This window comes from Streptomyces sp. NPDC058671 (assembly GCF_042716475.1).
Lineage (GTDB): Bacteria > Actinomycetota > Actinomycetes > Streptomycetales > Streptomycetaceae > Streptomyces.
In genome coordinates this window covers 419,661-475,731 of the sequence record NZ_JBHXSA010000001.1, presented here as the reverse complement: position 1 = coordinate 475,731, position 56,071 = coordinate 419,661, and the positions used below count along the sequence as shown (strand labels likewise).

Genomic DNA, 56,071 nt, shown 5'->3' with positions numbered 1-56,071 from the left:
GCGCCGACCTCCTTGGGGTTGTCCGTGAGGACCGGGACGCCCGTCTTGACGCCCGGCTCCACCAGGACCGCCGGAACGTCCCCGTAGTACCGCCGCGTCACCTCGCGCAGCTCGTGCAGCACCGAGGGGACCGTCGCGCAGATGGCGATCCCCTCGATGCCGTCGCTCAGCTCGACGCCGAGGAGCGGGTGCATGCCCATGAGGCCCTGGAGCAGGACCGCCATCTCGTCGGCGGTGCGGCTCGGATCGGTGGAGATCCGCCAGTGCTCGACGATCTCGTCACCGTCGAAGAGACCGAGGACCGTGTGCGTGTTGCCGACGTCGATGGTGAGCAGCATCAGGCCCGCACCTCGCGCAGGTCGAGGCCGATGTCGAGGATCGGGGAGGAGTGGGTGAGCCCGCCGACCGCCAGGTAGTCCACGCCGGTCGCCGCGTACGCCGGGGCGGTCTCCAGGGTCAGCCGGCCGGAGGACTCCAGGAACGCGCGGCCCGCGACGAGGGCGACGGCCTCCTCGGTCTCGGCCGGGGTGAAGTTGTCGAGCAGGATCAGGTCGGCGCCCGCGTCCAGGACCTCGCGGACCTGGCGCAGGGTGTCGACCTCGACCTCGATCGGCAGCCCGGGGAACTGCTCGCGCACGGCCGTGAAGGCCTCGGCCACACCGCCGGCCGCCACCACGTGGTTGTCCTTCACCAGGGCCGCGTCGGAGAGCGACATGCGGTGGTTGACGCCTCCGCCGCAGCGGACCGCGTACTTCTCCAGGGCCCGCAGGCCCGGCGTCGTCTTGCGGGTGTCGCGGACCGCGGCCTTCGTGCCCTCCAGGGCGTCCGCCCACGCGCGCGTGGCGGTGGCGATGCCGGAGAGGCGGCACAGGAGGTTGAGCGCGCTGCGCTCGCCGGTGAGCAGGTCACGGGTGCGGGCGGTGACGCTGAGGAGCACGTCCCCGGCCTCGACCCGCTCGCCGTCCTCGACGTGCCGCTCGACCTCGAACTCGTCCGCGCACACGATGGACAGCACGGCCTCGGCGACCCGCAGACCGGCGACGACACCGGCCTCGCGGGCGGTGAAGTCGGCGGTGGCGACGGCGTCCTCCGGGACGGTCGCCACGGTCGTGACGTCGACCCCGCCGTCGAGGTCCTCCGCGATCGCGAGGTGGGCGATGTCCTCGACCTGGACGGGGTCGAGACCCGCCGCCGCGAGGAGCTCGGCGAGCGCCGGGTCGAGCCCGCACTCGAACTCCTCGCCGCCGCCGCAGGCACAGCCGTCGCCGCAGCCACCGGCCTCCTCGGACGCCGGGACGGTGCTGATCTGGATCAGAGGGACGTCCACGGGCTCGGGACGGGCTTCCTCGGGCGTGGTCACTTCGGCTCCCTTGGGGCATCGGAGGTGGGGGGAAAGTCGTGCGTGCCGGTCGCCCGGACGTCGAGGGCCCGATCCGGCGTGAGGCGTACGACGAGGTGGCGGCGCCAGTCCGTGTCGTCCCGGTCCGGGTGGTCCTCGCGCCAGTGGCAGCCGCGGGTCTCCTCGCGACGGCGGGCGGCGGCGACCAGGACCCGGGCGACGCACAGCAGGTTGGTGGTCTCCCAGGAGTCCACGCCCGGCTCGCCGGCCTTGGTGTCGTCGGTGCCGCCCGCGAGGGCGTCGCCGTGCAGGGCGTCCAGGGCCTCGGCCGCCTCCCGCAGGCTGGCCTCGGAGCGCAGGACGCCGGCGCCGGCCGTCATGATCCGCTGGATACGGGTCCTGGCGCCCCCCACGGGCAGCGGCAGGGTCACCGGCGCGGGGTGCGGCACCGGGGCGCCGGCCACGCGCGGCGCCGCGGCCGTGATGTCCTCGGCGATCCGCTCGGCGAAGACCAGGCCTTCGAGGAGGGAGTTCGAGGCGAGCCGGTTGGCGCCGTGGACGCCCGTGCAGGCGACCTCTCCGCACGCGTACAGGCCGGGGACGGTGGTACGGCCCCGGAGGTCCGTGCGGATGCCGCCGGAGGCGTAGTGGGCGGCGGGGGCGACCGGGATCGGCTCCGTCACCGGGTCGATGCCGTGGGCGCGGCAGGCCGCGAGGATCGTCGGGAAGCGGTGCTCCCACATCTCGGCGCCGAAGTGGCGGGCGTCGAGGTACATGTGCTCGGTGCCCCGCTCCTGCATCCGCCGCGTGATCCCCTTGGCGACGATGTCGCGGGGCGCGAGCTCGGCCAGCTCGTGCTGCCCGGTCATGAAGCGGACGCCGTCGGCGTCGACCAGGTGGGCGCCCTCGCCCCGCACCGCCTCGGAGACCAGCGGCTGCTGACCCTCGGAACCGGCGCCGAGGAACAGCACCGTGGGGTGGAACTGGACGAACTCCAGGTCCGAGACCTCGGCCCCTGCGCGCAGGGCGAGGGCCACGCCGTCGCCCGTGGAGACGGCCGGGTTGGTGGTGGCGGAGAAGACCTGGCCCATGCCGCCGGTGGCGAGGACCACCGCGGGCGCGTGGACGGCGCCGACGCCGTCGTGCTGTCCCTCGCCCATGACGTGCAGGGTCACGCCCGCCGTACGGCCGGCGGCGTCCGTCAGGAGGTCGAGGACGAGGGCGTGCTCGATGGTGCGCACACCCCGGTCCCGTATCGCCTCCACCAGGGCGCGGGAGATCTCGGCGCCGGTGGCGTCCCCGCCCGCGTGGGCGATCCGGCGGCGGTGGTGGCCGCCCTCGCGGGTCAGCGCGATCTCGCCGTCGGCGGTCTTGTCGAAGTCGGCGCCGGTGGCGATGAGGCGGCGGACGGCGTCGGGGCCCTCGGTGACGAGGGCGTGGACGGCCCGCTCGTCGCAGAGGCCCGCGCCGGCGACGAGCGTGTCGTCGAGGTGCTGCCCCGGGGTGTCACCCTCGCCGAGCGCGGCGGCGATGCCGCCCTGGGCCCAGCGGGTGGAGCCGTCGTCGAGGCGTGCCTTGGTGACGACGACCGTACGGAGCCCGGCGGCGGTGCAGCGCAGGGCGGCGGTCAGGCCCGCGACGCCGGAGCCGACCACGACGACGTCGGCGTCGATGGCCCAGCCCGGCGCGGGCGCGTGCAGCCGTATTCCGGTCACTTGGTGGCTCCGAAGGTCAGGGGGATGTTGTCGATGAGCCGCGTGCTCCCCACGCGCGCGGCGACGGCGAGGATCGCCTCCCCGTCGTGGTCGTCGGCGACTTCGGTGAAGTCGGCCGGGTCCACGAGGGCCAGGTAGTCGAGGGTGAGCGGCGGGTCCGCCCTGGTCGCGTCGTCGAGGACGGAACGCGCCGCGGCCCGTACGGCCCCGGCGCGGCCGCCCTCGACCGCCTGGGCGACCGCGTGGGCGTCGGCGGCGGCGCGGGCCTCGCCGAGCCGGGACAGGGCCTCGGCGCGGTCCTGGGTGCCGGGCAGGGCCTCGGCACGCGCGCGCAGCGCCTCCTGGGCGGCGAGCCGGTCGCCCGCGGCGAACAGCGCGCGGGACAGCGCGAGGGCGGTACGGCGCTCGGTGACCGACAGGTAGCGGTTGCGGCTGGAGAGGGCGAGGCCGTCGGTCTCGCGGACGGTCTCCACGCCGACGATCTCGACCGGGAAGTTCAGATCGCGGACCATGCGGCGGATCAGGGCCAGCTGCTGGGCGTCCTTCTGGCCGAAGAAGGCCAGGTCGGGGCCGGTGAGGTGGAGGAGCTTGGCGACGACGGTCAGCATGCCGTCGAAGTGGCCGGGCCGTGAGGCGCCTTCGAGGCGCTCGCCCATGGGGCCCGCGGTGATCCGGACCTGGGGCTCGCCGCCCGGGTAGACCTCGTCGACGGAGGGCGCGAAGACGGCGCTCGCGCCCGCCTCGGCGGCGAGCAGCAGGTCGGCGTCGAGGGTGCGCGGATACCGGTCGAGGTCCTCGCCCGCGCCGAACTGCAGCGGGTTGACGAAGACGGTGACGACGACGAAGCCGTCGGCGCCCACGCGCTCGCGTGCGGTCCGGATCAGGGTGGCGTGGCCCTCGTGGAGGGCGCCCATGGTCATGACCACGGCGAGGCCGCCCGGCGGGCGGTGGGCGACGGCGTCCGCGAGCTCCTCCACCGTGGGGAGGAGCGGGGCCGGGTCGACGGGCCGCCCGCTCCCGGCGCTCGTACGGGCGGACAGGGTCATCGGTCGTCTCCTTGCGGCCCGTCGGCGGGCCCGGTGGTGCCCGCCGCGCTCTCGGCGAGCACCCCCAGCAGGTCCTCGGCCAACTCGGGCTTGAGCAGGCCGTGCGCGAGCGCCCGGTCAGCGGTCGTGCGGGCCATCGCCAGGTAGCCGGCGACGGTGGCGGGCGCGTGCTTGCGGAGCTCGGCGACGTGGGCGGCGACCGTGCCGGCGTCCCCGCGCGCGACGGGGCCGGTGAGAGCCGAGTCGCCGGACCGCAGGGCGTTGTCCAGGGCGGCGCCCAGGAGCGGTCCCAGCATCCGGTCGGGCGCGCCGACCCCGGCCTTGCGGAGCAGCTCCATCGACTGGGCCACCAGGGTGACCAGGTGGTTCGCGCCGAGAGCCAGGGCCGCGTGGTACAGCGGACGGGCCTCCTCCGCGATCCACTCGGGCTCGCCGCCCATCTCGATCACCAGGGCCTCCGCGGCGAGCCGCAGCTGCTCGGGCGCGGTCACCCCGAAGGAGCAGCCGGCGAGCCGCTGGACGTCGACCGGGGTGCCGGTGAAGGTCATCGCGGGGTGCAGGGCGAGCGGGAGGGCGCCGGCCCGGCGGGCGGGGTCGAGGACCCGTACCCCGTACCGCCCGGAGGTGTGGACGAGCAGCTGCCCCGGCCGTACGGCTCCGGTGTCGGCGAGGCCCTCGACGAGACCGGGCAGGGCGTCGTCCGGCACGGTGAGCAGGACCAGGTCGGCGAGGGCCAGGACGCGGGCGGGCTCGACGACCGGGACCTCGGGCAGAAGGGCCGCGGCGCGGCGCCGTGAGGCGTCCGAGACGGCGGATACGGCGACGGGGCGGTGCCCCGCGAGCTGGAGGGCGGCCGCGAGGGCGGGTCCTACACGGCCGGCGCCGACGACTCCGACGGTGAGCCGGGCGGGTCGGTCCTCGGCTCGGGGCTCGGGCGCTGCTGGTGCGTTCACGGTGGGACGGCCTTCCGTTCCAGTCCTCGGCGGGTACCGGACGATTTCTGGTCATGCTACGCCAGCGTTTCGCCCCGCCACGTGGCTGTCCACAGGGTGTGGGCGGTGGTGCGGGCGGTGGCGGGGGCGGTGGTGTGATGATCGGGCCATGGATCCTGAGAGCCCTGCGAGTCCTCCCGGCCTGGCCGGCCCTGCGAGTTCTGCCGACCCCGCCGGTCTTGCCGACCCCGCCGGTCTTGCCGACCCCGCCGGTCCTGCCGACCCCGCCGGTCCTGCCGGTCCTGCCGGTCCGGTGGACGAGGAAGCGGCCCGGCGCCACCGGGCGAAGGTCTGGGGCGGCGCCGAGCGCACGCTGTGGCACGCCCCGGTGGACGGCACGGTCGGCACGCGCCTGCGGGGGCTCCTCGCGTGGGCGGAGGCGTCCGGGCACGCGGAGGGGCCGCTCGACGCGTACGGGGACGGCCCGGTCGAGGAGCTGGAGCGGCGCGTCGCCGAGGTGCTCGGCCTGCCCGCCGCCGTCTTCTTCCCCACCGGCACGATGGCCCAGCAGGTGGCGCTGCGCTGCTGGGCCGGGCGCACCGGCAGCCCCGTCGTCGCCCTCCACCCGCTCGCCCACCCGGAGGTCCACGAGGGCGGCGCGCTCGGGGCCGTGTCGGGGCTCCGTACCGTCCATCCCACCGACGCGCCCCGGCTGCCGACGGCCGAGGAGGTACGGGACCACCCGGAGCCCTTCGGGACGCTGATGCTGGAGCTGCCGCTGCGGGACGCCGGTTTCGTGCTGCCGACCTGGGACGAGCTGACCGAGGTGGTGGAGGCGGCCAGGGAACGGGACGCGGTGGTCCACTTCGACGGGGCGCGGCTCTGGGAGTGCCCCCCGTACCTCGGCCGTCCGCTCGCGGAGATCGCCGGGCTCGCCGACAGCGTCTACGTCTCGTTCTACAAGTCCCTCGGCGGTCTGTCCGGCGCCGCGCTGGCCGGCCCCGAGGAGGTCATGGCGGAGGCCCGGGTGTGGCGGCACCGGTACGGGGGCCAGGTCTTCCAGCAGTACCCGGCGGCGCTGTCCGCCCTCCGGGGTCTGGACGTCGAGCTGCCCCGGCTGCCCTCGTACGTGGCCCACGCGCGCGTGGTGGCCGACGCGGTGCGGGAGGCGTTCACGGAGGCGGGGACGCGCTGGTTCCGGGTCCACCCCGAGACCCCGCACACCCACCAGTTCCAGGTCTGGCTGCCGTACGACCCGGAGACCCTGACGGCGGCGTCCCTCGCCCAGACCGAGTCCACCGGCACGGCCCTCTTCCGCCGCTGGTCCGCTCCCGGCGCGGGCGGCCCGCCGGGGGTGTCGGTGACGGAACTGACGGTGGGGGAACCGGGCCTGGAGTGGACGGCGGACGACGTGAGGGCGGCGGTACGGGGCTTCCTGGCACGTCTCGCGTAGAGGGGCGCGCGCGCCGGGCGGCCAGCCGTGCGCGCGCGCCGGGCGCCCCCGTCGGACGGCCCCCGGGAACCGCCCCCGTAAGCGACCCGGCCTTTGACGGCCCCGGGAACCGCCTCCCCTAACCGACCCGCCCTTTGACGGCCCCGGGAACCGCCCCCGTAAAACGAGGCGACCCGCCCCCGCGCCACCCCGCACCATGGACCGGTGAGCGTGACCATCGACATCACCGGACTGCCGCCCGAGCGGATCGCCTTCTGCCCCTCGCCCCTGGCGGAGCTGGGCGCCGCCCTGCACGCCCTGTCCGAGCCGGCGCACCACGCCCGGCTCCACGCCTGGACCACCACGACGGCGGCGGCGCTGAAGCCGGAGCTCGCGGACCGGCTGCACGAGGCCGACTTCATGTGGAACAGCACCCGCTCGGACATCCTGCTGCCGCCTCGGCCGCGGGAGACCCTCGCGGAGGAGCTGGACGACCTCGACCGCATGGACGACGAGAAGTACGTGGGCTCCGCGCTGGAGATCTCCTGCAACAGCAACTACCGGTACGGCGCCCCGTCCCCGCTCGTCGACGAGCGGATGCGCCGCCGCGCCCTCGACCTGGCCGCCGCGCGCGGGCCCCGGCAGACCGCCTTCGTGGAGCGGATGCTGGCCGATCCGCCCGGCACGCGCGCGTGGATACGGCGACTGCTCGAGGACTGCGACGAGGCGTTCTTCGCCGACACCTGGCGCAGGGTGCGGATCCAGCTGGCCGCCGACGCCCGCCACAAGACGGAGCTGACGCGCCGCAGGGGCTTGGCCGAGGCCGTCGCCGCCGCCTCCCCCGCGATGTCCCTCGAGGAGGACGCGCGGGGCTCCCGGATCGTCGTCGACAAGCTGGTCCAGGGGCGGACGAGCGCCGAGGGGTCCGCCGTGACGTTCCTGCCGACGGCCTTCGGCTGGCCGCACCTCATCGCCCTCTACACGCCCGGCTGGCAGCCCGTCATCCAGTACCCCGTCGCCGACCGCGACCTCGGCGGCGCGGCCTCCGTCGAGGCGGTCACCCTGCGCCTCGATGCCGTCGCCCACCCGATGCGGATGCGGCTGTGCCGCAGTCTCGCCCGGGGCTCCAGCACGACGAGCGAGCTGGCCGACGCGTACGGCATCACCGCCCCGGAGGTCTCCCGCCACCTCGCGGTCATGAAGAAGGCCGGGCTGATCACCACCCAGCGGCGCGGCCGGTACGTCCTGCACCAGCTCGACGTGTCCGTCGTCGCCCGCCTCGGCAGCGACTTCCTGGAGAGCGTGCTGCGCTGAGCCGGCCCTATCCGACGGCCCCGCCGCCGCCCGCCCTGACCAGGCCGGTCTCGTACGCGAGGACGACGACCTGGACGCGGTCGCGGAGGCCCAGCTTGGTCAGGATGCGCCCCACATGGGTCTTCACCGTCGCCTCCGACAGGACGAGCCGGGCGGCGATCTCACCGTTCGACAGGCCCTGCGCGACCAGCATCATCACCTCGCGCTCCCGGTCCGTCAGCCGCCCCACCTCCTTGTGCTCGGGGTCCTTGCCCGACGACGGCAGCATCGAGGAGAAGCGGTCGAGCAGCCGCCGGGTCGTCGAAGGCGCCACCACCGCGTCCCCGCTGTGCACCGAGCGGATCGCGCCCAGCAGCTCGGCCGGGGGCACGTCCTTCAGCATGAAGCCGCTCGCGCCCGCCTTCAGCCCGGAGAACGCGTACTCGTCGAGGTCGAACGTGGTCAGGATCAGCACCTTCGGGGCGTCGGGCTCCGAGCAGATCCGCCGGGTCGTCTCCACCCCGTCGAGCTTGGGCATGCGCACGTCCATGAGGACGACGTCGACCTCCGTCGCCCGCAGCACCTCAAGGGCCTCGACGCCGTCGCCCGCCTCCGCCACGACCTCCATGTCCGGCTGGGCGGCGAGCACCATGCGGAAGCCGGTGCGCAGCAGCACCTGGTCGTCGACAAGCATCACGCGGATGGACATCAGATTCCTTCGGGTCGTCAGTGAGCGGGCTTGAGCGGAAGCAGGGCACTGATCCGGAAGCCTCCGCCGGGACGCGGGCCCGCGTCCAGGGTGCCGCCGACCATGCCGACCCGCTCCCGCATGCCGATGAGACCGTGGCCCCGGCCGTCGGCTCCCCCGTCCTCGAACATCTCCTGCGGCGCGCCCCGGCCGTCGTCCTCGACGAGCAGCCCGAGGCCGTCGTCGAAGTACACCAGCCGCACGCTGGCGCCGACGTCGGGACCGCCGTGCTTGCGCGTGTTGGTGAGGGCCTCCTGCACGATCCGGTACGCGGTGAGCTCGACGCCGCTGGGCAGCCGGCGCGGGCTCCCCTCGATAGCGAAGTCGACGGTGAGCCCGGCGCCCCGCACCTGCTCGACGAGGTCCTCGATCTGCTCCACGTCGGGCTGCGGCACGTACTCCCCGGCCTCCTGGTGCTCCCCGGTGCGCAGGATGCCGAGCAGTCGGCGCATCTCGGCGAGCGCCTGCCGGCCCGTGGTGGAGATGGTGTCCAGGGCCTGCTTGGCGGTCTCCGGGGAGGAGTCCATGACGTAGGCGGCGCCGTCGGCCTGCACCACCATCACCGACACGTTGTGCGCGACGACGTCGTGCAGCTCGCGGGCGATCCGGGCCCGCTCGGCGGCGACCGCGACCTTCGCCTGGGCCTCGCGCTCCCGCTCCAGGCGGGAGGCGCGCTCCTCCAGCTGCGCGAAGTAGGCGCGGCGGGTGCGGAGCGAGTCGCCGAGGACCCAGGCGAGCACGAACGGCACGATCATGATGACGATGAAGAAGACCTTGGCGGGCCCGGAGGAGGGGTCCGTTATCGGCCATCTCAGCGCGGCGAGCGGCGAGGCGCACAGCCCGCCGACGAGGGCCAGGCGGGAGCCCCAGCGGGGCCCGTCGTGCGCGGCGACCGTGAAGATGATGACGAGCATGGCGAAGTCGGCCATGAACGGTTCGAGCCCGGCGCCGAGCTGGACGAGCCCCAGGGCGACCGCGAGCACCAGCATCTTCTCCGGGGCGCGCCGCCGCATGGCCACGACGAGGGAGAACAGCGCGGCGACCACTCCGTACGCGACGGGGTTGCCCACCGCCGGGTAGGTGGTCCCCACCCACAGCGCGGAGAACCCGAAGAGGACGACCGCCCAGAAGGTGTCGACGCCCGTCGGGTGTCTGCGGATGAAGTCGTAGAGGCGCTGCACGTCACCCAGAGTAGGGAACGTGGACAGGTGCGGGGATCAACCGTGGGGTCGATCCTTGACACGGGACCCGTACTCCCCGGGGTGGAGACTGGGGCCCGTGACGGATGAGACGTGTCAGTGGCAGGGGTGGCGACAGGCCACGGAGCGGGCGCTGTACGGCCCGGGGGGCTTCTATCTGCGCCCGGAGGGGCCGGCGGGCCACTTCCGCACCTCGGTGCACGCCTCGCCGCTCTTCGCGGCCGCCGTGGCCCGGCTGCTCGGCGAGGTCGCGGACGAGCTGGGAACGGCCGAGGTGGACCTCGTGGACGTGGGCGCGGGACGCGGCGAACTGCTCACGGGCGTCCTCGCCGCGACGGAGGGCGCCGGCCTCACGGTCCGGGCGTACGCCGTCGAGCGCGCCGCGCGCCCGTCGGGGCTCGATCCCCGGATCGTGTGGACCGACCGGCCGCCCCGGGGGGCCCGGGGGCTCCTCTTCGCGAACGAGTGGCTCGACAACGTGCCGGTGGACGTGGCCGAGGCGGACGCGGAGGGCACCGTCCGGTACGTGGAGGTCCGCGCGGACGGCGCGGAACGCCTGGGCGCGCCGGTCTCCGGCCCGGACGCGGAGTGGCTGGCCCGCTGGTGGCCCCTGCGGGAGCCGGGCGCGCGGGCCGAGATCGGCCGGCCGCGGGACGCGGCCTGGGCGGCGGCGGTGGCCTCGCTGGCGGCGGGCCGCGCGGTGGCCGTGGACTACGCGCACGTACGGGCCTCCCGGCCGCCGTTCGGCTCCCTGACGGGGTTCCGCGCGGGCCGCGAGGTCCCGCCGGTCCCTGACGGCAGCTGCGACCTGACCGCGCACGTGGCCCTGGACGCCTGCGAGGCGGCCGTCCGGCCGGGGGCGGGCGGGGGGCGCGGTGGCACGGGGGCGGGCGGCCTGGGGGGCGGCGCCGGCGCTGTGGGGGGTGCCACTGAGAGGGGCGACGCGACGGGGGACGGCGCTGCGAGGGCCGGCGCTGTGGAGAGCGGCGCTCCGGGGAACGGCGCTCCAGGGGCCGGCGGCACGGAGTTGGCCTCGCAGCGCGAGGTGTTGCGTCGCCTCGGGGTGTCCGGTGAGCGGCCGCCGCTCGCGCTCGCCTCGACGGACCCGGCCGCGTACGTCCGCCGCCTCTCCACCGCCGGTGAGGCGGCCGAGCTGACCGCCCGGGGCGGTCTCGGCGACTTCCTCTGGCTGACGCGGCGGATCCCGGCGGCGACGGGCTGGACCGGTAGGGCCTGACGAAGGGGTGAGCGGACGGATCACGGCCACCGGGCGGCCCCCGCGGTGGCGGCCCCCGCCCGGTCGACGACACGCTGCCGCCCGTGACGGGAAGGACCGACGGATCCCGGCCACCGCACATCCCGCGCGGTGGCGGCCCCCGTCTTCGCGGGCGGGACTTCCGGGGTCCGGGGCGCAGGGGATACTGGCCGCATGACGGAGACGACGGTCGGCATCGGCGGCGCGGCGGAGAGCACCGACATGGTGCTGAACATCGGGCCGCAGCATCCCTCGACCCATGGCGTGCTCCGGCTGCGGCTCGTGCTCGACGGCGAGGTCGTCCGGCAGGCCGAGCCGGTCGTCGGCTACATGCACCGCGGTGCCGAGAAGCTCTTCGAGGCGCGGGACTACCGGCAGATCATCATGCTGGCCAACCGTCACGACTGGCTGTCCGCCTTCTCCAACGAGCTCGGCGTGGTCATGGCCGTCGAGCGGATGCTGGGCATGGAGGTCCCGGAGCGCGCGGTGTGGACCCGTACGCTCCTCGCCGAGCTGAACCGGGTCCTCAACCACCTCATGTTCCTCGGCTCCTACCCCCTCGAACTGGGCGGGATCACCCCTATCTTCCACGCCTTCCGGGAGCGCGAGGAGCTCCAGGCGGTGATGGAGGAGGTCTCCGGCGGCCGGATGCACTACATGTTCAACCGGGTCGGCGGGCTCAAGGAGGACCTGCCCGCCGGGTGGCTCGGCCGGGCTCGGCAGGCCGTCGCGGACGTGCGGTCGCGGATGGACGTGTACGACCGGCTGGTCCTCGGCAACGAGATCTTCCGCGGCCGTACGCGCGGGGTCGGTGTCCTGTCCCCCGCGGCGGTCCACGCGTACGGGGTGTCGGGGCCCATCGCCCGCGCCTCGGGCGTCGACTTCGACCTGCGCCGTGACGAGCCGTACCTGGCCTACGGGGAGCTCCAGGACACCCTGCGGGTCGCGGTGCGCGAGGAGGGTGACTGCCTCGCCCGGTTCGAGTGCCTGCTCGACCAGACGCACAACGCCCTGGAGCTGGCGGACGCCTGTCTCGACCGGATGGCGGAGCTGCCGCCGGGGCCGATCAACCAGCGGCTGCCGAAGGTGCTCAAGGCGCCCGAGGGCCACACGTACGCGTGGACCGAGAACCCTCTCGGCGTCAACGGCTACTACCTGGTGTCCAAGGGCGAGAAGACCCCGTACCGGCTGAAGCTGCGCTCGGCGTCGTTCAACAACATCCAGGCCCTCGTGGAGCTGCTGCCGGGGACGCTCGTCGCGGACATGGTGGCGATCCTGGGTTCGCTGTTCTTCGTCGTCGGCGACATCGACAAGTAGAGGTCCCGGGCCGGGGGGTCAGTCCTCCCGGCTCATCACGACGTACTCCCGCTCCTCCTGGCCGGGCCGCCGCCGGTCGACGACGGTCCAGCCCCAGCGCGCGTACCGGTCCGTCAGTTCCGGTACGTCCAGGGTCATGAGCAGCGCCGGGCCGGGCGCCGCGGCCGCGAGGAGGGCGTCGTGGAGCCCGCGGCCGACGCGGCGCCCCTGGTGGCCGGGGGCGACGACGAGCTCGGCGAGTTCGAAGGCGGGGGCGCCACCGGACAGGACGGTGTCGGTCCAACCGGCCGCGATGCCGAGGAGCGCCCCGTCGGTGTCGAGGGCGGCCACGGCGGTGAAGTCGTCGTTCCGCGCGGCCGTGCCGAGCAGCCGCTCCACGCTCCGTACCGCGCCGAGCGGGGGCTCGTGCCAGGGGGCGCCGCAGAAGGCCTGGGCGAAGAGGGCGAGCAGTTCGTCGCGCCGCTGGACGGCCTCACCGGCCGGGAGGGCGGTGAGGCGGTACGTCACGAGTTCACCGCTCCGCGCAGCTCGGCGACGTCGAGCTGCTCGGTCTCGTCGTGCGCGGTCAGGTCGATGACCTGGCCGACCGCCTGGGCGGGTGCCGTGACGGGGGGTGCCGACGGATCGACAGGGGTGCCGGTGGCGGTGACCGGGCTGCCGGTGGCGGTGACCGGGGTGAGCAGCGGGGTGCCGAGCGTGGTCCGGGCCGCCAGGGCCTCTTCGAGGACCTCCTCGCCCACGACGTCGGCGAGGTCGGTGTGCTGCACGGCCTCGATGGCCGCCGCCTTCTGCGTACCGAAGAAGTCGAAGCCGCCCTCGGGGCGCGGGACGGGCCTGCGGGCCGCGTACGGGACGATCGCGGCCGCGGTGGGCACCTTCGGGGTGGCGGGCGGGACCTGCGCGGCCGCCGGGAGCGCGAGGGCGGGGGCGGCCGGGCGGGTGTGCTCTGTTCCGGCGGCCGCCGCGTGCTTCCCCTGCGGCTCCTCCGTCTCCAGGGCCCGCTCCGCCAGGTCACGCGCGCGGGCCGCCTCGGTGGTGCGGCGGGCCTGCTGGGCCGCGGCGTTGCGCGGGAGGTCGCGGAGTGCCTCGGCGGCGCGGCGGAAGGCCTCCGGGGTGGGCGCGGAGCCGCCGGCGGGCAGCGCCTTGGCCGCGCCCTCACCGGACGCCGTGCCGGTCACCTCCAGGGCCAGGACGCGGCGGCCCTCCAGGGCGCTGGCGCGCTCGGTCTCGGCGGTGGCGTACCGGCGGAGCAGGTCGGCGTGCTCGCCGCGCAGACCGGCGAGTTCCACGCGCTTGGCGCGGAGCTTGGCGTCGAGCCGGGAGCGCAGCGCGCGGGACTCCTCCAGGTCGGACTCCAGCTCGGCGACCCGCTCCTCGGCCTTCCACTGGTCGGCGGTGCGGGCCCGGTCGAGTTCGGCGACCTTCAGACCGGCGCCGCGGTCCCAACTGCGCATGAGGACGGCACCGGTGACGGCGGCGACCGCCGCCGCGGCGGTGAGCAGCCGCACGACCAGCAGATCGCCGGGCAGCCAGGCTGCCGCGGCGCACACGACCGCGGCGCCGGCGACCGCGGAGGGCGGCAGCAGCTTGTGCAGAGGCGGGGAATGGCGGTGGCGTCCACGTGGCATGGCCTGAAATTTACCGTGCGTAGGCGTCGTGTGGGGCGTCGGCCCGGCAATCTGTTGGCGACTTCTCGCCATCAGAAGTGGATATCCGCCGTTCCGGTTCCGTTTCGGGCCGACTCCCCTCACCCGACGCCTACTTCTTGAGCAGCCCCTTCGCCGTCAGATACTCCTTGGCGACGTCCTCCGGCTTCGCCCGCTCGGCGTCCACCTTGCGGTTGAGTTCGGCGAGATCCGCTGTGGTCAGGACCTTGGTGATCTTGTCCAGAGCGGCGGCTATCTCGGCGGAACCGGCGTCCTCGGCGTTCACCACGGGCAGCACGTTGTCGGCGTTCTGCAGCTTCTTGTCGTCGGCGAGGAAGACCAGGCCGTAGCTGTCGACGGTGGCGTCCGTGGTGGTCGTCAGGACCAGCTGGTCCACCCCGTCCTTGACCGCCTGCTTCGCCTGCGGGGTGCCGACGCCCTTGGGGTCGATGCCGGTCACGTCGATCCCGTACGTCTTCTTCAGACCGGGCGCGCAGAACGGCCGTACCGCGCATTCGTCACCGGCGGCGATCTTCACCTTCAGCTTCGCCTCGCCGAGATCGGAAAGCGTCTTCAGCTTGTTCTTCGCGGCGAATTCCTTCGTCACCGCGAAGGCGTTCTGATCGACCGCCTCGCCGGCGGCGAGCACCTTCAGGCCGCGCGGTTCGGCGAGCTTCCGCAGCGCCTCCACCGTGGCCGTCACGTCACCGGATGCGACCGGCTTCTCCTCGGGCGCCTTCGGCCCGTTCACCTTCGCGTTGAGGAATTCCGCGATCGTCGCCGCGTATTCCGGCACGACGTCGATCTCGCCCTTCTCCAGGGACGGTTCGTACAGCTCGCGGTTCTTCACGGTGGTGATGGACACGGAGTACCCGGCGTCCCGCAGCGACTGCGCGTACAGCTCGGCGAGGACCTTGGCCTCGGTGAACGCGGCCGCGCCGACCACCAGCGCGCCCTTCTTCCCCGTGCCGGGGAGCCCGGCGCTCCCGGTGCCCTTGTCCTTGTCCTGCTCCAGGCTTTCACCGCCGCACGCGGCGAGCGCGACGGCCATCGCCGCCGTACCCAGTACCGCGCCCGCGGTACGCGAGACCCTGTTCACGAGATCACCCATCTCCAGTCAGCTTTCGATCGGTCTTTCACGTCGTCGTCCGAGCAGCCGGTCCGCGCCCACGAGCACGCCCTCCACCAGGAGGGCCAGCAGCGCGACGAGCACGGCGCCCGCCACGACCTGCGCGGTGTCGTACGTGGCGAAGCCGGCCGTGATGATCCGGCCGAGGCCGCCCTGGCCGACCATCGCCGCGATCGTCGCCGTGGCGACCACCTGCACCGCGGCCGAGCGCACGCCCGTCATCACCACCGGCCCGGCGAGCGGGAGTTCCACCCGCAGGAAGAGCTGGCCGCCGGTCATCCCCATGCCCCGCGCGGCGCGCACCGCGGCCCGGTCCACCTCCCGCACCCCCACGTACGCGTTGGTGAGGAGCGGCGGTATCGCGAACAGCACGAGGGCCACGACGGTCGGCACGTACCCGGCGTTCCGCAGGGGGGACACCATGAACAGGGCGAGCACCGCGAAGACGGGGATCGCCCGCCCCACGTTCGACACGTTCACCGCGAGCGCCCCGCCCCGGCCGAGGTGGCCGAGCCACAGGCCCAGCGGCAGCGCGAGGGCCGCCGCGATCAGCAGCGCGGCCCCGCTCACGTACACGTGCTCGGTGAGCCGCCGCCCTATGCCCTCCTCACCCGACCAGTGCGCGCCGGTGGTGAGCCAGCCCCAGGCCTCCGTCACGATGCCCATCTCACCCGCCCCCCGGCGCGGTCCGTATCCGGGCCCACGGCGTGAGCAGCCGCTGGAGGCCCAGGAGCAGCAGGTCGGCGGTGACGGCGAGCAGCACGCACAGCACCGAGGCGGCGAGCATCTGCGCCTTGAAGAAGGTGGGCAGCGCGTCCTCGATGAGATTGCCGAGGCCGCCGCGGCCGACGACGGAACCGACGGTCGTCAGCGCGATCGTCGACACCGTCGCCATCCGGATCCCCGCCATCAGGACCGGCAGCGCGAGCGGCAGTTCGACCTGCCAGAGCAGCCTCAGCGAGCCGTACCCCATGCCCCGGGCGGCCTCGCGGGTCTCGGCGGGCACCGCCGCGAGACCCGCGAGGGTGTTCCGCACGAGGATCGTCAGCGCGTACAGCACGAGGCCGGTCACCACGAGCGCCGCCGACAGGCCGAAGAAGGGCAGCAGGAGCGAGAACATGGCGAGCGACGGCACCGTGTAGAGCAGGGTGGTCAGGCCGAGGACCGGTCCCGCGAACCGGGGCCGGGCCCGGACGAGCAGCGCGAGCGGCACCGCCACGACCAGCGCGATCAGCACCGACACGACCGTGATTCCCACGTGCTGGAGCGTGGCGTCCGTCAACTCCCCTGCTCGCGTGCGCAGGTACTCCCCGCAGATCCAGTCGTTGGTGACCAGACAGTTCGGCGCGCTCATCCGTCCCTCCCCCCGGGTCGTCGACTTCCCGAACGAATGTATGACGACCCTAACCCCCGCCGCTGACATTCCCGGAGACCCGCCACCCCCCGGCAACACGGTCTTCACACACCCTCGGCGTCCAGGGGCCAGAATGGGGAACCATGATCCGGTTCGAGCACGTGACCAAGCGGTACGCGGACGGCACCACCGCCGTGGACGACCTGTCCTTCGAGGTCGCCGAGGGTGAACTCGTCACCCTGGTCGGGCCGTCCGGCTGCGGCAAGACGACCACGATGATGATGGTGAACCGGCTCGTCGAGCCGACCTCCGGCCGCGTCCTCGTCGACGGCCGGGACGTCGCCGACGTCGACCCCGTCGCCCTGCGCCGCAAGATCGGCTACGTCATCCAGCAGGTCGGGCTCTTCCCCCACCGCACGGTCCTCGACAACACCGCGACCGTCCCCGCCCTCCTCGGCTGGAAGAAGACCGCCGCACGCGCGCGTGCCGCCGAACTCCTCGACCTCGTCGGCCTCGACCCGGCCGTATACGGCTCCCGCTACCCCGCCCAGCTCTCCGGCGGCCAGCGCCAGCGCGTGGGCGTCGCCCGCGCCCTCGCCGCCGATCCGCCCGTCCTCCTCATGGACGAGCCCTTCGGGGCCGTCGACCCCGTCGTCCGCGAGCGCCTCCAGAACGAGTTCCTCGCCCTCCAGGCCACCGTCCGCAAGACGGTCCTCCTCGTCACCCACGACATCGAGGAGGCCGTCCGCATGGGCGACCGGATGGCCGTCTACGGGCAGGGCCGCATCGAGCAGTTCGACACGCCCGCCACCGTCCTCGGCGCCCCCGCCACCTCGTACGTCGCGGACTTCGTCGGCAGCGACCGGGGCCTCAAGCGGCTCGCCGTCACCCCCGTCACCGAGGCCGACCTCGACCCCGTGACCCGCGTGTCCGAAGGCGACCCCGGCCCCGTGACCCCGCAGAACCCCGGCGGCCCGGACGGCGCGGCACCGGAGAGTCCCGGCGGCCCGGACGGCGCCCCCGCCCCCGTACCCCTCGGGACCTCCCTCAAGGACGCCCTCGCCGTGCTCCTCCAGCATGACACCGGCCGGCTCACGGTCGTCGGAGCCGACGGACGGCCGCTGGGCGTCCTCACCCCCGCGGGCGTCCACCGGGCGCTGCGCAGGGCGACCGTGGAGTAGGCGTCAGGTCGCGCTGAGCCTGCCGCCCATCCAGACCAGCGCCGGCGGTATCTCCCGGTTCCACGTGTTGAAGTTGTGGCCGCCGCTCTCCAGCGTGATCGAGGAGACGTGCGCCGGGCTCCTCACCTTCCTGACGAAGTCCAGCGTGCCGGACCGGTTGTCCTCGCCCCGCTTCGACGTCGTCACCAGGAACGACGACCTCCCCTGCGGCAGGTGGTCCAGGCTCCACAGCAGGTCCGCCCGCTTGCGCAGCCCGTCGTCCCCGTGGAAGAGGTCGCCCGTCGTCACGTCCTCCGCCGCCCGGTAGTACGCGGAGAACCCGGCCCCCGCCGCGTACCGCTCCGGATGGTGCAGGGCGATCTTCAGCGCGCAGTAACCGCCCGTGGAGATCCCCATGAAGCCCCAGTTGCGGGGCTTCGTGCCCACCCGGTACGTCTCCGAGACCGCCCTCGGCAAGTCCTCGGCGAAGAAGGTCTCCGTCTGCGGGCCCCCGGGCACGTCGACGCACTCCGTGTCCCGGGGCGGCGCCACCGTCGGACGGAGCATCACCAGGATCATCGGCTGCATCCGGCCCTCCTTCGCCTGGAGGTACGCCGTCCTCGGGTACCTCAGCCCCTTGATCAGGTTCTCCGCCGTCCCCGGATACCCCGTGAGGACCACCGACGCGGGGAACGTGCGCTTCGCGTACCGCTCCTGGAAGTACTCCGGCGGCAGGTACACATAGGCCGGCGAGACGATCCCCGACCGCTCGCCCGCCACGACGACCTTCTGTATCTGGCCACCGACCTCGGGACGCTTGCCGCCCGGCACGTCCACGGCCCGCGTCCCCACCACCCGCAGGTCCTTCGAACCGGCCCCGTGGTCGACGACCACACCCATCTCCTGCTCCTGACCGAACAGATCGGCCCACGAACCGTAGAAGAGGAACGACCGGTTCGCCGCCAGACCCACCGCCGCGAACAGCGCCACCTGGGTCGCGAGCAGCAGCCCCACCCGCCCCACGTACGCCCGCCAGCCCCGACGGGCCAGCCGCGGCCACAGCCAGACCGTGGCGAAGAACAGCGCCACGGCCAGTGCGACCGCCACCACGAGGACCTTGCTGCTGGTGAGACCCATGGAACGACCGAGCCTTCTTTCCGAGAATTTCCTGTGAACGAATGAACCCGACTCCACACGGCACCGTCCTAGAAGGCGCACCAGCCGGAACGGCCCGCCGAACGCGCCGCAGGGCCCGACCGGAGTCAAAGACCCCTCGCTGGACCACGGGAAGTACGGGAAACCATGTCTGTCACGCTAGATGGGGACAAATCAGGAATGGTTCCGGTTCGAGTACGCCGGATTCTCCGCGGCCCCCGCCCCGAGAAGGTCCCCGCACTCGTCGGCACCGCCTGCACCCTCGTCGGCCTCATCGACATCGCCGCCGGCGTCTTCCCCCGCTTCCGCGCCAGCCGCATGCACGCCCTGGCCGAAGTCCTCCCCGGCACCCTCGGCCCCCTCTCCGCCGCCCTCTCCCTCAGCGCCGGCGTCCTCCTCCTGCTCCTCGCCCACGGCCTCAAGCGCCACAAACGCCGCGCCTGGCGCGCCGCCGTCGTCCTCCTCCCCCTCGGCGCCGCCGCCCAGTTCGTCTGGCGCCACTCCGTCCTCGGCGCCCTCCTCTCCCTCGTACTCCTCGCCCTCCTCCTGCGCCACAGGGACGAGTTCGCCGCCCTCCCCGACCCCCGCAGCCGCTGGCGCGCACTCGCCAACTTCGTCGTCATGGGCGGCGGATCCCTCGCCCTCGGCCTCGTCATCGTCAGCGCCCACCCCCGCCGCGTCCTCGGCAGCCCCAGCCTCGCCGACCGCCTCGAACACGTCCTGTACGGACTCCTCGGCATCGAAGGACCCGTCGCCTACAGCAACGGCGTGGACTGGACCGTCGGCTACTCCCTCGGCGCCCTCGGCATGCTCACCGCCCTCACCACCATCTACCTCGCCTTCCGCCCCGAGCACCCCGCCGCCCGCCTCACCGACGAGGACGAACTCCGGCTCCGCACCCTCCTCGCCCAGCACGGCGGCCGCGACTCCCTCGGCCACTTCGCCCTCCGCCGCGACAAGGGCGTCGTCTTCTCCCCCAGCGGGAAAGCCGCCGTCTGCTACCGCGTCGTCTCCGGCGTCATGCTCGCCAGCGGCGACCCCATCGGCGACGTCGAAGCCTGGCCCGGCGCCATCGAACGCTTCATGGACGAGGCCAAAGCCCACTCCTGGACCCCCGCCGTCATGGGCTGCTCCGAGACCGGCGGCCAGGTCTGGACCCGCGAGACCGGCCTCGACGCCCTCGAACTCGGCGACGAGGCAGTCGTCGACGTCCCGGACTTCTCCCTCTCCGGACGGGCCATGCGCAACGTCCGCCAGATGGTCAAACGCATCGAACGCAACGGCTACACCACCCAGGTCCGCCGCGTCCGAGACCTCGACACCGCCGAACTCGAACACGTCCGCCGCGCCGCCGCCGACTGGCGCGGCACCGACACCGAACGCGGCTTCTCCATGGCCCTCGGCCGCATCGGCGCCCCCGGCGACGGCGACGCCGTCATAGCGACCGCCCACAAGACCGATCCCGACGCCGGCACCACCCCCGACTCCCCCTACGGCGACCTCAAGGCGATCATCCACTTCGTCCCCTGGGGCACCGACGGCATGTCCCTCGAACTCATGCGCCGCGACCGCTCCGCCGACCCCGGCATGAACGAGCTCCTCATCGTCGCCGCCCTCCAGGCCTCCCCCGGCCTCGGCATCGACCGCGTCTCCCTCAACTTCGCCATGTTCCGCTCCGCCCTCGCCCGCGGCGAGAAAATCGGCGCCGGCCCCGTCCTGCGCGTCTGGCGCGGCCTCCTCGTCTTCCTCTCCCGCTGGTTCCAGATCGAGTCGCTCTACAAGTTCAACGCCAAATTCCGGCCACGCTGGGAACCCCGCTTCGTCGTCTACCGCACCAGCCGCGACCTCCCCCGCATCGGCTTCGCCGCCATGCAGGCCGAAGGCTTCGTGAACCTCTCCCTGCCCCGGCCCCTCACCCGCAGACGCCCCGCCCCCACCCCCCGACCCTGCGCCCACATCGTCCCCACACCCGCCGAACGCGAGATCCGCGCGGCCTGATCTCGCCCCCGGGCCCTACGCTGGACCCATGAGGACGACGATCGACCGGGGCACCGCCCGGGGCCTGCCGGAGTGGGACCGCTGCGCGGTCATGGGCGTGGTCAACGTGACGCCCGACTCCTTCTCCGACGGCGGCCGCTGGTTCGACACCACGGCCGCCGTCAAACACGGCCTCGACCTCGTCTCCGAGGGCGCCGACCTCATCGACGTCGGAGGCGAGTCCACCCGGCCCGGTGCCAGCCGCGTCGACGAGGACGAAGAGCTCCGCCGCGTCGTCCCCGTCGTCCGCGGCCTCGCCGCCGAAGGCGTCACCGTCTCCGTCGACACCATGCGCGCCGGCGTCGCCGCCCGCGCCGTCCAAGCCGGCGCCGTCCTCGTCAACGACGTCAGCGGCGGCCTCGCCGACCCCGGAATGGTCCCCGCCGTCGCCGCGGCCGAAGTCCCCTTCGTCGTCATGCACTGGCGCGGATTCAGCCAGAACATGAACAGCCTCGCCGTGTACGACGACGTCGTCACCGAAGTCGTCGCCGAACTCCGCACCCGCCTGGAGGCCGTCGTCGACGGCGGGATCGACCCCGAACGCATCGTCGTCGACCCCGGCCTCGGCTTCGCCAAGCTCGCCCCCCACGACCTCGCCCTCGTCGCCCACCTCCCCGAGCTCCGCGCCCTCGGCCGCCCCCTCCTCGTCGCCGCCTCCCGCAAGCGCTTCCTCGGCCACGTCCTCGCCCGCGAGGGCGCCGCCCCGCCCCCCGCCCGCGAACGCGACGCCGCCACCGCCGCCGTCTCCGCCCTCGCCGCCCACGCGGGCGCGTGGGCCGTCCGCGTCCACGAGGTCAGGGCCACCGCCGACGCCGTACGCGTCGCCCGAGCCGTCGAGGGAGCCGCATGAGCCCCGACGGCTGGGACGACGGGGACGACGAACTCGACGAACGACCCCGCAACGCCCGCAGCGCCAACGAAGCAGCCGTGGAGGCCGCCAACACCGCCTTCTACGAGGCCATGGAGACCGGCGACTTCGAAGGCGTCGCCGACCGCTGGCTCGACGACGGCGCCACCCCCATCACCTGCGTCCACCCCGGCTGGCCCGTCCTCACCGGCCGCGGCGAGGTACTCCGCTCGTACGCCCTGATCATGGCGAACACCGAATACATCCAGTTCTTCCTCACCGACCTCAAGATCTCCCTCGCCGGCGGCACCGCCGTCGTCACCTGCACCGAGAACATCCTCAGCGGCGGCCCCGCCGAGGACGGCGCCGCCCTCGGCCCCCTCGTCGGCCAGCTCGTCGTCGCCACCAACGTGTTCCGCCACACACCCGACGGCTGGAAGATGTGGTCCCACCACGCCTCCCCCGTCCTCGCGGAGACCGAGGAAACCGAGGACGACGAGCCCGGAACGGACGGCACCGAACCCCCCGCCTGACCCACCCCCCGCCCCCCACGGGCAAGCGCTGTCGGTCCCCGCAGGTAGATTCGACACCGGACACCCGGCCGTCCGCACCCGGCTGCGTGGCCACCCGAACTACGACAGCAGGAGTGATTCGCGTGGATCGTGTCGCGCTGCGCGGCCTCAAGGCCCGGGGCCACCACGGCGTCTTCCCCAAGGAGCGCGAGGAGGGCCAGACCTTCATCGTGGACCTGGTCCTCGGCCTGGACACCCGCCCGGCGGCCGCCGACGACGACCTGACGAAGACCGTCCACTACGGAATCGTCGCCGAAGAGGTCGTCGACGTCGTCCAGGGCGAGCCCGTCGACCTCATCGAAACCCTCGCCGAGCGCATCGCCCAGCAATGCCTCAGCCACGCCGGGGTACAGGAGGTGGAAGTCGTCGTACACAAACCGGACGCGCCCATCACCGTGCCCTTCGACGACGTGACCATCACGATCACCCGGAGCCGACGATGAAGACGACCCAGAGCGACCCCACCGTCCAGCCCGTACCGGCCGCCGTCGTCGAGACCGTCGACGCCGCCGACGTGACCCTCTCCAACCCCCGCTGGGCCGTCGTCGCCCTCGGCGCCAACCTCGGCAACCGCCTGGAGACCCTCCAGGGCGCCGTCGACGCCCTCGCCGACACCCCCGGCCTCCGGGTCAAGGCCGTCTCCCCCGTCTACGAGACGGAGCCCTGGGGCGTCGAGCCCGACACCCAGCCCTCGTACCTCAACGCGGTCGCCCTCCTCAAGACGACCCTGCCGCCCTCCTCCCTCCTGGAGCGGGCCCACGCCGTCGAGGAGGCCTTCCACCGCGTCCGCGAGGAGCGCTGGGGCGCCCGCACCATCGACGTCGACATCGTCACGTACGCCGACGTGGTCTCCGAGGACCCCGTCCTCACCCTCCCGCACCCCCGCGCCCACCAGCGCGCCTTCGTGCTCGCCCCCTGGCACGACGTCGACCCCGAGGCCCAGCTCTCCGGCCACGGCACCGTCGCCGCGCTCCTCGCCGCCGTCGGCGACGAAGGCGTCACCCGCCGCACCGACCTGGAACTCCGTCTCCCCGAGTAGTCGTTACGCTTCGTGGCAGACGCCCACGACCACGACCGACGACCCCGTGAAGGACTCCCGGTGAAACAACTGCGGCTCAAGGTGCTCGCCGGACTGTTCGTCGTCGCCGGCGTCCTCTCCTGGGGCGGCGCCCGCCTCTGGGACTCGGTCGGCACCCTCCCCAGCGTGCCGATCGCCGCGCCCATCGTGCTCACCGCGATCGCGGCCGTGCTCACCGCGACCGCCCTGTCGATCCGGGCCCGCCTCAAGGCACAGCGGGAGCGCCGCCCCGGCGCCAAGGGCGTCGAACCCCTGATGGCGGCCCGCGCGGTCGTCTTCGGCCAGGCGAGCGCCCTGGTCGCCGCCCTCGTCGCCGGCATGTACGGCGGCACGGGCGTCTACCTCCTGGGCTTCCTCGACGTCCCGGCCCGCCGCGACCAGGCCCTCTACGCGGCCTTCTCGGTCCTGGCGGGCCTGGCCGTCATCGCCGCGGCCCTCTTCCTGGAGCGCGTCTGCAGACTCCCGGAGGACGACGACGACAACCGCGCCCCGGCCGCCTGACGCCTACCGGCCCTCGCGCACCAGGTGCCCGCTCACCAGGAAGCTGGGGTACGGGGCCAGCCGGTAGCTGTAGAAGGTGAAGGGCTTGGCACCGAGGGCGGGCCGGGGACGGACCTCTCGGACCTGGATCCAGGAGGACTCGGGCGGGTCGATGGGGTGGTGCTCGGGGGTGAAGGTGCCGCGGCTCTCCCAGCGGTCGGAGACACACAGTTGGGAGGCGGTTCCTCGCTTCGACGGCGTGAAGCGTGCCCCGATGACGGGAGCAAGATCGGCCAGGAATCCCACATTCGCGCTCACGATCATCCGCGCCGGCCAGCGCTTGATACGACAGCCGTCGCCATCGATGTATCCGTCAAGGAAGCCGCGGAACGTGTCGACGTCGCGTAGGACCACCCGCGGGAATTGCTGCCGCATGTGGTGAGCGTCTCCGCCGACGTAGTGACGCAGCGCATCCGCGAGGTAGGAGGAGACGACCCGTACGCGGAAACCAGGCAGGTCCCGCTTCAGATAACCAGACGGCCGAGTCACCGCCTCCAGGCGGGCGGACAGACCGGTGCATGCCGTCAGCGCGGCAGCGTATCGGGTCGCGAAAGTCTCCTCGTTGACCACCAGCGACACGTAGTTCTTCCCCACCGTGCCATCGGCGCAGGTGGCGCCGACGAAGTAGCCGAACTCGTACCCCGGCCGGATGATCAGTCGCTCCCGGCGCAGCTTCCGCGCATGCGTCCAGGCGATCGTCGCCCCCGAGGCGTCCCCCGCGTGGGTCCAGCCGTCCGGCGTGGACAGCAGCAGATCAGGGCTGACGGTGAAGGTCATACGGTCCGTGATCACGTCGACAGCGGCACGGGCTTTCCCCGCCGCCACGCCCACGACCGTGGTCTGTACCGTCCGGTCTCCGTCCAGCGTCCACATCGCGCTGCCCGGGGTGACGTTCTTCGCCTGCACACAGCCGTCCACCAGGTTCACCAGCATCTTGCTGGTCGGCCCGTACCCCATACCGATCCCCCTTGATCAGCGATCAACTCCACTGATCGGGGACGGTATGGAGCAAGGGGGACAGCCCGCTACTAACGGGCCAATATCAGGGACATAGCCTCAGCACGTGTAGTAGCGTCACGAAGTTGCCCACGTACCGCCGAGGTCGTCGTCTTGGCGCCCGGCTTACGGATGCCCCGCATCGACATGCACATGTGCTCCGCCTCGATGACGACGATCGCGCCACGCGCTTCCAGGATTCGCATGAGCGAATCAGCGATCTGCGTAGTGAGCCTCTCCTGGACTTGCGGGCGGCGCGCGAACACGTCCACGAGCCGAGCAAGTTTGGAAAGTCCCGTGATCTTCCCGGATTCCGCTGGAATGTAGCCCACGTGAGCCACACCATGGAATGCCAGAAGATGATGTTCACAGTTGCTAACGAATTCGATGTCCTTCACCAGGACCATCTCGTCGTGTCCCAGATCGAACGTCGTCGTCAGAACATCCTCAGGCGTCTGCCACAGCCCCGCGAAAAGCTCCTTGTACGCCCGCGCGACCCGCGCCGGCGTCTCCTTGAGCCCCTCGCGGTCCGGGTCCTCGCCGACCGCGATGAGGAGCTCTCGTACGGCGTTCTCGGCGCGCTTCTCGTCGAAGTCGCCGATCGTGCCCTCGCCGTCCAGTGTCACCGGGTCGGTCATCCTGTGCCTCGTTCCGTCTGACTGTGTGCGCGCGAAACAGCCGCGCCCCCACAGGCTAGAACCTGTGGGGGCGCGGCTTCCATTCCGGGGTGACCGGGCGGTCAGTCCTCGGGGGTGTCCACCGGGGCGATCTCGATGCCCTTCGTGGTGTCGACCGCGGGAGTCGCCGTGCCGTTGGCGCTGTTCGTCAGGGCGAGCTCCTTGGGGGAGAGCACCGGCGGGCGCGTCGACGGCGTGCGGCGGCTGGAGCCGGTCCAGGCCGGGCGGGCCGGGCGCTTGACGATGGTGGAGAAGATCTCGGCGATCTCCTCCTTGCCCAGCGTCTCCTTCTCCAGGAGGGCGAGGACCAGGTTGTCGAGGACGTCGCGGTTCTCGACGAGGATCTCCCAGGCCTCGTTGTGCGCGGTCTCGATGAGCTTCTTGACTTCCTCATCGACCAGCGCGGCGACCTCTTCCGAGTAGTCGCGCTGGTGCGCCATCTCACGGCCGAGGAACGGCTCGGTGTTGTCGCCGCCGAACTTGATGGCGCCGAGACGCTCGGTCATGCCGTACTGGGTGACCATCGCGCGGGCCGTGGCGGTGGCCTTCTCGATGTCGTTCGCCGCGCCCGTGGTCGGGTCGTGGAAGACGAGCTCCTCGGCCGCGCGGCCGCCCAGCATGTAGGCCAGCTGGTCGAGCATCTCGTTGCGCGTGGTGGAGTACTTGTCCTCGTCCGGCAGGACCATCGTGTAGCCCAGGGCTCGGCCTCGGGACAGGATGGTGATCTTGTGGACGGGGTCGGAGTTCGGTGAGGCCGCCGCGACCAGGGCGTGTCCGCCCTCGTGGTACGCGGTGATCTTCTTCTCCTTGTCCGACATGATCCGGGTCCGCTTCTGCGGGCCCGCGACCACGCGGTCGATCGCCTCGTCCAGTGCGTGGTTGTCGATCAACTTGAGGTCGCTGCGCGCCGTGAGGAGCGCCGCCTCGTTGAGGACGTTGGAGAGGTCCGCTCCGGTGAAGCCGGGGGTGCGTCGGGCGACGGCGCCGAGGTCGACGTCCGGGGCGACCGGCTTGCCCTTCTGGTGGACCTTGAGGATCTCCAGGCGGCCCAGCATGTCCGGGCGGTCGACGGCGATCTGCCGGTCGAAGCGGCCGGGGCGGAGCAGCGCCGGGTCGAGGATGTCGGGGCGGTTGGTCGCCGCGATGAGGATGACCCCGCCCTTGACGTCGAAGCCGTCCATCTCGACGAGGAGCTGGTTGAGGGTCTGCTCGCGCTCGTCGTGGCCGCCGCCGAGGCCGGCGCCGCGGTGGCGTCCGACGGCGTCGATCTCGTCGACGAAGACGATGGCGGGTGCGTTGGCCTTGGCCTGCTCGAAGAGGTCGCGGACCCGGGAGGCGCCGACACCGACGAACATCTCGACGAAGTCGGAGCCGGAGATCGAGTAGAACGGCACGCCGGCTTCGCCGGCGACGGCGCGCGCGAGGAGCGTCTTGCCGGTGCCGGGCGGGCCGTAGAGCAGGACGCCCTTGGGGATCTTGGCGCCGACGGCCTGGAATTTCGCGGGCTCCTGGAGGAATTCCTTGATCTCGTGGAGTTCCTCGACGGCCTCGTCCGAGCCGGCGACGTCGGCGAAGGTGGTCTTCGGCGTGTCCTTGGTGATGAGTTTCGCCTTGGACTTGCCGAACTGCATGACGCGGGAGCCGCCGCCCTGCATCTGGTTCATCAGGAAGAGGAAGACGACCACGATGAGGACGAAGGGGAGGAGGGAGAGCAGGATCGAGACGAAGGGCGACTGCTTCGTCGGGGAGACGGTGTAGCCCTTCTCGATCTGCCCGGCCTCGAACTTCTCCTGCAGCTTGTCGGCGAGGTCGACGCCCTGGCTGCCGATGTAGCTCGCCTGGACCTTGCTGCTCTTGTCGATCTTCTGGCCGTCGATGAGTTCGATCTTGACGATCTGCTCATCACCGGTGGTGATCTTTGCCTGCTTGACCTGGTTCTTGTCGATCGCCTGGACGACCTTGCCGGTGTCCACCGTCTTGTAGCCCTCGGACGAGCCGACGACCTGCATCAGCACGACCACGGCGAGGACGGCCAGCACGATCCACATGACCGGCCCACGGAAGTATCGCTTCACGTCCATCCATACGGAGCGAGAACGCTCCGTCCCTCCTGCCCGTAGGAAAATGCTGCTGTGAATGCTGCTATGTGAAAAAGCTGTTCTTCGGACGGTACCTCAGCATCGTCGCCCGCGACCGCCTTCCCGTGGTTCAACGGAGGGAAGGCGGTCGGGGTTCCCCGTACGGCCGGTGGTTCAGCCGCCGTAGACGTGCGGGGCGAGCGTGCCGACGAACGGAAGGTTCCGGTACTTCTCGGCGTAGTCGAGGCCGTAGCCGACGACGAACTCGTTGGGGATGTCGAAGCCGATCCACTTGACGTCGATCGCGACCTTCGCGGCCTCGGGCTTGCGCAGGAGCGTGCACACCTCGAGGGAGGCGGGCTCGCGCGAGCCGAGGTTCGAGAGGAGCCAGGAGAGGGTCAGGCCGGAGTCGATGATGTCCTCGACGATCAGGACGTGCTTGCCCTTGATGTCGGTGTCGAGGTCCTTGAGGATCCTGACGACGCCCGAGGACTGGGTGCCGGCGCCGTAGGAGGAGACGGCCATCCAGTCCATGGTGACGGGGGTGGAAAGGGCGCGAGCCAGATCCGCCATCACCATCACGGCGCCCTTGAGGACTCCGACGATGAGCAGGTCCTTGCCCGCGTATTCCGCGTCGATCTTCGCGGCCAGCTCTGCCAGCTTGGCGTCGATCTCTTCCTTGGTGATGAGCACCGACTGGAGGTCGGTGCCCATGTCCTTCTCGTTCACCCGGGTCACTTTCGTTGCAGCGTGCGTCAGCCTTGCCGGATGACCAGTCTGCCACCCTGGCGGCGGGCTTCGACGCGGCCGGGCAGGTTGATGGCTCCCTGGCCGCGCCAGCCGGTGATGAGCCGGTCGACTTCTTCGATGTGGCGGGCGAAGAGGGAGCCGGCGGGTGCGCCCTCGGCGATGACGGCGCGGCGCAGGACGCGGCGGCGTACGGCGGGGGGCAGTCCGTGGAGTTTGGCGCATTCGAGGGCGCCCGCCTCGTCGCGTACGGAGGTCTCGGCGTCGGCGGCCCAGGTGTCGAGGGCGTCGGCGTCGTCGCGGGAGAGCTGGGCCGTTCGGGCGAGGGCTTCGACGACGCCTTTGCCGAGGGCCTTCTCGAGGGCGGGGAGGCCTTCGTGGCGGAGTCGGGAGCGGGTGTAGGCGGGGTCGCTGTTGTGGGGGTCGTCCCAGACGGCGAGTTCTTGTGCGACGCAGGCCTTGCGGACGGTCTGGCGGTCGATCTTGAGGAAGGGGCGCCGGTAGCGGCCGGCGGCGCCGGAGATGGCGGCCATGCCGGAGAGCGAGCGGATGCCGGAGCCGCGGGCGAGTCCGAGCAGGACGGTCTCGGCCTGGTCGTCGCGGGTGTGGCCGAGGAGGATCGCGGTTGCTCCGTGGCGCTCGGCGGCGGCGTCGAGGGCCGCGTAGCGGGCGTCGCGGGCGGCGGCTTCGGGTCCTCCTTCGCGGCCGACGGTGACGGTGACGGCCTCGACGGGGGTGAGGCCGAGGGCGGTCATGCGGCCGACGACCTCGTCGGCGCGGGTGTCGGAGCCGTGCTGGAGTCCGTGGTCGACGGTGATGCCGCCGGCGCGCACGGGCAGTTTGCGGGCCTCGAAGGCGAGGGCGGAGGCGAGCGCCATGGAGTCGGCGCCTCCGGAACAGGCGACGAGCACGAGGGGTGTTTTTGCGTCGCGTGCGGGGGCGGGGTCGGTCTGGTGCTCGGTGAGGACGTCGTGGAGTACGCGGCGGACCGCCAGGCGTATCGCCGCGACCGCAGGATGGGGACCCATGTCCGGTGCCCTTCGTGATGGGGGTGGGGTGCCTCGGTCGGAGTCTTAACGGTCGGAAAGGGGGGTTCGGTCACTCAGAGTGCGTCGATGGTGACAGAAACCCGGCCGTTACCCGAGCATTGCACGCCTCACCCTGTCCTCAGGGTCCCTCGGATGGGTGATTGGTGCGGCGTTCCGACGTGTTCCTGTGTCGTCTGCCGCACCTGTCTCAGGAGTCTGCCTTACGGTGCACCCTCGCGATCCAGTCGGCGGGGGCGGCGATCTCGGCCTTGGTGGGGAGCGTGTTGGGGGAGGTCCACACGCGGTTGAAACCGTCCATGCCGACCTCGTCGACGACGGCCCGTACGAAGCGTTCGCCGTCGCGGTACTGGCGGAGCTTCGCGTCGAGGCCGAGGAGTCTGCGCAGGGCGAGGTCGAGGCGGGAGGCGCCGCGGGCGCGCCGGGCCTGGAACTTCTCGCGGATCTCGGCGACGGAGGGGACGACCTGGGGGCCGACGCCGTCCATGACGTAGTCGGCGTGGCCTTCGAGGAGGGACATGACGGCGGTGAGGCGGCCGAGGATCTCGCGTTGTTCGGGGGTCTGGACGAGTTCGACGAGGGAGGGGGAGGGTTCGCCCTCCTCTCCTTCGGGGCGGCCGCCGACGAGGGTCTGGACGGCTTCGCGGAGACGTTCGACGACGGTGCCGGGGTCGACGTCGGTGGCGGCGAGGAACGACTGGATTTCGCCCTGGAGGTGGGCGCGGAGCCAGGGGACGGCGGTGAACTGGGTGCGGTGGGTCTCCTCGTGGAGGCAGACCCAGAGCCGGAAGTCGTGCGGGTCGACCTCGAGTTCGCGTTCGACGTGGACGATGTTGGGGGCGACGAGGAGGAGGCGTCCGCCGCCGTCGGCCCCGGTGGGGAACTCACGGGTGGCGGGGGCGAAGGTCTCGTACTGGCCGAGGATGCGGGAGGCGAGGAACGACAGGAGCATGCCGAGTTCGACGCCGGTGATCTTGCCGCCGACGGCGCCGAGGACGGCGTTGCCGGGGGTGGTGGAGCGGCGTTCCTGCATCTTGCCGAGGAGCGGGGTGAGGAGTTCGCGGAAGCCGGCGACGTTGGCCCGGATCCAGCCGGCCCGGTCGACGACGAGGACGGGGGTGTCCTGGGGTTCGTATCCCTCGGGGATCATCCGGGTGTAGGCCCGGACGTGTTCCTCGGAGGCCTTGGCGTGCCTGCGGAGTTCGGCGACGACCTCGCGGGCCTCGTCGCGGCTGACTTCGGGTCCTGGCCGCACGAGGCGGGTCGCGGTCGCGACCGCGAGGTTCCAGTCGACCATCCCGGATGTGCCTGCTCCACCGATGCTCGTCATGCGTCAACCGTACGGTCTCGGCGCCTGTTCGGTGAGGGTTCGGGGCGGGTCGGACTCGGCGGGGGTGCGGGGCGGGGGCGGTTGGGCGGGTGGTCAGCGCGGTCCGGCGAGGGCGGCGGAGAGCCGGTCGAGGGCGGGTTGTGCCTCGTAGGGGGAGAGGGTGCGGCCCGCGAGGAACGCGAAGGCGAGGAGGCGTCCGTCGGTGGTGACGACGGTCCCGGCGAGGGTGTTGACGCCGGTGAGGGTGCCGGTCTTGGCGCGGACGTGTCCGGCGCCGGCGGTGGCGGTGTCGAAGCGGTCGGCGAGGGTGCCGGTGAAGGCGCCGACGGGGAGTCCGGTGAGGACGGGGCGCAGGGCGGGGTGCGCGGGGTCGGCCGCCCGGGTGAGGAGTCCGGTGAGGAGGGCGGCGGAGACGCGGTCGCTGCGGTCGAGTCCGCTGCCGTCGGCGAAGCGGGCTCCGGCGACGGGGAGGCCGAGCCGGCTGAGTTCGTCGCGTACGGCGCGGGCGGCGCCGTCGAAGCTCGCGGGGTGTTTGCGGGCGAGGGCGGTCTGCCGGGCGAGGGCTTCGGCGAGGTCGTTGTCGCTGTGGGTGAGGGTGCGTTCGACGAGGTCGGCGAGGGGTGCGGAGTAGGTGCGGGCGAGGGGGGCGGTCCGGGGGGTGCGGCCGGGGGCCGGGGCGCCGGTGGTCGTGATCCCGGCCCGGGTGAGGAGGTCCGCGAAGGCTCGGGCGGTGTCGCCGGCCGGGTCGGCGGTGCGGGGGGCGGGGCCGCTGTCGCCGTCGGTGAGGCGTCCGGCGCGGGTCATGAGGGCGACGACGGGGGCGAGGTTCTCGTTGGGGCCGATGGGGTGGAGCGTGGGGCCGGGGTAGAGGGTCGCGTCGTAGGTGAGGCGTACGGAGGTGTGGCCGCGGGCGGTGAGGGCGCGGGCGGTGTCGGTGGCGAGGGCCTTCAGGCGGGCCGGGTCGAGGGTGGGGTCGCCGCCGCCGGTGAGGGTGACGGTGGTGCCGTCGGGGGTGGCGGTGACGGTGGTGGGGATGCGGTGGTCGGGGCCGAGGGCGGAGAGCGCGGCCGCTGCGGTGGCGATCTTGACCGTGGAGGCGGGGGGCATGGGGGTGCCGGCGCCCTCTCCGTACAGCTGTCTGCCGGTGGCGGTGTCGACGACGGAGGCGGTGCGCAGGGGGCCGAGGCCGGGGTCGGCGAGGAGCGGTACGAGGACGGCGGCGAGGTCCTGTGCGGGGCGCCCGGCGGGGGCGGGGGCGTGCAGGGCGGTGAGGACGCCGGGGGCGCTGGGGGCGGGTGCGGGGCGCCGGGGGGCGGCGGGCGCGGGGGGCGGGGCGTGATGTGCGCCACCCGTCGCCGGGGCGGCGGCGCGGGTGCGCTCGGCCGTACGCTGGCCCGAGTCCCACGGGCCGGCCGCGGTCACCGCCACGGCGGCCAGGGCCAGTCCGAGGGCGGCGGAGCCCGCCGTGAGCTGCCACGTCCTCGGCTCGGGCATTGCTGACCAGCCCCTTTCGCGATCACACACATGCGTGAGGGACACTTAATCACCGCGCGTCGTCGCGAGCATTCACTTGTGTTGATTCAGGAGGAGCCACCCGTGGAGTTCGACGTTCTCATCGAGATCCCGAAGGGATCGCGGAACAAGTACGAGGTCGACCACGAGACGGGTCGCATCCGTCTGGACCGTCGTCTCTTCACGTCGACGGCCTACCCGACCGACTACGGCTACGTCGAGAACACCCTCGGCGAGGACGGCGACCCGCTGGACGCTCTCGTCATCCTCGACGAGCCGACGTTCCCGGGCTGCCTGATCAAGTGCCGCGCCATCGGCATGTTCCGTATGACGGACGAGGCGGGCGGCGACGACAAGCTGCTGTGCGTCCCGGCGACGGACCCGCGCATGGAGCACCTGCGGGACATCCACCACGTGGCGGAGTTCGACCGCCTGGAGATCCAGCACTTCTTCGAGGTCTACAAGGACCTGGAGCCGGGCAAGTCGGTCGAGGGCGCCGACTGGGTCGGCCGCGCCGAGGCCGAGGAAGAGATCGAGAAGTCGTACGCGCGCGCCAAGGAGCAGGGCGGCCACTGAGGCGCCGGTTCTGTTCTGACCGTGTGAAGGCGGTGCACCTCTGCGGGTGCACCGCCTTCGCGCGTCTGTCGCACACTCATACTGGAATGCACGGTTCCTGGAGAGAGAGCGAGGCGGGCAGAGTGGTGGCGGAGCCGAACGGCTCGACAGGTGGTCCGGACGACGTTCCGGAGGACCGGAAGCCGCAGTCGGACGAGGCGCGGAGCGCGTTCGTCCCGCCTGCGGGGGTGGAGCAGCCGTCGCCGCCCGAGGAGGAGCATCCGACCTCCGAGTTCGCTCTTCCCGCGGGGTTCACCGCGGAGCCGCCGGCCGAGCAGGAGGGGTCGGCGTTCGCGACGCCGGCGACCTATTCGGCGAAGAGCTCTCCGCCCGCGTTCACCCCGGCGTACGGGGTGCCCCTGGTGCGGTTGTCGCAGGACGCGCCGTGGCAGGACCGGATGCGGACGATGCTGCGGCTGCCGGTGGGTGAGCGGCCGGTGCCGGAATCGGCGCGCAAGGAGGACGAGGCGGGGCCTTCGGTGCCGCGCGTCCTCGACCTGACCCTGCGTATCGGCGAGCTGCTGCTCGCGGGCGGGGAGGGCGCGGAGGACGTCGAGGCGGCGATGTTCGCGATCTGCCGCTCGTACGGTCTGGACCGGGTCGAGCCGACGGTGACGTTCACTCTGCTGTCCGTCACGTACCAGCCGTCCCTCGTGGACGATCCGATCACGGCGAACCGGACGGTACGGCGCCGGGGGACGGACTACACGCGGCTGGCGGCGGTGTACACGCTGCTGGCCGATCTCAACGCGCGGGCGCACGAGGTGACGACCGAGGAGGCGTACCGGCGGCTCGCGGAGATCCGGCGCAACCGGCATCCGTATCCGGGGTGGGTCCTGACGTCGGCGGCCGGTGTCCTCGCCGGTGCGGCCTCGGTGCTGCTGGGCGGTGGCCTGACGGTGTTCCTCGTGGCCGCGCTCGGCGCGGTGCTGGGGGACCGGCTGGCGTGGCTGTGCGCGGGGCGGGGGCTGCCGGAGTTCTACCAGTTCCTGGTGGCGGCGATGCCGCCGGCGGCGATGGGTGTGCTGCTGACGATGCTGCACGCGGATCTGCGGCCTTCGGCGGTGATCACGGGTGGACTGTTCGCGCTGATTCCGGGGCGGGCGCTCGTGGCGGCCGTGCAGGACGGTCTGACCGGTTTCTACATCACGGCCTCGGCGCGGCTCCTGGAGGTGGCGTACTTCTTCGTCGCGATCGTGGTGGGCGTGCTGTCGGTGCTCTACATCGCCGTGCAGTTCGACGCGCAGCTCAATCCCGAGGGGGCGCTGCGGGCGGTGGAGCGGCCGGTGACGCAGATCCTGGCGTCGATGGTGCTGTGCGCGACCTTCGCGATCCTGTTGCAGCAGTCGCGGGCGACGGTGTTGTTCGCGACGCTGAACGGCGGGGTGGCGTGGGTGATCTACGCGTCGATCGCGGTGACCGCGGAGGGTTCGGCGGTGATGGCGACGGCGGTGGCCGCGGGTCTGGTGGGGCTCTTCGGGCAGTTGATCGCCCGCTACGAGCACACCTCGTCACTGCCGTACGTGACGGCGGCGATCGGGCCGCTGCTGCCCGGTTCCGCCACGTACTTCGGGGTGCTCGCGATCGCGCAGAACAACCTGGACCAGGGCTTCGCCTCCTTGGCGAAGGCGTCGGCCCTGGCCCTGGCGATCGCCATCGGCGTGAACCTGGGGGGCGAGCTGGCCCGTCTCTTCATGCAGGCCCCGGGCGCGGCGGCGGCGCGGCGCGCCGCGAAGCGCACCCGGGGGTTCTGACGTTCCCGCTGGTCGTGTGCGCTGTCTAGCGCTTGGCGTGGCGGCCGCCGCCGCGGGGGGACTGGGGGTTCGGGGCGCCGGGGGCGTCGTGGTCACCGCCGCGGGCCTGCTCCTTCTTGGACTGGGAGCGGGCCCGGAGGAACTCGATCACGATCGGGACGACGGACAGCAGGACGATCCCGATGAGGATCATCTCGATGTGCTTGTGCACGAAGTCGATCTTGCCGAGGGAGGCGCCGAGCAGGGTCACGCCCGCGCCCCACAGCACACCGCCGATGATGTTGAACGTGATGAACGAGCGGTAGTTCATCCGGCTGACGCCCGCGATGATCGGCGTGAACGTCCGCACGATGGGGACGAAGCGGGCCAGGATCAGCGACTTCGGGCCGTGCTTCTCGAAGAACTCGTGGGCCTTCTCGACGTTCTCCTGCTTGAAGAGCCTGGAGTCGGGGCGCTTGAAGAGGGCGGGGCCCACCTTCCGGCCGAAGAGGTAGCCCACCTGGTCGCCGATGATCGCGGCGGCCACCACGAGGGTGCACACCACCCACAGCGGTGTGTCGAGCTTTCCGGTGGTGACGAGCAGGCCGGTGGTGAAGAGAAGGGAGTCGCCGGGCAGGAAGAACCCGATGAGGAGTCCGGACTCGGCGAAGACGATGACCAGGACACCGATCAGACCAAAGGTCTGGATCAGATAATCCGGGTCCAGCCAGCTCGGTCCGAGGGCAAGCGTGTTCACGGGTTCCGGGCTCCTGCGGTCGGTGGGGGCATGGGGGACGGCTGGCCCCAAGCTATCAACGCGAGGCGGATGCGACCGGTTCCACCCGGGGCCCACGGGATGCGGACAGGGGGCCCGGCCCCGAGGCTGGGGGGTCAGGAGGTGTGTGCCGATGGGCATCGAGGAGTACGGAGGCGGTCAGGGACCGCACCCCGACGTGCTGGTCGTGACGACGAACGACGTGCCGGGGTTCGAGGTGCGGCAGGTGATCGGTGAGGTCTTCGGGCTCACCGTCCGGTCCCGTCATCTGGGCAGCCAGATCGGCGCGGGCCTGAAGTCGATGATCGGCGGGGAACTGAGGGGCCTGACGAAGACCCTGGTGCAGACCCGCAACCAGGCGATGGAACGCCTGGTGGAGCAGGCCGGGGCGCGCGGGGCGAACGCCGTGCTGATGTTCCGCTTCGACGTGACGGAGGCGGCGGACGTGGGCACGGAGGTCTGCGCCTACGGCACGGCGGTGGTGATCGCACCGCGGACGTGAGGCGCAACCGGCGGGGCCTCTGGGAGTGTTCTGCGGCATTTGCTCACTTATGGTGGGGCGGTGGCTACCGACCGTGCTCAGCCCACGCCGTCCGCCCCCGCCGACGAGGCCCCGCTGCGGGCCCTCCTGCCGCAGGTACTGCCCGCGGTCCTGGTCGGAGCGGGAGCGAGCCTGCTGTTCCTCGGGATCAGTGCCCTCGCGGAGCAGCTCCAGGGCGTCCTCTGGGACGACCTGCCGGACGCCCTCGGCATCGGCGGCCACTCCTCCCTCTGGATCATCTCCATGCTCACGGCGACCGGGATCGCCGTGGGCCTCGTCGTCTGGAAGGTGCCGGGCCACGCCGGCCCCGACCCCGCCTCCACGGGCCTCGGCGGGGCGCCGCTCGCCCCCGGTGTCGTCCCGGGGCTGCTGCTGGCGAGTGCGCTCGCCCTCACCGGCGGAGTCAGCCTCGGCCCCGAGAACCCGATCATCGCCGCCAACATCGCCCTCGCCTACTGGCTCGGCCGCAGGGCCCGGCCCGCGCTGCCGGGCGCCGCCTGGGTCTCCCTCGCCTCGGCCGCCACGATCGGCGCCCTCTTCGGCACCCCGGTGGCCGCCGCCCTCGTCATCTCCGAGGCCCTGGCCGGGCAGCCGGGCCGCGGCTCCCTCTGGGACCGGCTCTTCGCCCCGCTCGTCGCCGCCGGTACGGGCGCGATGACCACCCAGCTCCTCGCCGAACCCACTTTCGCCCTGGGCCTCCCGCCCCTGACCGACCCCGGCTGGGGCGACCTCCTCGCCGCGCTGGTGATCGCCTCCGCGGCGGCGGTCTTCGGCCTCGGCGCCTGCTACCTGTTCCCCCATGTCCACGCCGTCTTCCAGCGGTTGCGCCACCCCATGCTGATGCTGCCCCTCGGCGGTCTCGTCCTGGGCCTCCTGGGCGCCCTCGGCGGGCCCCTGACGCTCTTCAAGGGCCTGGAGGAGGTCAAGGAGCTCACCTCCTCCATCGGCGGCTGGTCCTCGGGCGAACTGGCCAGGCTCGCCGTGGTCAAACTCCTCGCCCTCCTCGTCGCCGCGTCCTGCGGTTTCAGGGGCGGCCGGATCTTCCCCGCCGTCTTCATCGGCGCCGCCTTCGGACTGCTCGCCCAGGCCCTCGTCCCCGAGGTCCATCCCGCCGTCGCCGTCTCCTCCGCCGTCCTCGGCGTCCTGCTCGCCACCACCCGGCAGGGCTGGATCAGCCTCTTCACCGGCGCCGTCCTCGCCAGCTCCCCCGCGATGCTCGCCCTGCTCTGCCTCGCCTCCCTCCCCGCCTGGCTGATCGTCACCGGCCGCCCCCAGCTCGAACTCGACGGACACGGCCACGCCCTGCGCTGACCCCCCTTCCCCCGACCGACCTCCCCCCACCGGACAGAAGGAGTCCCCCATGCCGCTCCACCAGGACCCCCAGGCCTCCGCTCCCCAGCCCGAACGCCGACTCGCGCTCAACCCCTTCTTCGGAGAGGCCGACCCGGTCGGAGGCATGACCGAGGCGCCGCCCCTCCACCGGCTGCCCGACGGACCCCTGCCCCCGGCGAGCGCCTACCAGCTCGTCCACGACGAGCTGATGCTCGACGGCAACTCACGGCTCAACCTCGCCACCTTCGTCACCACCTGGATGGAGCCCCAGGCCGGCGTGCTGATGGCCGAGTGCCGCGACAAGAACATGATCGACAAGGACGAGTACCCGCGCACCGCCGAGCTGGAGCGCCGCTGCGTGGCCATGCTCGCGGACCTGTGGAACGCCCCCGACCCGGGCACCGCCGTCGGCTGCTCCACCACCGGCTCCAGCGAGGCCTGCATGCTCGCCGGCATGGCCCTCAAGCGCCGCTGGACCAAGCGGAACGCCGACCGCTATCCGGGCGCGGCCCGTCCCAACCTGGTGATGGGCATCAACGTCCAGGTCTGCTGGGAGAAGTTCTGCACCTTCTGGGAGGTCGAGCCCCGCCTCGTCCCCATGGACGGCGACCGCTTCCACCTCGACGCCGAATCCGCCGCCGCGCTCTGCGACGAGAACACCATCGGGGTCGTCGCCGTCCTCGGCTCGACCTTCGACGGCTCCTACGAACCGGTCGCCGAGATCTGCGCCGCGCTGGACGCGCTCCAGGAACGCACAGGTCTCGACATCCCCGTCCACGTCGACGGCGCCTCCGGCGCCATGGTCGCCCCCTTCCTCGACGACGACCTGGTGTGGGACTTCCGGCTGCCCCGCGTCTCCTCCATCAACACCTCCGGTCACAAGTACGGCCTGGTCTACCCGGGCGTCGGCTGGGCCCTGTGGCGCTCCCCCGCCGAACTCCCCGAGGAGCTCGTCTTCCGCGTCAACTACCTGGGCGGCGACATGCCCACCTTCGCCCTCAACTTCTCCCGTCCCGGCGCCCAGGTCGTCGCGCAGTACTACACCTTCCTGAGGCTCGGCCGGGCGGGCTACCGGGCGGTGCAGCAGACGTCCCGCCAGATCGCCCGTGGCCTCGCCGAACGCATCGAGGCCACGGGCGACTTCCGGCTCCTCACGCGCGGCGACCAACTGCCCGTCTTCGCCTTCACCACCGCCCCCGACGTCACGTCCTTCGACGTCTTCGACGTGTCCCGACGGCTGCGGGAAAGGGGCTGGCTGGTACCCGCCTACACCTTCCCCGCCCACCGCGAGGACCTGTCCGTCCTCCGCGTGGTCTGCCGCAACGGATTCTCGGCCGACCTGGCGGGCCTCCTCGTCGACGACCTGAACCGGCTGCTGCCCGAACTGCGCCGCCAGTCCCACCCGTTCACCCGGGACAAGGGCGCCGCCACCTCCTTCCACCACTGAGAGACCTCCGAACCCCGGGAAGCGCCGAAACCGCGGAGCACCCTGGAACCGCGGGAGCCCTTGGCCCCACTGGCCCCACTGGCGCGGCTGGCACCACTGGCACCACCGACGCCACCGACGCCACCGACGCCACCGACGAGCCCTAGGACTCGCTCCCCTCGCAGGCCAGCCGGAACTCCGACCACCGCACCCCGTCCGCCGTCAGCTCGTATCCGCAGCGCGAGCCCTCGCGCAACAGACCCAGCGGGGTGCGGCGGACGAAGGACGCACCCGTGTCCAGGAGGGTGAAGCGACGCCCGCCGTCCCGGCTCACGTACCCGCCGCGCTCCCCGGCGATCTCGACCCGGCCACCGGGGCCGGGCACCGGCACCCCGAGGAGCGAACGGGGCTCCGCCTCCGGTCCCGTCGTCCACGTCCTCTCCCATGTCCTGCCTCCGTCCAGGGAGCGGTGCAGGGCCCGCAGGGGGTTCTTGGCGGGCCCGCCGCCCGTCAACTCGCCCAGCTCCGCCGCGTACACGGCGTCCCGCCCGACCACGACCGCGATCCCCCGTCCCGGCGTCGTCGCCGTGCTCGGCAGCCGGCTCACCGTCCAGCTCCGGCCCCCGTCCCGGGAGACGGCGACCGCAGCCCGCCCGGAGAGCGGGTCCACCCCCGAGACCCACCAGGAACCGTCGGGCTCCGGCTGCGCCGCGGGTCCCGGATTCGCCCCGAGGAGCGGCTCCCGGACGAGCGCCCTGCGCCGGCCGCCCTCCGGGGAGACCACCACCAGCCGCCTCCGCGCGCACTCGTCGGGACCGGCCCCGGCCGGTTCGGCACAGTCCGTGGTGAGCACCGCGTCCGCCGGTATCTCCGGGACGCGCCCGACCGTCCGCCGGTCGACGGCGCGCCAGCTCCGGCCCCCGTCCCGGGTGAACCAGGCCTTCTCCGGCCGGTCGCCGCCCCCGTCCGTGATCAGCGCCCGGCCGGGCCCGAGGGCCAGCAGGTCCGCCGAGACGCCGTCGGTCCCGTGTGTCCGGGGCAGCGGCGACCGCCGCAGCACCCATCGGCCCGCCCCGGCGTCCCGCACGGCCACGTGCTGCCGGCAGAAGCCGCTCTCCGGGTCAGCGGCGACGCCCACGCACTCGGCGAGCAGCGCGAACCCGCTGCCGTCCCGCGCGAAGCCCGGACTGTGCGCCCAGCCGGGCAGCCCCGGCGCGGACGGTATCCGTGGCGGGGAGCCGTACGTCCCCCTGGCCCGTGCGGCCGGGCTCCCCGGGGCGCCGTCCGCCTCCGGCGCTCCCGGTCCCGAGGGCGCAGAGGCTCCCGACCCGGATGCCGCTGCCGCACCCGACCCCGGTGCCGCCCCCGCACCCGACGCCGATCCCGCACCCGCACCCGCACCGGCACCCGACCCCGTACACCCCGTCAGTACCGCCGACACCACCACCAGCGCCACGACGGCGCCGGCCACTCCCCCGAGCCTGCGCATCGCTCGTCCCCCGTCCTCCCTCGGGCAGTTCGCGGTGAACCGCTGCTGTGAATACACCGCTCACCGCCCCCGGGTTCCCCCTTCCGCGCAGGCACTTCCCGAGCCGCTACTCCCGGCCCGCCCCCCGACCCACAGGCCCCGGCCCCCGCGCCCCCGACCCGCTACCTCCCGAGCCTTCCGAACTTCCGTACCGCGAGGGGGAAGAAGACCGCGAGCAGCACCAGCGGCCACACCACGGCCGCCCCGATGTGCCCCGGCTCGCCGCCCGGGTTGCCGAAGAGGTCACGGACCGCCGTCGCGGTCGCCGACATCGGGTTCCACTCCACGAACGTGCCGAGCCAGCCCGGCATCGAGTCGGGCGACGCGAAGGCGTTGGAGAGGAAGCCGACGGGCCAGACCAGGATCTGCACCGCCTGCACCAGCTCGGCGCGCCCCGCGACCAGGGCGAGGAAGATCCCGATCCACAGCATCGCGAAGCGCAGCAGAAGCAGCAGCCCCAGGGCCCCCAGGGTGCTCCCGAGGCCGCCGTCGGCCCGCCAGCCGATCGCGTACCCGACGCCGACCATCACGAACAGTCCCACCGTCGACTGGAGCATGTCGGCGGCGGCCCGCCCCACGAGTACCGCTCCGTCGCTCATCGGCATCGAACGGAACCGGTCGATCACGCCCTTGTTCAGGTCCTGCGTCACCGCCGTCATGGTGCCTTCGAGGCCGAACACCATGGTCAGGGTGAGCATCCCGGGCACCAGGAAGTCGACGTAGTCGCCGTCGACGCTCCGTCCGCCGCCCACCAGATAGCCGAACATCAGCAGCATCATCACCGGGAACACGAGCCCCACCAGGACCTGCACCGGCTGCCGCGCCCAGTGGGCCAGTTCCCGGCGGGTCATCGTCCAGCAGTCGCTCATCACGTACGCCGCGCTCATGCCGCCACCTCCTTCTCGCGGCCCGCCCCGGGGGCCGCCTCGCCCGATGTCAGGTGCAGGAAGACCTCGTCCAGCGTCGGCCGCCGCAGCGCGATGTCCTCCGCCTCGATCCCCGCCGCCCCGAGCGCCCTCACCGTCTCGGTGAGCGAGGCCATCCGGTCCGCGACCGGCACGCTGAGCCGCCGCCGGTCCGCGTCGACGGTCACCTCGGATCGCGCGGCGGGCAGCAGGGCCGCCGCCTCGTCGAGCCGCGCCCCGTCCCGTACGACCACGTCGATGCGGTCCATGCCGACCCGGGTCTTGAGCTCGTCGGCCGTGCCGTCCGCCACGACGCGGCCCTGGTCCACGACCGAGATCCGGTCGGCGAGCCGGTCGGCCTCCTCCAGGTACTGCGTGGTGAGGAGCACCGTGGTGCCCCCGCCGACCAGGGAGCGCACCGACTCCCAGACCTCGCCGCGGCCCCGTGGATCCAGTCCGGTCGTCGGTTCGTCGAGGAACAGCACCTCGGGCTCCGTGATCAGCGAGGCGGCCAGGTCGAGCCGCCGCCGCATGCCGCCGCTGAACTGCTTGACCGGCTTGCGGCCGGTGTCGGTGAGGCCGAAGCGCTCCAGGAGCTCGTCGGCCCGTACCCCGGCGCGGTGCGCGCCGAGGTGGTGGAGCCTGCCGAACATCTCCAGGTTCTGCCGGCCGCCCAGCTCCTCGTCGAGGGCCGCGTGCTGCCCGAGCAGCCCGATCCGCCGCCGTACCTCCCTGGCCTCCGTGCGGACGTCGTGCCCCGCCACCCGCACCAGGCCCTCGTCGTGACGCAGGAGCGTGGCCAGGATCCGTACCGTCGTGGTCTTGCCCGCGCCGTTGGGGCCGAGCAGACCGTGGACGGTGCCGCGCCCGACGGTCAGGTCGAGGCCGGCCAGGGCGTCCTTCTCGCCGTACCGCTTGCGTGCGCCTTCCACGAGGATCGCGTCCGCCGTCATGTCGATTCCTCCAGAAATATTCGTAGTCAAATTTGACCACTCACCGCCGACGGAGGAAGCTATGCCCTCGCGGCGATTTAGTCAAACTTGATTAGCAGCCCTGGCCGCCACGCCTCGGCTCAGGTCGCGAAGGGGTTCTCCTGCCCCTCGGCGAGCACGCCCACGAAGGGCTCCCCCTCGCCCGCGAAGACGTACGCCCCGCCCTCGATCCGCTCGATGAGGCCGAGCGTCCACTCCTTGCCGGCGTCGGCCGAATGGACCCACATGTGCATGATCTCCCCGATGTGGCCGAGCTGACCGGGGCCGCCCTCCGGGGTGTAGTACTCGGTGACCGCCGCCCGCCACTCGTCGAGCGCCCGCACCCGCCGCCGCAGCAGCTCCGCCGCCTCCTGACGGGGAAGGTCCACGATGAAGCCGATGCCCGCCGAGAGGACGTCCATCTTCTGGTCGTACGTGGTCAGCGCCTCGCGCAGCAGCGCGAAGTACTCCTCCGTACCGCGGTCCGTCAGCTCGTACTCGACGCGCGGCGGCCCGCCGACGGCGCTCGGCGCCACCTCGTGCGCGTGCAGCAGTCCCTGCTTCGCCATCTGCTTCAGCGCGTGGTAGATCGAACCGGGCTTGGCATGGGACCACTCGTGCGCGCCCCAGAACTCCAGGTCGTTGCGCACCTGGTAGCCGTGGGCGCGGCCGTGCTGCTTCACCGCGCCCAGGACGAGAAGACGGATCGCCGACATCCCACGTACCTCCTAGTCAATTTTGACCAGGGTACGCGCGGGGGGCGGCCGGGGCTCAGCCCCGGCCCTGCTCCGCCGCGATGAGTTCGAAGGAGCCCTTGCCGTCCAGGGACTCCCGGATGATGTCCGCGTGCCCGGCGTGCCGGCCCGCCTCCTGGACCAGGTGGAGCAGCATCCAGCGGATCGAGACCCGCCCGTCCTCCGGGAACCAGGGCGCCTCGGGGAGGGGGAAGGTGTCGTCCAGGCTGGGCACGGACCGGACGAACTCCTCGGTCTCCTTCGCCACACCCGCCCAGAAGTCGACGATCTCCTGGATCGTCTCCCCGCCCACGAGCCGGAAGCCGTCGCCCCAGGTCTCCTGGGTGCGCTGCCTCTCGTTCGGCGCCTGCTGGGCCAGCCGGAGCCAGTTCAGCTCGACCTCGGCGACGTGCTTGAGCAGGCCGGAGAGGCTGAGCTCGCTGGCGCTGGGGCGACTCGCCGCCTGCTCCTCGGTGAGCCCGAGGAGGGAGCGGCGGATCGCGGCGCGCTGGGCCTCGACGAAGTTCAGGAGCGCGCCGCGCTCGTCGCCGTGGGTCTCCGTGGGAACAAGAGTCACCATGGTGTCCGCCTTCCGTAGGTCCGCATCGGTGTCGGTGTCGGTGCCGGTCTCCGTGGACCTTCTCGACACCGACCACGCTACGGAGGCTTGCGGACAACTACGGTCCGCAAGGGGGTCAGAAGGGGAAACGGCTCCGTCCGTGCTGGATCGAGATCCACTTCTGGGTGGTGAAGCTCTCGACCATCGCCTCACCGTTGAGCCGCCCGACGCCCGAGTGCTTCTCGCCGCCGAAGGGCACGATCGGCTCGTCGTGCACGGTGCCGTCGTTGATGTGGATCATGCCGGTGTGGATGCGCTTGGCGATCCGTACACCCCGTTCGACGTCCCCGGTGTGGACGGCGCCGCTGAGCCCGTACGGGGTGTCGTTGGCGATCCGTACGGCCTCCTCCTCACCGTCGAACGGGACGATCAGGGCGACCGGGCCGAAGATCTCCTGGCCGAGGACCGGGGCGTCGGGGGCGAAGCCGGTGAGGACGGACGGGGAGACGAGGTTGCCGTCCACCGTGCCGTGCAGCAGCGCCGTCGCGCCGGCCGCCACCGTCTGGTCGACGAGCGAGGAGACGGCCTCCGCCTGCTGGGAGTTGATGAGCGGACCGATGTGGGTGGCGGGGTCGGCCGGGTCGCCGACGCGCAGGGTCTTCACCTTGGCGACGAACTTCTCGGTGAACTCCTGCTCCAGGGTGCGGTCCACCAGGATGCGGTTGGCCGCCATGCAGACCTGGCCCTGGTGCACGAAGCGACTGAAGACGGCCGCGTCCACGGCGTAGTCGACGTCGGCGTCGTCGAGGACGATCAGGGCGCTGTTGCCGCCGAGTTCGAGGACGGCGTGCTTGAAGTTCTGCGCGCAGACCGTGGCGACGTGGCGGCCGACCTTGTCGGAGCCGGTGAAGGAGATGACCTTCGGGATCGGGTGGGTCAGGAGCGCGTCGCCGATCTCGGCGATGTCGGTCACAACGACGTTCAGCAGGCCGGCGGGCAGGCCGGCCTCCTCCAGGACCTTGGCGACGAGGGTGCCGCCGCAGATCGGGGTGTTCTGGTGCGGCTTGAGGACGACCGCGTTGCCGAGCGCGAGCGCGGGCGCGACCGACTTGATCGAGAGGAGGAAGGGGAAGTTGAAGGGCGAGATGACGCCGACGACGCCGACCGGGAGGCGGTAGACGCGGTTCTCCTTGCCGTCGACCGGGGACGGCAGGATGCGGCCCTCGGGGCGCAGCGCCAGCTGCACCGCCTCGCGCAGGAACTCCTTGGCGAGGTGCAGCTCGAAGGCGGCCTTGAGGCGGGTGCCGCCGAGCTCGGCGATGATCGTCTCGGCGATCTCGTCCTCGCGGTCCTCGACGATCCTGAGGGCGCGCTCGAAGACGAGCCGGCGCGTGTACGGGTTGGTCTCGGCCCACGCGGCCTGGGCGCGCTCGGCGGCCCGGTAGGCGCGGTCGACCTCGCCGGCGGTGGCCACGGTGATCGACGCGAGCTTCTCCCCCGTGTAGGGGTTGAAGTCGATGATGTCCCAGGAGCCGCTGCCGGGCTTCCACTCGCCGTCGATGTACTGGTGGGCCAGGTCGGTGAAGTGCGACATGGAACGAGACCCCTCTACCCGCTCGACCTCTGCACGGATGACAGAAGTGACGTCGGAACTGATGTCACGTCATCGTACTGATGTGTCAGGAGAGTTGAAGGAGTCCCCGGAGAAGATCACGACTTTCGGCCGGATCCGGTCCGTCCGCCTGGAGTCGCTCCATCACCCGCTGGTACTGGGCGACCTCCTCGGCCTTGTCGAGGTAGAGGGCGCTGGTGAGTTGCTCCAGGTAGACGATGTCGGAGAGGTCGGACTCGGGGAAGCGCAGCATCGTGAAGGCGCCGCTCTCGCCGGCGTGGCCGCCGAAGCTGAAGGGCATGATCTGGAGGGTGACGCCCGGGTGCTCGGAGACCTCGATGAGGTGCCTCAACTGGCCCCGCATGACGGACCGGTCGCCGTAGGGCCGGCGAAGGGCGGCCTCGTCGAGGACCGCGTGGAACTGCGGGGCGCGCTCGGAGACGAGGACCTTCTGCCGTTCGAGACGCAGGGCGACCCGCCGGTCGATCTCGGCGGCCGAGGCGCCCGGCATGCCTCGGGTGACGACGGCCTGGGCGTACGCCTCGGTCTGCAGCAGGCCGTGGACGAACTGCACCTCGTAGACGCGGATGTGGGAGGCAGCGCCCTCCAGACCGATGTACGTCTGGAACCATCCGGGCAGGACGTCGCCGAAGCTGTGCCACCAGCCGGCGACGTTGGCCTCCCGGGCGAGCCCGAGGAGCGCGCCCCGCTCGGCCTCGTCACCGACCCCGTACAGCGTGAGCAGATCCTCGACGTCCCTGGCCTTGAAGCTCACCCGTCCCAACTCCATGCGACTGATCTTGGATTCGGACGCGCGGATGGAATAGCCGGCCGCCTCGCGGGTGATCCCGCGCGACTCGCGCAACCGCCTCAGCTGTGAGCCCAGCAGGATGCGCCGCACCACACTCCCGCTCGCCCCGCCCGATTCGCCTGCGGTCACGGCTCCCAGCCTCCCCTTACGGTGTCGAGCCCCCGTCGAGCCCCGGATTCTGCCACCAAACGCTTCAGCGCGTACACATGCGATTACGGAAAGGCGGCGAGATCCGGGCAGTCGCGGGCACTCCGCACCCACTTCGCGGAAAGTTCCCCTCAACGAGTGGACGACTTATCCCCAGATTCAGCACGTGAACGGACAGGTCCGGCGCGTGCACGTGCATCTGCCCTTGCATCCAGTGGGCGCATTCGGAACCATGGGGCCCGCGCAGCCGCGTACTCGTTCGTGTTGTCGTGTTGTCGCACCACAGTCGCGATTCCCGGGAGTGCCTCGCATGGGGACCAATGGATCGACCGTGCTCGAGCCGTTACGGCAGGGCCTTCCGCCGATCGATCCCGGCGCCGTCTCCACCTCCGCCTCCTGCGCGCTGCCCGCGCGGTACGAAGCCGTGCGGGGGGCCCGGAAGTTCACCAGCGCGACCCTGGACCGCTGGGAGCTGTCCGAGCGCTTCGACGACGTGGCCCTGGTCGTCTCCGAGCTCGTCACCAACGCGCTCCGCCACGCGGTACCCGCCGACGCGTCCCAGGACGAAGGCCAGATCCCACCGGTTCGGCTGCACCTGATGCGCTGGTCCTCACGCCTGGTGTGCGCCGTGCGCGACCCCAGCCAGGAGAGCCCGGAGGCGCGCGACGGCGAGGAGGACTTCGCCGCCGAGTCGGGCCGCGGGCTGTTCCTGGTGGACTCGTTCAGCGACAGCTGGGGGTGGCACCCGCTCGCCGGCACGCTGCGGGGCAAGGTGGTGTGGGCGCTGTTCCGGGTCGGTCCGGAGTAGCTCCCACGGACCGGCACAGGGACGCGGGAGCAGCTCCCACAGGCCGGCGCAGGGACGCGGTACGTACGAGAAGGGCCCCGGCGCGTGCGCCGGGGCCCTTCTCCTGTGCGTGACCGTCCCCGGCCTCACACCAGGTGGTCGAACTCCCCGTCCTTCACGCCCAGCAGGAGCGCCTGTATCTCCGCGGGCGTGTAGACGAGCGCGGGACCCTCGGGGTGGCGCGAGTTGCGTACGGCGACGTTTCCCCCCGGCAGTTTGGCGAACTCCACGCAGGATCCCTGGGAGTTGCTGTGCCGGCTCTTCTGCCACACGACGCCTCGCAGCTCCGTGGCCGCCATGCCGTTGTACGCGCGATGCGCATGATGCACTGGTAGCTCCCCGAGTTGCTTGATGCACGTGTCAACTTCCTCGGATCATAGCTGTGTTCATATGCCCCTGCATGAGCAGATGCACGTGCACGGGGGGTGGCGTAGCGGCTACGCGACTCAGCGTGCCACCAGCGAGTATGCCGGAATCGACCGCGGTACGACGTCAGGCTTTCCCGGCGGCGACCGCTCGGCCCCGTGCGCTCAGCGCTCCTCCCTGAAGTCGACGTGCCGCCGGGCGATCGGGTCGAACTTGCGCAGGGTCAGACGGTCGGGGTCGTTGCGGCGGTTCTTGCGGGTGACGTAGGTGAATCCGGTGCCGGCGGTGGACCGGAGCTTGATGACGGGGCGAAGTTCGTTGCGGGCCATGGTGTGTAGAGTAAATGAAAACGGTTCCCATTTCCAATACTCTGACGGAGAGGTAGGTCACCCATGTCCGCCCACTGCCAGCTGACCGGAGCGCGCCCCGGATTCGGCAACCGGATCTCGCACTCCCACCGGCGCACCTCACGCCGCTTCGACCCCAACATCCAGCAGAAGCGCTACTGGCTGCCCGGCGAGGGCCGGTACGTCCGGCTCACCCTCAGCGCCCGCGCGATCAGGACCGTCGACACGATCGGCGTCGAGGCCGCCGTCGCCCGCATCCGGGCACGTGGGGTGAAGGTCTGATGGCCAAGCGCAGCAAGATCGCACGCAACGAGCGCCGGAAGACGGTCGTGGCGCGGTACGCCCGGCGGCGGGCGGAGCTGAAGGAGATCATCCGCCGCCCCGGCACCCCCGCCGACGAACGCGAGGCGGCGGTGCGCGAGCTGAACCGGCAGCCGCGGGACGCCAGCGCCACCCGCGTCCGCAACCGGGACGCCGTGGACGGCCGGCCCCGCGGACATCTGCGGAAGTTCGGCCTCTCCAGGATCCGGGTCAGGGGGCAGGCGCACGCCGGGTACCTGCCGGGCGTACGGAAGGCTTCGTGGTGAGGGCCTGATCGTGGGGAGCCGGGCACCCCGGGGCGCAGCGGCCGGCGGCGGCGACCCTCTCGGGCCCGGCCGGTCAAAGCGCCGGGAGCTCAACGTGCCCGCGTGGAGGCCATCAGGGACGTCGTCACCTCGTCGAGGGCCTCCAGGAGCAGCGCGGCACCCTTGTGCAGCAGGAAGTGGTCCGGCGGGTCGGCCGACCAGGTGTCCAGCGTCTCGCGCAGGGCGTCCCAGCGCGGTTCCCCGCCCTCCCGTACCTCCCTCGCGCCCCGTTCCGTAGCCCGGCGCAGGCACTCCGCGAGGGCAGCGGCGGCCGGCAGGGGCGGGGCGCCGCGCTCCGGCAGGTGCGCCTCCAGGAGCATCGCCACCCGCCCGAACTCCGCGAGCGCGTGGTCGGCCTGCTCCGCCGCCGCGTGCGAGAGGCCCCGGTGCCGTACCGGTTCGTGCGTCGCCCGCTCCACCGCCTCCTGCCAGGCCACCCGGGCCGCGCGGGTGTTCAGGAGCGCCTCCCGTACGTCGGGGCTGCCGGTCCCCGCCGGGTCGGCGTACCGCGCCGTGACGACGGCCGCGTACGCCCCGACCGACTCCAGCCAGTCCGCGAGACGGCCACGCAGCCGGGGCGTCTCCCAGGCCGGGTAGACGGCGTACGCCAGCATCGCGAGGAGCCCGCCGAGCAGGGTCAGCGTCACCCGGTCCCGCACGGTCTGGGTCAGGCCCGCGCCCTCCATGCCGAGCAGGAACACCACGTACGCGGCGACGAAGACCTGACCGGCCGCGTACCCCGTGCGCATCAGCAGGTACATCCCGAAGGCGCACACCACGGCGAGCCCGGCCGACAGGTACGGGCCCGGGTGCGCAGACCGTACGACCGCCGTCGCCAGGGCCACCCCGACCAGGGTGCCGCCGAACCGCGCCACCGAGCGCGCGTACGTCTGCGAGAAGTCCGGGCGCATGACCATTACGGAGGCCATCGGCGCCCAGTAGCCGTGCCCGAACGGGAGCACCCCGCCCAGGAGGTAGCCGGTGGCCGTGACCGCCGAGACGCGGACCGCGTGGCGCAGGACCGGGGAGTCTCGGCGGAGTTCGGCCCGCACCTCGGCCGCGACGACCGGCGCCAGACGGACGAGCGGGGGGCGGGCGCGCGTCGGGCGGGCGGGACCGCGCCCCGGGGGGCCGGTGGTCTCCGGCCTCGGCTCCGCCGTCTCGACGACGTCGCCGAGCAGTGCGGCGAGCCGGACGGCGGCGCGGCGGGACGGACCGGTGAGGATCGCGCCGGTGTCCGGGGTGCGGAGGGCGGCGACGGCGGGCGCGGGGATGGCGACCGGTTCGCCGTGCCGGATCGCGTGCGCGGCGGCGTCCAGGACCGCGCCCGCCGCCGCGAGCAGCTCCCGCACCCGGGCCCGCTCCGGGCCCTCCTCCGGCACGCCGACGGCGGGGTCGGCGAGGGAGGCGAGGACCGGACGAATGCGTTCCGCGAGGCCTCGGGCCCCGTGCAGTTCCGCCGGGCGGCGGCGGGCCTGGCCCGGCGTCACGGCGGCGGCGCTGCGGGCGGTCATCAGCGGGAGGGGGTCGAACGGGGCCACGGGGTCGTGGCGGAGCCGGCGGGCGTAGTCCGCCTCCGCGGCGAGCGCGTCCGCGAGGGCGTCGCGCTGGGGGCCCCAGCGGCGGACCGGGAGGACGACGACCAGGGCGGCCTGGACGACACCGCCCGCGAAGATCATGGCCGCGTGACCCGCGGCGGTGGCGACGGAGGTGGGCAGGGTGACCGTGACCAGCATCATCGCCACGTTGGACGAGGCGATGATCCCGGCGGTCGGGCCGGCGGCCCAGGCGAGCCCGGACAGGAACGTCCACAGGAGCAGCAGGGCGAGGAAGAGGGCGCCGTGGGCGCCCGTGAGATAGCCGAAGAAGGTCGAGAGGGCGAGGCTGGCGCCGGAGGCGAGGGCGAGGGTGGGGCGGGGGCGCCAGGAGCGCTGGAAGGTGGCGATGGCCGCCTGGAAGGCGCCGAAGGCGGACGAGACGGCGACGGCGGGGCCGAAGAGCGCGAGCGAGAAGCCCATGACGAGGGCGAGACCGAGGGCGGCGCGGGCGGCGACCAGGGGGTCGAGCCGCTGCCGCTCGACGGTGAGCCCGGAGCGGGCGGTCTCCTTCAGGGCCCGGAGCCAGCTCATGGCCCGAGGGTATCCGCGATCAGGTCATACGCGGCCATTTCACCCCGTACCGCCAGGGGGCGGGGCCGCACCTCACGTGCGCCCCGCTCGGCCCGCGTACGCCCTGCCAGGCCCTACGCCCCGCTTCGGCCCGCCTACGCGCCGCCGTCCCGTACGTCCCGTACGTCCCGCCCGGCCCCGAGCTCCGCTCAACCCCCCACGCCCCGCCGTCCCGGGTGCAGGCCCGCTCTGTCCGCCGCCGTCTCGCCGTGTGTCCAGCCCGCCTCGTCCCAGGCCGCGCGGACCCGGGTCGTCCGCGTCTCCGGGAAGAGTTCGTCCGTGCGGGTGGTGACCGCGAGGTCGCGGGAGGCGAGGGCCGGGAGGAGCGTCGGGGCCTCCGCCGCCACCCGGCGGGACGTCGCCGACAGCCGGGCGCCCAACCGGTTCGCGTACGCCAGCAGGAACGACTGCCGGAACGACTTCGTACGCTTGCGCCCGCCGGCCCGCTGCTCCGCCTCCGCCCGCGTCATCGCCGCCGTCCCCTGCACGAGCAGCGACGTGTACAGCAGCTCCACCGGATCGAGGTCCCCCTCGAAGCCGATCACCGTCGAGAAGGCGTACGCCTCGTTCCACACCGCCCGGCAGTGGTTCGCCGTCGCCACCGCGTCGAGCAGGATCGCCTTCGCCTGCTCGTACGGCGCCTCCACCCCGATCCTGATCGCCCCCGGTGTCTCCGGTGACGGCGCGCCCGCCGCGAGCGTCGCCTCGTCCAAACTGTGCCGCGCCATCAGCTCCTGCGCCTTGGCGGTCAGCGCCTCCGCCTCCTCCGGGTACCCCGTCGCCTCCGCCTTCGCGAGCAGCGCCCTGATCCGCGAGAGCATCCGGGGCTCCCCGGCCACCGCGGGCGGCAGCGCCTCCCCGGGGACCGGCCCGACCGCGTCCAGGCGCGGCAGCCGGACCAGGAGCCGGTACAGCTCCAGGACGGTCGTCACGTACGAGAAGCGGTCCGTCGGCCGGCCGGGGGTGGCGTCCAGCTCGTCGAGCTGAGCCCGCCAGCGGCGCGGCAGCGTCCCGTACCGCTCGGTCTCGGACCGGATCAGCCCGGTGAGGACCCGGAGGTGCTCGTCCGCCAGGTCCCGGCGGGCGATGCGGACCAGGTCGGCGGGCTGCCAGCCCCGCGTCCACAGCGTCCGGACGAACTCCTCGCCACGGCGTGCCAGTTCCGCGTCGGCGGACCGGTCGGCGGCCAGCAGCGACGCGGCCGTGTCGAGCGACCCGTCATCGCGCGCGTAGAGCGCCTCGAAGGCCTTGTCGATGGTGGTGCCGGTGCCGGAGCTCACGCCGTGCCCCTCGTATCGGTGCGGGTGCCGCTGGAGCCGTGCGTACCCCTCGTGGTGCCGAGGCCCCGCCCGCCCCCGGCGGCCCTCGTGTCCCTCACGTCCCACTCCTCCCGTGACCGGGCGATCACCGCCCGGTGGTCGAGCGACCAGTCGACGAGCTGCTTGATCAGGTGGGTCATGCTGTGGCCGGTCTCCGTCAGCGCGTACTCCACCTGCGGCGGTGTCGTCGGGTAGACCGTGCGCGAGACGAGGCCGTCCCGTTCGAGGCGGCGCAGGGTCAGGGTCAGCATCCGCTGCGAGACCCCGGTGACCAGCCGCTGGAGTTCCCTGAACCGGCGCGGTCCCGACGCGAGTTCGACGACCACGTGCACGGTCCACTTGTCGCCGAGCCGGTCCTGGACGTCCCGTACCCCGCACTCCTCCGCGCAGCTCACCAGGGGTTCGGTGGTTACCTCCGTGTGCCCCTCGGACATCGATGTGCCTCCTTACGCGATCTTCCCCGTCCCCCCACGATGGTCTCAGCCATCTCGACCCCTGGGGGAGAACATGCTGCTCGTCACCGGTGTATCCGGCGCTCTCGGCTCGCTCGTCGCGGAACGGCTCGACGGCCGGGACGACGTCGTCCTCGGTACGCGCGCGGGGCTGCCCGGCACCCGGCGCCTCGACTTCGACGCGCCCGAGACCCTGCCGGAGGCCTTCGCCGGGGTGGACACGCTGCTGCTGATCTCCGCCGGTCACGGCGAGGACGACACGGTCGTCGCCCGGCACGGGGCCGCGATCTCGGCCGCCGAGCGGGCGGGCGTCCGGCACGTCGTGTACACGAGCCTCTCCGGCGACGGCGACCACCTCACGTACGCGCTCGCGCACCGCTGGACCGAGCGGCGACTGCGGCGCTCCACCACCCTCGACTGGACGATCCTCCGCAACGGCCTCTACGCCGAGTTCCTCACCCGGATCGCCGCGCCCGACGCCGACCACCGGATCACCGGCCCCCTCGGCGACGGCCGCCTCGCCGCCGTCGCCCGCGCGGACCTCGCCGACATCGCCGTCTCCGTGGCGACGGACCCGGCCTCCCACCGGAACCGGGTGTACGAGCTCGTCGGCGAGCGTCCCCTCGGCGGCGCCGACCTCGCGAAGGCCCTGGGTGCCACGTACGCCCCCGGCACGCTCGCGGACGCCCGCGCCGCCGTCGCCGCCTCCGGGGCCGTGCCCTTCCAGGTGCCGATGCTGGCGAGCACGTACTCGGCGATCGCCCACGGCTTCCTGGACGGTACGGGGGTCGAGAGCGACCTGCGGGCGCTGCTCGGCGGTCGCGAACCCCTCGACGCGCTCGACGTGTTCGTGCGGGCGGTACGCGAGGGGTAGGGCCAGGCATACCTCCAGGACGCCCGGCAGTGGTCGTGATCGGCGGCGGCGCAAACGGTTCGCTTGAGCCATGACGCCGACGACCACCGCCACCACCCCTGCCGATGCCGACAGGGCCTCACCCGCCGTACGGCTCCGGGGGCTCACCCGGCACCACCGGGACGTCCGCGCCCTCGACGGCGTCGACCTCGACTTTGACGCCGGGACCTTCACCGCCGTCATGGGCCCGTCCGGCTCCGGCAAGTCCACTCTGCTCCAGTGCGCGGCCGGGCTCGACCGGCCCACCGCCGGGCGGGTGGAGGTCGGCGGCACCGCCCTCGAAGGGCTGAGCGAGCGGCGCCTGACCCTGCTGCGGCGGGACCGGATCGGTTTCGTCTTCCAGTCCTTCAACCTGCTGCCCTCCCTGACGGCCGCGCAGAACGTGGCCCTCCCCCTCCGGCTCGCGGGCCGTCGCCCGTCCCGCACCGAGGTACGGGAGGCGCTGGCCCGCGTCGGGCTCGCGGGGCGGGAACGGCACCGGCCCGGGGAGCTCTCCGGTGGCCAGCAGCAACGGGTCGCCCTCGCGCGCGCGTTGATCACCAGCCCGGCCGTCCTCTTCGGCGACGAACCGACCGGTGCGCTCGACTCGACGACGAGCCGCGAGGTGCTCGACATGCTGCGGGAGCTGGTCGACCGGGACGGGCAGACGTTCGTCATGGTCACCCACGACCCGGTGGCGGCGACCCGCGCGGACCGGGTGGTCTTCCTGGTGGACGGACGCGTGGCGGGGGAACTGCGGGCCCCGACGGTGGAGACGGTCGCGGCGCGGATGACGACCTTGAAGACGGAGACGGAGACGGAGACGGTGGTACGGGTCGAGGCGGCGTGCGCCCCCACCGCCCCCACCGCCCACGCCGACGCCGCCCCCGGGAGGCCCTCGTGCTGACCGTCGTCCTGTCCGGGCTCCGTGCCCGGTGGGCCTCCTTCGTCGGTGGGTTCGTCGCCCTCGCCCTCGGTGTCGGGCTGCTCGCGACGATGGGGCTCGGCCTGTCCGCCACCTTCGACCCGCCCGAGCGTTCTCCCCAGCGGTTCGCCTCCTCGCCCGTCGTCGTGCAGGGTCAGGACCGGCTGACGCTCGACGTGCGGCGCGGTCCCGGGACCGGCTCCGTGACGCATCGCCTCGACCGTCCACAGCCTGTGGACAGAGAACTGCTGCGCGAACTCCGCGCCCGCTGGACCGTCACGTTGCCCAAGCCGGGGTCGGAGCCCGGGTCCGGGTCGGAGTCCGGGTCCGGGTGGGAGCCCGGGGCCGGGTCCGGGTCCGGGGCCGGGTCGGAGTCCGGGTCTGCCTCCCCCGCCTCCGGCCGCCCCGACGCCGTCGGCGTCGACGCCCCGGCCGCCGAGGTCCGGGCTCTCGTCGGCGACCGCGCCCGTGTCCTCACCGGCGGCGAGCGGCGGCAGGCCGACCCCGGACCCGAGCGGGACGCCGACGCGCTCGTCGGCCTCAACGCCCTCCTCGGCACCTCCGGCGGCGTCACCGCCTTCGTCTCCGTCTTCGTCGTCGCCTCCACGTTCGCCTTCGCCGTGGCGCTGCGCCGCCGCGAGTTCGGGCTGCTCAGGACAGCGGGAGCCACCCCCGGACAGATCAGGCGGCTCCTCCTCGCCGAGGCCACGGCGCTGGGCGTCCTCGCCTCGGGGGCCGGTTGCGCGCTCGGCGCCCTGGGCGCGCCCCTGCTGGCGCGGACCCTCGTCGACGGCGGCCTCGCACCCGAGTGGTTCACGGTCGGCGAGCCCGTCTGGCCCTTCCACGTCGCCTTCTGGACGGGCCTGACGGTCGCCGTCGCCGGGGCCGTCGCCGCGTCCCGGCGCGCCGGGAGGATCGGGCCGACGGCCGCGCTCCGCGAGTCGGACGTCGACGCCGGTGCCCTGCCGCTCGGCCGCGCCCTGCTCGGCACGGGACTGTTGCTCTCGGGCCTCGGGCTCCTCGCCTGGACGTGCGTCACGGACCCCTCCGCGCTGCTCAAGCGGAAGACGTACACAACCCTTCCGATGCTCCTGATCACCGGTGTCGCCCTGCTCTCCCCGCTGTTCGTCCGGCCAATGGCCCGGCTGCTGCGGCTGCGGGGCGCGGTGGGGACGTTGGTACGGGAGAACAGCGCGGCCTCCGTGCGCCGTACCGCAGCCGTCGCCGCTCCCGTCCTGGTGACCGTGGCGCTCGCCGGGACGCTCTTCGGCTCGGCGACGAGCATCACGCGGACGAAGGGGGTGGAGGCACGGGAGCAGACGGCCGCCGAGTACGTCGTGGCCGGCGCGAACCTGCGGCCCGTGGCGGCGCCGCCCGGATCGGTCGTGTCCGCAACGGGGGCGACCTCCGTGTTCGTACGGGACGGGGCCGAGGCCGTCGTCAGGTACGGGGCGCGGGCGGTCGACGCCCCTGTGGCCTTCGCCGAACTGGCGCGGCTGCCCCTGGTCGCCGGTGACCTGCGGGACCTCGACGACCGGTCGATCGTGGTCAACGAGGAGTTCGAACGGCGCCGGGTGGGCGAGAGCGTCGAGGTCTGGCGCGCGGACGGGAGCGGCCCGGTACGGCTGCGGGTGGTGGCCGTCCTCGCCCCGGGCACCGGCGACAACGGCCCGTACGTCACCCGGGCGAACGCCCCCGGCTCCGCCCCCGACCGGATCGAGGCACGCGGCGGCGGTGCGGCCACCGTCCGGGCCCTGGAGGCCGGCGGCGGCACCGTCAGGACCGCCGACGGGTGGGCCGACGCCGAGCACCGGGCGGGCGACTCCCCGCAGAAACGGCTCGGCATGCTCCTCGTCCTCGGCATCGCCCTCGTCTACACGGTGATCGGCCTGGCCAACACCCTGCTCATGGCGACCTCCGTACGCGGCGGGGAACTGTCCTCGCTGCGGCTCGCCGGGGCCACCCGGGCCCAGATCCTGCGAGTGGTGACGGGCGAGGCGACGCTCGCCGTCGCGATCGGCACCGTCCTCGGCCTCGCGGTGACCGCCCTCGTCCTGGGCACCCTGGGCGTGGGCCTGGCCGCCCTCTCGGCCCCGGTGGCCCTGGCCCTTCCGTGGGCCACGGTCGGCGCGGCGGCGGGCGTGTGCGCGACGGTCGCGGTCGCCGCGTCGGCCCTCCCCGCGTGGCGCCTGACGCGCTGAACGGCGAAGGTGGACGGACGGGGCGGTGGCCGGGGTCGGAGCCGGGCCACCGCCCCACC

54 protein-coding genes and 1 pseudogene (1 of these 55 running past the window's edge) are annotated in these 56,071 nt (G+C 72.8%); 22 read left to right on the top strand and 33 right to left on the bottom strand.

The genetic code is table 11. The features are described 5' to 3' along the window. The 5 genes in view from ACFWV2_RS02155 to ACFWV2_RS02135 are tightly spaced (each overlapping or abutting the next) and all read right to left on the bottom strand, a layout consistent with a single transcriptional unit that may run on beyond the window. Positions 1–338 carry the 5' portion of a type III pantothenate kinase gene (locus ACFWV2_RS02155; RefSeq protein WP_360795781.1) on the bottom strand. The gene continues 469 nt to the left of window position 1, outside the view, so only the first 338 of its 807 coding nucleotides appear in the window; its start codon is at positions 336–338; the stop codon falls past the left edge of the window. Next, a complete protein-coding gene (gene nadC, locus ACFWV2_RS02150) occupies positions 338–1,360 on the bottom strand; it encodes a carboxylating nicotinate-nucleotide diphosphorylase (RefSeq protein WP_384400283.1) in 1,023 nt (340 codons plus the stop codon). Before nadC ends, ACFWV2_RS02155 begins: the two co-directional genes overlap by 1 nt. Continuing rightward, complete coding sequence (locus tag ACFWV2_RS02145; protein ID WP_384400280.1) at positions 1,357–3,054, bottom strand: L-aspartate oxidase; 1,698 nt, start codon at positions 3,052–3,054, stop codon at positions 1,357–1,359. The genes nadC and ACFWV2_RS02145 overlap by 4 nt, the downstream gene beginning before the upstream one ends. Further along, positions 3,051–4,100, bottom strand: a complete 1,050-nt coding sequence (gene panC, locus ACFWV2_RS02140) for a pantoate--beta-alanine ligase (protein WP_384400278.1) — start codon at positions 4,098–4,100, stop codon at positions 3,051–3,053. Before panC ends, ACFWV2_RS02145 begins: the two co-directional genes overlap by 4 nt. Beyond that, a complete protein-coding gene (locus ACFWV2_RS02135; protein WP_384400275.1) occupies positions 4,097–5,053 on the bottom strand; it encodes a Rossmann-like and DUF2520 domain-containing protein in 957 nt (318 codons plus the stop codon). Before ACFWV2_RS02135 ends, panC begins: the two co-directional genes overlap by 4 nt. A 148-nt stretch (positions 5,054–5,201) precedes the next feature. Between ACFWV2_RS02135 and ACFWV2_RS02130 the strand changes: the two genes are divergently transcribed. Continuing rightward, a complete protein-coding gene (locus ACFWV2_RS02130; protein WP_384400272.1) occupies positions 5,202–6,485 on the top strand; it encodes a threonine aldolase family protein in 1,284 nt (427 codons plus the stop codon). A gap of 204 nt (positions 6,486–6,689) precedes the next feature. Further along, on the top strand, positions 6,690–7,778 hold the full coding sequence (locus ACFWV2_RS02125) for a DUF5937 family protein (RefSeq protein ID WP_384400269.1): 1,089 nt from the start codon (positions 6,690–6,692) through the stop codon (positions 7,776–7,778). A 7-nt stretch (positions 7,779–7,785) separates the two neighbouring features. Here ACFWV2_RS02125 and ACFWV2_RS02120 read toward each other — a convergent pair whose 3' ends face one another. Together ACFWV2_RS02120 and ACFWV2_RS02115 are read right to left on the bottom strand one after the other, a co-directional pair. Further along, a complete protein-coding gene (locus tag ACFWV2_RS02120; protein ID WP_384400266.1) occupies positions 7,786–8,466 on the bottom strand; it encodes a response regulator in 681 nt (226 codons plus the stop codon). Between the two features lie 17 nt (positions 8,467–8,483). After that, positions 8,484–9,686: a sensor histidine kinase gene (locus tag ACFWV2_RS02115; protein WP_384400263.1), complete on the bottom strand. Its 1,203-nt coding sequence runs from the start codon at positions 9,684–9,686 to the stop codon at positions 8,484–8,486. A gap of 97 nt (positions 9,687–9,783) precedes the next feature. On the opposite strand from ACFWV2_RS02115, the gene ACFWV2_RS02110 reads away from it, so the two are divergent. Then, positions 9,784–10,941, top strand: a complete 1,158-nt coding sequence (locus ACFWV2_RS02110; protein ID WP_384400261.1) for an SAM-dependent methyltransferase — start codon at positions 9,784–9,786, stop codon at positions 10,939–10,941. Between the two features lie 192 nt (positions 10,942–11,133). Next, positions 11,134–12,276: an NADH-quinone oxidoreductase subunit D gene (locus tag ACFWV2_RS02105; protein ID WP_360795752.1), complete on the top strand. Its 1,143-nt coding sequence runs from the start codon at positions 11,134–11,136 to the stop codon at positions 12,274–12,276. An 18-nt stretch (positions 12,277–12,294) separates the two neighbouring features. On the opposite strand, the gene ACFWV2_RS02100 is transcribed toward ACFWV2_RS02105, so the two are convergent. The 5 genes from ACFWV2_RS02100 to ACFWV2_RS02080 all read right to left on the bottom strand — a co-directional run bounded on the left by ACFWV2_RS02100 (position 12,295) and on the right by ACFWV2_RS02080 (position 16,405). Continuing rightward, positions 12,295–12,783, bottom strand: a complete 489-nt coding sequence (locus tag ACFWV2_RS02100; RefSeq protein ID WP_384400257.1) for a GNAT family N-acetyltransferase — start codon at positions 12,781–12,783, stop codon at positions 12,295–12,297. After that, positions 12,780–13,904, bottom strand: coding sequence for a hypothetical protein (locus tag ACFWV2_RS02095; RefSeq protein WP_384400254.1), 1,125 nt, complete (start codon positions 13,902–13,904; stop codon positions 12,780–12,782). Before ACFWV2_RS02095 ends, ACFWV2_RS02100 begins: the two co-directional genes overlap by 4 nt. Before the next feature lie 130 nt (positions 13,905–14,034). Further along, positions 14,035–15,033 carry an ABC transporter substrate-binding protein gene (locus ACFWV2_RS02090; protein ID WP_384400251.1) on the bottom strand — a complete coding sequence of 333 codons (999 nt, stop codon included), beginning with the start codon at positions 15,031–15,033 and terminating at the stop codon, positions 14,035–14,037. A gap of 6 nt (positions 15,034–15,039) precedes the next feature. After that, positions 15,040–15,717, bottom strand: a complete 678-nt coding sequence (locus ACFWV2_RS02085; protein WP_360795741.1) for an ABC transporter permease — start codon at positions 15,715–15,717, stop codon at positions 15,040–15,042. Between the two features lies 1 nt (position 15,718). Further along, a complete protein-coding gene (locus ACFWV2_RS02080) occupies positions 15,719–16,405 on the bottom strand; it encodes an ABC transporter permease (protein ID WP_384400248.1) in 687 nt (228 codons plus the stop codon). Positions 16,406–16,548: 143 nt separating this feature from the next. Between ACFWV2_RS02080 and ACFWV2_RS02075 the strand changes: the two genes are divergently transcribed. Further along, positions 16,549–17,586 (top strand): ABC transporter ATP-binding protein, encoded by a 1,038-nt coding sequence (locus tag ACFWV2_RS02075; RefSeq protein WP_384400245.1) that lies wholly within the window; start codon positions 16,549–16,551, stop codon positions 17,584–17,586. Between the two features lie 3 nt (positions 17,587–17,589). Here ACFWV2_RS02075 and ACFWV2_RS02070 read toward each other — a convergent pair whose 3' ends face one another. Continuing rightward, positions 17,590–18,702, bottom strand: a complete 1,113-nt coding sequence (locus ACFWV2_RS02070) for an alpha/beta hydrolase (RefSeq protein ID WP_384400242.1) — start codon at positions 18,700–18,702, stop codon at positions 17,590–17,592. Positions 18,703–18,900: 198 nt separating this feature from the next. On the opposite strand from ACFWV2_RS02070, the gene ACFWV2_RS02065 reads away from it, so the two are divergent. The 6 genes from ACFWV2_RS02065 (at position 18,901) to ACFWV2_RS02040 (ending at position 23,755) form a co-directional block, all read left to right on the top strand. Beyond that, complete coding sequence (locus tag ACFWV2_RS02065) at positions 18,901–20,718, top strand: phosphatidylglycerol lysyltransferase domain-containing protein (RefSeq protein WP_384400239.1); 1,818 nt, start codon at positions 18,901–18,903, stop codon at positions 20,716–20,718. A 28-nt stretch (positions 20,719–20,746) separates the two neighbouring features. Then, positions 20,747–21,607, top strand: a complete 861-nt coding sequence (gene folP, locus ACFWV2_RS02060; protein WP_384400236.1) for a dihydropteroate synthase — start codon at positions 20,747–20,749, stop codon at positions 21,605–21,607. A 110-nt stretch (positions 21,608–21,717) separates the two neighbouring features. Next, entirely contained in the window at positions 21,718–22,137 is a 420-nt protein-coding gene (locus ACFWV2_RS02055) for a nuclear transport factor 2 family protein (RefSeq protein ID WP_384400335.1), read from the top strand. Between the two features lie 122 nt (positions 22,138–22,259). Further along, entirely contained in the window at positions 22,260–22,619 is a 360-nt protein-coding gene (gene folB, locus ACFWV2_RS02050) for a dihydroneopterin aldolase (protein WP_056569486.1), read from the top strand. After that, positions 22,616–23,215 (top strand): 2-amino-4-hydroxy-6-hydroxymethyldihydropteridine diphosphokinase, encoded by a 600-nt coding sequence (gene folK, locus ACFWV2_RS02045; protein WP_384400233.1) that lies wholly within the window; start codon positions 22,616–22,618, stop codon positions 23,213–23,215. Before folB ends, folK begins: the two co-directional genes overlap by 4 nt. A gap of 60 nt (positions 23,216–23,275) precedes the next feature. Then, positions 23,276–23,755: a DUF3180 domain-containing protein gene (locus tag ACFWV2_RS02040; RefSeq protein ID WP_384400230.1), complete on the top strand. Its 480-nt coding sequence runs from the start codon at positions 23,276–23,278 to the stop codon at positions 23,753–23,755. 3 nt (positions 23,756–23,758) lie between these two features. Here ACFWV2_RS02040 and ACFWV2_RS02035 read toward each other — a convergent pair whose 3' ends face one another. From ACFWV2_RS02035 to dacB, 7 genes are all read right to left on the bottom strand, one after another. Further along, positions 23,759–24,751 carry a hypothetical protein gene (locus tag ACFWV2_RS02035; RefSeq protein ID WP_384400227.1) on the bottom strand — a complete coding sequence of 331 codons (993 nt, stop codon included), beginning with the start codon at positions 24,749–24,751 and terminating at the stop codon, positions 23,759–23,761. Between the two features lie 71 nt (positions 24,752–24,822). Continuing rightward, the gene (gene folE, locus ACFWV2_RS02030) at positions 24,823–25,428 is read right to left on the bottom strand and encodes a GTP cyclohydrolase I FolE (protein WP_384400224.1); all 606 of its coding nucleotides are present in this window, start codon (positions 25,426–25,428) and stop codon (positions 24,823–24,825) included. Positions 25,429–25,529: 101 nt separating this feature from the next. After that, positions 25,530–27,548, bottom strand: a complete 2,019-nt coding sequence (ftsH, locus tag ACFWV2_RS02025; RefSeq protein ID WP_384400221.1) for an ATP-dependent zinc metalloprotease FtsH — start codon at positions 27,546–27,548, stop codon at positions 25,530–25,532. 171 nt (positions 27,549–27,719) lie between these two features. Then, on the bottom strand, positions 27,720–28,259 hold the full coding sequence (hpt, locus tag ACFWV2_RS02020) for a hypoxanthine phosphoribosyltransferase (protein WP_030219931.1): 540 nt from the start codon (positions 28,257–28,259) through the stop codon (positions 27,720–27,722). Positions 28,260–28,300: 41 nt separating this feature from the next. After that, a complete protein-coding gene (gene tilS, locus ACFWV2_RS02015) occupies positions 28,301–29,320 on the bottom strand; it encodes a tRNA lysidine(34) synthetase TilS (RefSeq protein WP_384400218.1) in 1,020 nt (339 codons plus the stop codon). 208 nt (positions 29,321–29,528) lie between these two features. After that, positions 29,529–30,668 carry a zinc-dependent metalloprotease gene (locus ACFWV2_RS02010; protein WP_384400215.1) on the bottom strand — a complete coding sequence of 380 codons (1,140 nt, stop codon included), beginning with the start codon at positions 30,666–30,668 and terminating at the stop codon, positions 29,529–29,531. A gap of 93 nt (positions 30,669–30,761) precedes the next feature. Then, complete coding sequence (gene dacB, locus ACFWV2_RS02005; protein WP_384400213.1) at positions 30,762–32,162, bottom strand: D-alanyl-D-alanine carboxypeptidase/D-alanyl-D-alanine-endopeptidase; 1,401 nt, start codon at positions 32,160–32,162, stop codon at positions 30,762–30,764. Positions 32,163–32,264: 102 nt separating this feature from the next. Here dacB and ACFWV2_RS02000 point away from each other — a divergent pair, with 102 nt between their 5' ends. After that, the gene (locus tag ACFWV2_RS02000; protein WP_024758444.1) at positions 32,265–32,756 is read left to right on the top strand and encodes an inorganic diphosphatase; all 492 of its coding nucleotides are present in this window, start codon (positions 32,265–32,267) and stop codon (positions 32,754–32,756) included. Between the two features lie 122 nt (positions 32,757–32,878). Beyond that, positions 32,879–34,549 (top strand): threonine/serine exporter ThrE family protein, encoded by a 1,671-nt coding sequence (locus tag ACFWV2_RS01995; RefSeq protein ID WP_384400210.1) that lies wholly within the window; start codon positions 32,879–32,881, stop codon positions 34,547–34,549. Between the two features lie 25 nt (positions 34,550–34,574). Here ACFWV2_RS01995 and ACFWV2_RS01990 read toward each other — a convergent pair whose 3' ends face one another. Beyond that, positions 34,575–35,285: a DedA family protein gene (locus ACFWV2_RS01990; RefSeq protein WP_384400207.1), complete on the bottom strand. Its 711-nt coding sequence runs from the start codon at positions 35,283–35,285 to the stop codon at positions 34,575–34,577. A gap of 151 nt (positions 35,286–35,436) precedes the next feature. Here ACFWV2_RS01990 and ACFWV2_RS01985 point away from each other — a divergent pair, with 151 nt between their 5' ends. From ACFWV2_RS01985 to ACFWV2_RS01975, 3 genes are read left to right on the top strand one after another with little or no spacing between them, the layout of a single operon-like run. Continuing rightward, positions 35,437–35,805 (top strand): YbjQ family protein, encoded by a 369-nt coding sequence (locus tag ACFWV2_RS01985; protein WP_384400204.1) that lies wholly within the window; start codon positions 35,437–35,439, stop codon positions 35,803–35,805. Between the two features lie 60 nt (positions 35,806–35,865). Continuing rightward, complete coding sequence (locus ACFWV2_RS01980) at positions 35,866–37,155, top strand: ion channel protein (protein WP_384400201.1); 1,290 nt, start codon at positions 35,866–35,868, stop codon at positions 37,153–37,155. A gap of 49 nt (positions 37,156–37,204) precedes the next feature. Further along, entirely contained in the window at positions 37,205–38,623 is a 1,419-nt protein-coding gene (locus ACFWV2_RS01975) for a glutamate decarboxylase (protein WP_384400198.1), read from the top strand. Between the two features lie 142 nt (positions 38,624–38,765). Here the strand turns inward: ACFWV2_RS01975 and ACFWV2_RS01970 are convergent, their stop codons facing one another. The 7 genes from ACFWV2_RS01970 to ACFWV2_RS01940 form a co-directional block, all read right to left on the bottom strand. Then, positions 38,766–39,740, bottom strand: coding sequence for a WD40/YVTN/BNR-like repeat-containing protein (locus tag ACFWV2_RS01970; RefSeq protein ID WP_384400195.1), 975 nt, complete (start codon positions 39,738–39,740; stop codon positions 38,766–38,768). A gap of 512 nt (positions 39,741–40,252) precedes the next feature. Next, positions 40,253–41,017 carry an ABC transporter permease gene (locus tag ACFWV2_RS01965; protein WP_384400192.1) on the bottom strand — a complete coding sequence of 255 codons (765 nt, stop codon included), beginning with the start codon at positions 41,015–41,017 and terminating at the stop codon, positions 40,253–40,255. Further along, positions 41,014–41,988 (bottom strand): ATP-binding cassette domain-containing protein, encoded by a 975-nt coding sequence (locus ACFWV2_RS01960; RefSeq protein ID WP_384400189.1) that lies wholly within the window; start codon positions 41,986–41,988, stop codon positions 41,014–41,016. The genes ACFWV2_RS01965 and ACFWV2_RS01960 overlap by 4 nt, the downstream gene beginning before the upstream one ends. Before the next feature lie 119 nt (positions 41,989–42,107). Beyond that, on the bottom strand, positions 42,108–42,722 hold the full coding sequence (locus ACFWV2_RS01955; protein WP_384400186.1) for a PadR family transcriptional regulator: 615 nt from the start codon (positions 42,720–42,722) through the stop codon (positions 42,108–42,110). A gap of 55 nt (positions 42,723–42,777) precedes the next feature. Beyond that, positions 42,778–43,320, bottom strand: a complete 543-nt coding sequence (locus ACFWV2_RS01950; protein ID WP_384400183.1) for a DinB family protein — start codon at positions 43,318–43,320, stop codon at positions 42,778–42,780. Between the two features lie 115 nt (positions 43,321–43,435). Beyond that, positions 43,436–44,893, bottom strand: a complete 1,458-nt coding sequence (locus ACFWV2_RS01945) for an aldehyde dehydrogenase family protein (protein WP_384400180.1) — start codon at positions 44,891–44,893, stop codon at positions 43,436–43,438. Positions 44,894–44,978: 85 nt separating this feature from the next. After that, entirely contained in the window at positions 44,979–45,851 is an 873-nt protein-coding gene (locus ACFWV2_RS01940) for a helix-turn-helix domain-containing protein (protein WP_384400177.1), read from the bottom strand. A gap of 328 nt (positions 45,852–46,179) precedes the next feature. Between ACFWV2_RS01940 and ACFWV2_RS01935 the strand changes: the two genes are divergently transcribed. After that, a complete protein-coding gene (locus ACFWV2_RS01935; RefSeq protein WP_384400174.1) occupies positions 46,180–46,677 on the top strand; it encodes an ATP-binding protein in 498 nt (165 codons plus the stop codon). A 125-nt stretch (positions 46,678–46,802) separates the two neighbouring features. Here the strand turns inward: ACFWV2_RS01935 and ACFWV2_RS01930 are convergent, their stop codons facing one another. Continuing rightward, a complete protein-coding gene (locus ACFWV2_RS01930; protein ID WP_360795675.1) occupies positions 46,803–47,015 on the bottom strand; it encodes a DUF397 domain-containing protein in 213 nt (70 codons plus the stop codon). Between the two features lie 231 nt (positions 47,016–47,246). After that, a complete protein-coding gene (gene rpmG / locus ACFWV2_RS01925; RefSeq protein WP_073810990.1) occupies positions 47,247–47,411 on the bottom strand; it encodes a 50S ribosomal protein L33 in 165 nt (54 codons plus the stop codon). Between the two features lie 63 nt (positions 47,412–47,474). Between rpmG and rpmB the strand changes: the two genes are divergently transcribed. Then, a complete protein-coding gene (gene rpmB / locus ACFWV2_RS01920) occupies positions 47,475–47,711 on the top strand; it encodes a 50S ribosomal protein L28 (RefSeq protein ID WP_073810993.1) in 237 nt (78 codons plus the stop codon). Continuing rightward, the gene (gene rpsN / locus ACFWV2_RS01915) at positions 47,711–48,016 is read left to right on the top strand and encodes a 30S ribosomal protein S14 (protein WP_384400170.1); all 306 of its coding nucleotides are present in this window, start codon (positions 47,711–47,713) and stop codon (positions 48,014–48,016) included. Before rpmB ends, rpsN begins: the two co-directional genes overlap by 1 nt. 89 nt (positions 48,017–48,105) lie before the next feature. Here the strand turns inward: rpsN and ACFWV2_RS01910 are convergent, their stop codons facing one another. The 3 genes and pseudogenes from ACFWV2_RS01910 to ACFWV2_RS01900 all read right to left on the bottom strand — a co-directional run. Further along, entirely contained in the window at positions 48,106–50,184 is a 2,079-nt protein-coding gene (locus ACFWV2_RS01910) for an FUSC family protein (RefSeq protein WP_384400167.1), read from the bottom strand. A 188-nt stretch (positions 50,185–50,372) separates the two neighbouring features. Beyond that, on the bottom strand, positions 50,373–51,503 hold the full coding sequence (locus ACFWV2_RS01905) for a DUF2786 domain-containing protein (RefSeq protein WP_384400164.1): 1,131 nt from the start codon (positions 51,501–51,503) through the stop codon (positions 50,373–50,375). A gap of 98 nt (positions 51,504–51,601) precedes the next feature. Continuing rightward, positions 51,602–51,976, bottom strand: a pseudogene (locus ACFWV2_RS01900) (winged helix-turn-helix transcriptional regulator); the annotation flags it as partial. A gap of 73 nt (positions 51,977–52,049) precedes the next feature. On the opposite strand from ACFWV2_RS01900, the gene ACFWV2_RS01895 reads away from it, so the two are divergent. From ACFWV2_RS01895 to ACFWV2_RS01885, 3 genes are all read left to right on the top strand, one after another. Further along, positions 52,050–52,868, top strand: a complete 819-nt coding sequence (locus ACFWV2_RS01895; RefSeq protein ID WP_384400161.1) for an NAD(P)H-binding protein — start codon at positions 52,050–52,052, stop codon at positions 52,866–52,868. Between the two features lie 70 nt (positions 52,869–52,938). Further along, a complete protein-coding gene (locus ACFWV2_RS01890) occupies positions 52,939–53,793 on the top strand; it encodes an ABC transporter ATP-binding protein (RefSeq protein ID WP_384400158.1) in 855 nt (284 codons plus the stop codon). Further along, entirely contained in the window at positions 53,787–56,012 is a 2,226-nt protein-coding gene (locus tag ACFWV2_RS01885; protein WP_384400155.1) for an ABC transporter permease, read from the top strand. Before ACFWV2_RS01890 ends, ACFWV2_RS01885 begins: the two co-directional genes overlap by 7 nt. Positions 56,013–56,071 lie beyond the last annotated feature (59 nt).

Coding starts and splice junctions, on each gene's coding strand:
- ACFWV2_RS01895 (WP_384400161.1), top strand. CDS start 52,050: ATGCTGCTCGTCACCGGTGTATCCGGCGCTCTCGGCTCGCTCGTCGCG.
- ACFWV2_RS02105 (WP_360795752.1), top strand. CDS start 11,134: ATGACGGAGACGACGGTCGGCATCGGCGGCGCGGCGGAGAGCACCGAC.
- ACFWV2_RS01975 (WP_384400198.1), top strand. CDS start 37,205: ATGCCGCTCCACCAGGACCCCCAGGCCTCCGCTCCCCAGCCCGAACGC.
- ACFWV2_RS01985 (WP_384400204.1), top strand. CDS start 35,437: ATGGGCATCGAGGAGTACGGAGGCGGTCAGGGACCGCACCCCGACGTG.
- ACFWV2_RS01890 (WP_384400158.1), top strand. CDS start 52,939: ATGACGCCGACGACCACCGCCACCACCCCTGCCGATGCCGACAGGGCC.
- ACFWV2_RS01935 (WP_384400174.1), top strand. CDS start 46,180: ATGGGGACCAATGGATCGACCGTGCTCGAGCCGTTACGGCAGGGCCTT.
- ACFWV2_RS02130 (WP_384400272.1), top strand. CDS start 5,202: ATGGATCCTGAGAGCCCTGCGAGTCCTCCCGGCCTGGCCGGCCCTGCG.
- ACFWV2_RS01950 (WP_384400183.1), bottom strand. CDS start 43,320: ATGGTGACTCTTGTTCCCACGGAGACCCACGGCGACGAGCGCGGCGCG.
- ACFWV2_RS02035 (WP_384400227.1), bottom strand. CDS start 24,751: ATGGGGTACGGGCCGACCAGCAAGATGCTGGTGAACCTGGTGGACGGC.
- ACFWV2_RS02070 (WP_384400242.1), bottom strand. CDS start 18,702: ATGGGTCTCACCAGCAGCAAGGTCCTCGTGGTGGCGGTCGCACTGGCC.
- rpmG (WP_073810990.1), bottom strand. CDS start 47,411: ATGGCCCGCAACGAACTTCGCCCCGTCATCAAGCTCCGGTCCACCGCC.
- ACFWV2_RS01960 (WP_384400189.1), bottom strand. CDS start 41,988: ATGACGGCGGACGCGATCCTCGTGGAAGGCGCACGCAAGCGGTACGGC.
- ACFWV2_RS02055 (WP_384400335.1), top strand. CDS start 21,718: ATGGAGACCGGCGACTTCGAAGGCGTCGCCGACCGCTGGCTCGACGAC.
- ACFWV2_RS02065 (WP_384400239.1), top strand. CDS start 18,901: ATGGTTCCGGTTCGAGTACGCCGGATTCTCCGCGGCCCCCGCCCCGAG.
- dacB (WP_384400213.1), bottom strand. CDS start 32,162: ATGCCCGAGCCGAGGACGTGGCAGCTCACGGCGGGCTCCGCCGCCCTC.
- ACFWV2_RS02120 (WP_384400266.1), bottom strand. CDS start 8,466: ATGTCCATCCGCGTGATGCTTGTCGACGACCAGGTGCTGCTGCGCACC.
- folP (WP_384400236.1), top strand. CDS start 20,747: ATGAGGACGACGATCGACCGGGGCACCGCCCGGGGCCTGCCGGAGTGG.
- folE (WP_384400224.1), bottom strand. CDS start 25,428: ATGACCGACCCGGTGACACTGGACGGCGAGGGCACGATCGGCGACTTC.
- folK (WP_384400233.1), top strand. CDS start 22,616: ATGAAGACGACCCAGAGCGACCCCACCGTCCAGCCCGTACCGGCCGCC.
- ACFWV2_RS01910 (WP_384400167.1), bottom strand. CDS start 50,184: ATGAGCTGGCTCCGGGCCCTGAAGGAGACCGCCCGCTCCGGGCTCACC.
- ACFWV2_RS01930 (WP_360795675.1), bottom strand. CDS start 47,015: ATGGCGGCCACGGAGCTGCGAGGCGTCGTGTGGCAGAAGAGCCGGCAC.
- ACFWV2_RS01955 (WP_384400186.1), bottom strand. CDS start 42,722: ATGTCGGCGATCCGTCTTCTCGTCCTGGGCGCGGTGAAGCAGCACGGC.
- ACFWV2_RS01965 (WP_384400192.1), bottom strand. CDS start 41,017: ATGAGCGCGGCGTACGTGATGAGCGACTGCTGGACGATGACCCGCCGG.
- ftsH (WP_384400221.1), bottom strand. CDS start 27,548: ATGGACGTGAAGCGATACTTCCGTGGGCCGGTCATGTGGATCGTGCTG.
- ACFWV2_RS02010 (WP_384400215.1), bottom strand. CDS start 30,668: ATGACGAGCATCGGTGGAGCAGGCACATCCGGGATGGTCGACTGGAAC.
- hpt (WP_030219931.1), bottom strand. CDS start 28,259: ATGGGCACCGACCTCCAGTCGGTGCTCATCACCAAGGAAGAGATCGAC.
- tilS (WP_384400218.1), bottom strand. CDS start 29,320: ATGGGTCCCCATCCTGCGGTCGCGGCGATACGCCTGGCGGTCCGCCGC.
- ACFWV2_RS02080 (WP_384400248.1), bottom strand. CDS start 16,405: ATGAGCGCGCCGAACTGTCTGGTCACCAACGACTGGATCTGCGGGGAG.
- rpmB (WP_073810993.1), top strand. CDS start 47,475: ATGTCCGCCCACTGCCAGCTGACCGGAGCGCGCCCCGGATTCGGCAAC.
- ACFWV2_RS02090 (WP_384400251.1), bottom strand. CDS start 15,033: ATGGGTGATCTCGTGAACAGGGTCTCGCGTACCGCGGGCGCGGTACTG.
- ACFWV2_RS02095 (WP_384400254.1), bottom strand. CDS start 13,904: ATGCCACGTGGACGCCACCGCCATTCCCCGCCTCTGCACAAGCTGCTG.
- ACFWV2_RS02075 (WP_384400245.1), top strand. CDS start 16,549: ATGATCCGGTTCGAGCACGTGACCAAGCGGTACGCGGACGGCACCACC.
- rpsN (WP_384400170.1), top strand. CDS start 47,711: ATGGCCAAGCGCAGCAAGATCGCACGCAACGAGCGCCGGAAGACGGTC.
- ACFWV2_RS02085 (WP_360795741.1), bottom strand. CDS start 15,717: ATGGGCATCGTGACGGAGGCCTGGGGCTGGCTCACCACCGGCGCGCAC.
- ACFWV2_RS01945 (WP_384400180.1), bottom strand. CDS start 44,893: ATGTCGCACTTCACCGACCTGGCCCACCAGTACATCGACGGCGAGTGG.
- panC (WP_384400278.1), bottom strand. CDS start 4,100: ATGACCCTGTCCGCCCGTACGAGCGCCGGGAGCGGGCGGCCCGTCGAC.